This window comes from Baekduia sp. (assembly GCF_035318805.1).
GTDB lineage: Bacteria > Actinomycetota > Thermoleophilia > Solirubrobacterales > Solirubrobacteraceae > Baekduia.
The window spans coordinates 1-48,617 of sequence record NZ_DATHDY010000062.1; the positions used below are offsets into that span (position 1 = coordinate 1).

Sequence of the window (48,617 nt, forward strand, 5' to 3'; positions counted from 1 at the left end):
TGTCCAGGCTGCGGCGCCCGGCAGACCGGGCTGCTGCCCGACACGGCTGCGGCGAGCGCGTTCGGACCCAGGTTGCAGGCCGCGGTCGTGACCTTGTCGGTGCGCAACCGCATCAGCCGCCGCGACGTCGTCGAGCTCTGCCAGCAGCTGTTCAGCTCACGGATCAGCACGGGCACGGTCGACGCGATCCTGGCGCGCGCCGCCGACGCGCTGACTGAGCCGTGTGAGGACCTGCTGGGCGCCTTTTGCCTTTTTGGTGCCCGGAAGGGTCGGCCAGAGCGAGCTGGTCCCGGTCGGGCGCGGGGTCGTGCGCTGCGCCCCCAGCACCCAGCGCCCGAGGGCTTCGCCTGCCCGGACATGCCCGCGCAGGAGGACGCGTTCGCGCGCGACTACGAGCCGGGCGAGATCGCCGAGATCGCGAAGAAGCTCCGCGAGGACGCGGGCTTCAGCAGAACCGCCGAGCCGACGCGCTCAGCAGGCCGAGCCGGTGCCTGCGATCGTGCACGGTACGTCCAGTGCTGCATCTGTGGCTGATACCGGCGTAGTCGTGCAGAACAGCATGCCGCCGCTTGCGGGCAGCGACCCCGGGACCGTGGCTACGCCGCTTCCGGAGCTCGATGGCGTGACGGTCGACCAAGCTCCGGACGAGCTCAGCGCCTCGGGGAGCGCGCTCCCGTAGCTGAGCTTCACTCGTGTCGAGACAGAGCTGGTGTCAGAAACGCCACCCGCCAACGGTGCCAGGCCGACCATCGCAGCCTCGTTGCCTTGAGGCAACGGCTCGGGCTGACACGTCGCGCTACTGGCTGGAGGTTGCCGGTCTGTCGGCGTTGATCGGAACGTCGACCGCCAGGCGTGTGCCCTCACCGGGGCGGCTTTGGACCGTGAGTGTTCCGCCGATGGCCTCGACGCGGTCTTTGAGGCCGACCAGGCCGGAGCCGCGCGTCGGGTCGGCACCGCCGACGCCATCGTCGCTGATCGAGAGCTGGAACTCACCGTCGATCGTGTCGACGGTCACCTGCACGGCGGTGGCATCGGAGTGCTTGGCCGCGTTGGTCAGTGCCTCGGAGGCGGCGTAGTACGCGGTCACCTCGACACGCTCGGGCAGCCGGGCGTCCGTGCGAAGGTCGAGCGCGACGGGGATGGCCGAGCGGCCGGCGAGCGTCTTGAGCGCCGGCCCGAGCCCGCCCGAGGACAGGATCCGCGGATGGAGGCCGCGCGCCAGCTCGCGCAGCTCGTCGATCCCACACTGGGCGTTGTCGAGCGCCTCGACGACGAGCTCGGCGGCCTGCCCGCCGGTGTGGCCGAGCGCCTGCTGGGCGAGCTTGAGCGTGGCGATCGTGTGCACGAGCCGCTGCTGGGCGCCGTCGTGCAGGTCCCGCTCGATGCGCCGGCGCGCCTGGTCGGCGGTGGCGACGATCCGCGCGCGCGACGCGGCGAGCTCGGCATAGAGCTGAGCGTTGTCGAGGGAGACGGCAAGCTGGCCGGCGATGAGCTTGACGGCGTCGAGCCGTTCGTTGGAGAACGCGCCCCGCATAAGGCGGTTCTCCAGCACCAGCACCGCACGCAGTGTGCCGCGGTTGAGGATGGGCAGCGCCACCAGCGAGCAGCAATCGATATCGGCGAAGTACGGGTCGCGGTCGAAGCGGTCGTCGTGAGTGGCGTCGCCCACCACCAGCGCTTCGCGCGTCCGCTGGGCGTAGCGCAGCACCGACATCGGCACCGCGTGTTGGTGTCTGGTTCCGGTGACCGGGACCGTGCCGCCGCTGCTTGGCGCGCGCAGGAGCCAGTCCTGGCGGTCGTCGCTCCACAGCAGCATGTGGACGCTCGTGGCGCCGGTCATGGCGCTGAGCACCTGCGCCACGCGGACGTGCAACCGGTCGATGCTGGTCTCCGAGCTCAGCGCCTGCGACGCGGAGAGAATGCCGAGCAGGTCGATCGTTCCGGTCGTGACGGCGGAGCGACGATGGGCAGCGTCCCCGGGCTGCTCGCCGCCGTCCCCGGTGGTCGCGGCGGCATGGGGTCGCAGGGTCGGGTACGCCCAGTCCAGCTGGTCGACTTTGGCGGTCGCACCCCATGCGAGGTAGGCCCGGCGCGCCTCGGCGAGGAGTTCGTAGCCGGCGTGCTCCACGCCGTATGCGAGAAAGAAGTGGGCCGCGCGTTCGGCGATCAGGGCCTGATGCCATGGGCGCCGGCGCTGGGCGCCCTCGCGCCGCGCGGCGTCGAAGGCGCGGACGGCGGCATGAAAGTCGCCGACCGCCCACGCCCGCTCGGCCTCGAGCAAGCGCAGCAGGTGAAGGAAGTTGTCCGGCGCGTTCGTGGCGCGGGCGGCCAGCCACCGCGTTCCTTCGTCGAGCTCGGACAGCAGGCGGCCGCGCTCGTCACCGTCCGTGGTGCGGGCCTGCGCGGCGAGGGCGAGCCCGCGCAGCAGATGAGCCATTGCGGTCCCGTAGAGGCCCGGAGCAGACGGCAGCAGCGGCATCGCCGCCGCGGCGTGATGCTCCAGCCCGGCCCGATCGCCGAAGATGGCGGCGGCTTGTGCGCGGCTGATGTGCACGTGCAGAAGCGCCACCGGATTGCCGGCGTACCGGTCGCTGTGCACCGCCTCGGCGCCGGCACCTTCGCCGCGCAGCACACCGGCCAGCCACCGGTAGCTGTCGAGCAATTCGCCGATCTGCTCGCTGCCCGTACGCCGGGCGAAGGCCAGCCCGGCGTCGAGCTCGGCCACGCAGACGTCCAGCGTCGGCGCGCTGTCGAGCAGGCCCGAAACGGTCGGGTGGTAGGTGTAGGAGGCGGTGGCCAGGTCGCCGCCCGCGATGAGCCCCTCCCGGGCCCGCCGACCTACATCGACACAGTTCTCGATCGGCTCGAACGCCCAACCGAGGGTGGCGAACAGATGGCGCGCCTCCGAGGTGCCGGGCTCGTAGCCGCGGGCTTCGCCGACCGCCAGGATGCGCCGCAGCGCCCGATATCCGCCGGAGTCGTCGCCGCGCTGCGCAACAGCGTGGAAGGCGGCGGTGCCGGCCGGGCCGAGCAGGGTGTGACTCGGGCCGCGCTCGAGCCAGATCCGCACCGCCTCCAGGCTGAGCCAGACGACGGTGGGGAGGTCGACGAAGTAGGCCGCCGGAATGATCGCACCGAGAAGACGGGACGCGGCGAGCACCATCGGGTCGGTGATGTCCGGTCGTGCCAGATCGTCGGCCGCGTCGGTGTGGTCCAGCCAGCGGTACAGATAGCCGAACTGGTGGTCCAGCTCGGCGGCGAGCCGGTCCGCCTCCGGGACGGCGATGCCGAGCTCACGCAGCGACTCCACGCCCAGACCGATTGCGTCCGTGAAGCGGTTCCGGTGCGTCAGGCTGCGCACCTGTATCACCGTCGCGTCCGCACGCGCCAGCGCCGTGGGACCCAGCGCCTCGATCGCGCTGTACTCCTCGTCCGCGTCGTCCAGGCGTCCCACGCTGTAAAGGGCGGCGTGCCGGCCGGTGTGCACCTCGACGAGCACGGCTGTCTCGCCCGGGTCGATCAGCCGCAGGGCACCGGCCAGCATCGCGTCGACCAGCGAGTGGGCGCCGGTCAGAGCCGCCTGGTCGGCGGCGCTCCGCAACAGGCCCACCACGACCTCTCGCTCCGCGGCATCGTCGACCGCCTCGACGACCGGCAGGTACTGCTCGGCCGCGACCGCGAACAGCTCGGGCACCGCGGCCAGTCGCCGCGCCATCGCCAACTGCATGGTGCTTCGCCGCTGCTGGTCCAGCCCGCCGAGGATCGCCTCGCGGATTCGGTCGTGGCGAAACCGCACCGCCTCGTACGGCTCGGGCTCCAGCACCAGGAGGCCCGCTTCGAGGGCGGCCGCCAGCGCCGGCTCCACCACGCCGGCCGGCTCGGCGGTCGCGGTCTGCAGCAGGCTCGGCTCCGCTCGCCCGCCCAGACACGCCATCGCCTCCACGATCTGGCGCGCCGCCGGCGGCATGGCCTCAACACTGGCCGCGAGCAGCGCGGCGACTTCGGAGTGGCCCAGGCGGGCGCGCACGGCCGCCGTGTCCCAGCGCCACCCGGCGGCCGTCGCGGTCAGCAGGCCGTCGCGGCGCAGCGCGTTGAGGAGCTCCACCGTCTCGTACGGATTGCCGGAGGTATGCGGTTCGATCAGCTCGACCAGGCCCGCCGCCGCGGGCCGGTCCACGTGCAGCATCTCAGCAACCATGGCGACGAGGCTCGGCACGCCCAGGTTGACCAACCGCAGGTCCTGCACGCCGGGCTGTTCACGCCATCGCGACAGCGGCGCGGCCAGCGGATGCGCCGCGTCCACGTCGCCTTCGCGGTAGGCGCCGACCAGCAACAGGCCCTCGACCGGCGCTTCGCTCAGCACCAGGTCGACGAAGCCGAGTGGCGTGCGCCCGGCCCACTGCAGGTCATCGACGAACAGCACCACCGGCCGTTTCCTCGAGGCGACGGCCCGCAGCACCTCCACACCCGCTCGCTGCGTCCGGGCCTGCGCAGTCAGCGGATCCCCCGCATCGGGCGACACCGCCAGCAGCGCCGCGAGCTCCGGCGATGTTGCGGTCACCAGACCCGCGTTCGGGCCGACCGCCGCCAGGATCCGCCCCCGGACCTCGGTCAGCTCATCCTCCGGCTCGGCCAGCAACAGCCGACCCAGCGCGCGAAACGCCTGATGGACCGCGTCGAACTCCAGGTCCCGGCGATATGGGTCGAACTTGCCGGCCACGAACCAGCCATCCCCGCCTGTCACCACCGGCCGCAGCTCGTCCACCAGCGCCGTCTTGCCCACCCCCGTCGCGCCGCCGATCAGCACGCCACGACACCGCCCCGCGCGCGCGTCGTCGAACGCCGCCCGCAGCGCCGCCAGCTCGTCGTCGCGTCCCACCAGCCGCGAGGGCGGCAGCAGACGCAGCGGGAAATCCTGCGCGCCGACCCGCAGGGCGCCCGCCGCCGGACGCGTTTGGGCGTCCCGCGACCGCTCCAGGTCATAGACCGCGCCGTCCGCCGTCTGGTAGCGGTTGTCCGGCTCCTTCTCCAGCAGATGCATGACGATCGCGGACAACCGCGCCGGTACCGCCGGATTCACATCGGCGGGCGGCACCGGCACGCGAGCCAGATGATCATGCGTGAGCCGCAGGGGGTCGCCGGACCCGAACGGCGGGCCGCCCGTCGCCAGCTCGTACAGCGTTGCGCCCAACGCGTACAGATCGGCCCGCTGATCCACCGACCGGCCGGTACGCCCGGTCTGCTCGGGCGCCAGGTACGCCAGCGTCCCGACGATCTGGGTGTGGTGGGTGAACTCGGGACGCAGCTCGGCGAACGACGTCGCCAACGCGAAGTCCACCAGGCACGGCGCGCCGTCACGGGAGATCACGATGTTCGCCGGAGTGATGTCCCGGTGCATCACCCCCCGGCCGTGCATCCCCGCCACCGCCCGGGCCAGCTCGACCGCCAGGCCGATGAGCTCATCGACAGGCAGCGGCTTCGCCAGCCCCGCCAGGCTCCTGTCACCAGCGTCCGCCAACACGATCGACCCGGGATACCGCGGCGCCTCCACCAACTGCGCAACCCCCACGACACCGCCCAACCGCTCCAGGATCGCCACCTCATGCCGCAACCGCCGTTCCGCGTCCGGCCCCAGCGGCTCCTTGCGGACAACCGTGCGATCGGCCAGGAACAGCCGAGTCAGACGTGTGCGTTCGCTCTCGTGCGCCAGTTCGACCCGAGTGGGCGGAGCACGGCCCGGCGGGGCCTCACCCGTCCCCATCCCACACCTCCACGGACAGTGCGGCCCTGCTCATCCGTAGATCGGCTCGCAGGGCGGCAAGACTGACGAGCCCGCTCGTCAGCAGTTCGGGTCCTGAGAGGACGCTGTGACCAGTCCGCACCGTCGGACTGACGCTACACCGGGCACACGGCCCTGCCAACGTCGTTGGCGCTCGAGCTCGGGTGCCACGGCCGGCATCAGCGCGAAGGCGCAACCCGGCCGAGGTAGGCGCGCGCGAGGCGCTCGTCGTCGATGTCGGAACGCGGCCCCTGCCACACGATCCGGCCGAGCTCGAGGAGTGCGACGCGGTCGGCGATGGCGAGGACATCGCGCGCCTTCTCCTCGACGAGGAGCAGCGCGACGCCGCGGTCGCGCAACTCGCGGAGGACCTGCATGAGCTCTGCGACGACGCGGGGCGCCAGCCCGAGGGTCGGCTCGTCCACCACCAGCACGTCGGGCGGCTGCACCAGCAGCGGCGCGAGCGTCAGCATCTGCTGCTCGCCTCCGGACAGGTTGCCGGCAGGGATCCGGCGCCGCCGGCCGAGCGCAGGGAACCGTTCGTACGCGGCGCGCCGGTCGCCGTCGCGGTGCAGCAGCAACAGCAGGTTCTCCTCGACCGACAGGCCGGGGAAGACGCCGCGCGACTCCGGCGCGACCAGCGCGCCGCGCCGGGCCCTCTGGTGGGGGCGCAGCGCCGTCACGTCAAGGTCGCCGAGGCGCACGGAGCCCGACGAGACGGGCACGAGCCCCGCGATCGTCGAGCACGTCGTCGACTTGCCGCTGCCGTTGGCGCCCAGCAGCACGGTGATCTCGCCAGGGCGGATGACGAGATCGACGCCGTGCAGAACTTCGACCTCGCCGTAGCCCGCGTGGACGTCCTCGAGGATCAGCGCGGGCGGTCGCCGCCCGTCGACGGGCCCGTCGCGCGACGCGGTCCGGACCACGCCGCGCCCGACGAGGTCGCGCTCGAGCTGCTCGGTCTCGGCGACGATCGCGGCCTCCTCGTCGGCCCGAGCGGAGGCGAGGGCCACGGCATCGGCGACGATCGGCGCCGCGGTCGCCATGTGGTCGGGCGCGGCGCGGCGAGCCGCTCGCTTGAGGCGCCGGGCGTGGTTATGCGCCGCTGTGATCGCGAGCAGGCCGTCGGGGTTCCGTGCGAGCTGCACCGCGCCGAGGCCGAACAGGATCGCAGGGATTTCTGGTGATGACGTGCCGTCCCAATGGAGGAACCACACGTGGATCCCGGAGCGCAGGATCTCGGGGGCCGCCGCGGCGACGATGCCGGCCAGGGCAGCGGCGAGCGGGCGGCGGATGCCGAAGAGCACGACGGTCGCAAGCCACAGCAGGCCGTCCGTCACGGGTGTCGTCAGGTTCGTGACGCTCTGCTGGTACGAGGCGTACATCACGCCGCCCAGCCCGGCGACGGCGGCCGAGAGCGCGAACACGCCGAGCTTGGTGCGCAGCGGCGATGCGCCCGACGTCGACGCCGCGACCTCCGACGTCCGGATCGCGGCGATGGCGCGGCCCCACGCGGAATGCTGGAGGTTGCGGATCATCAGGCCGACGAGCCCCACGAGCACGAACAGGGCGAGCACCAGCGACCGGTCGTCAGACAGGTCGAACGGTCCGAACGCAGGGCGCGCGACCGTCCATCCGGCCTGACCGTTGCGGAACCAGTCCCACTGGAACAGCACGTTGTCACCCAGGAAGGCGAGCGCCAGCGTGGCGAGCGCCAGCGGCAGGCCGCCGAGACGCAGGGCTGGCAGCGCGACCACCACGCCGAGCACGACCGCGACGAGCACGCCGATCAGCAGCGCCGGCAGGAACGGCCAGTCGTAGCGGTCCAGCAGCAGCCCTGCCGTCAACCCGGATGCCGTCACGAACGTGGCCTGCGCGAGGCTCACCATCCCGCCTAGGCCGGTGACGATCACGAACGACAGGAAGATCAGCGACAGCGCCAAGCCGTTGGCCATCACCCCAAGCCAGAACGCGTCGGCGACGAACCACACGTAGCCGAGGAAGACCAGCCCGCCGAGGATCCACGGCAAGGCACGCCGCCACGCCGGCAGGTCGGCGAGGTAGTCGGGTGGTGGCGTCTCGTCCGCCGCCGAGTCGCCGTGCCGGCCGCGCTCGCGGGCGAGCACGAGCAGACCGGCCAGCAAAAGCAGGAACGGGACCGATGCGCTGAACCCCTGGATGTCCTCCGCGAAGTGGGCATACGTCACCACCCAGTTCTGCGCGACGCCGAGAAACAGGCCGCCCGCGAACGCCAGCGGGATCGACCGCAGCCCGCCCACCACCGCCGCAGCTGCGGCCACGAACATGATCCCGATGTAGACCGACGGGTCGAGCGTCCCGAGCACCGGTGCGCCGACGACGCCGGCCAGCGCGGCGAGCACCATGCCGATCACCCACGCCCAGCGCGACGTCACGCGCTCGTCCACGCCGCGCGCACGGGCGAGATCGGCGCGGTCGACCACGCTCCGCATGCGCAGCCCGAGCGGCGTGCGGCGCATCAGGTACCAGAGGACGACCGCCGACACCGCGGCCGCGACGAACACGATCAACTGGTTTGAATCGAACGGCACGGCACCGGGCAGGGTCCAGTCCTTCTTCGGCACCGGGCCGACCCCCGGTGGGAAGGCGACCTGGGTCACAGCGGCGCTGCGTGTGATCTCGACGTCGAGGACGTCGACGAGCAGGTCAGTGACCCACTTGGTGAGGGCGGGCAGCGCGACGAGCAGCCCGACGGTCGCCATGACCTTGGCCGACTCGGTGGCCTGGGCCAGCGGTCGGAATACCGCAGCGTCGAGCGCCAGCCCGAGCAGCGGCGCGAACACCATCACGGTGACCACCGCGGCCGGCACGATCGCCCACTGCAGCCCGCTGTGCAGCTCGTAGTAGATGAACGCGGCCGAGAACGCGACCGCGCCGTACGAGAAGTTGAAGATCCCGGTCGCGCTGAAGGAGAGCGTCAGGCCGGCGGCGACCACGGAGTAGATCGCCCCGGTCACGGCGCCGCTCAGGCTGACGCTCAGGAACTCCCCCACCGGTCCTCCGTTCGTCCCGCGGCAGGGCGGCCTACCGGACCCGCACGCTCTTGTAACAGTCGAACGGCACGACCGGCACGTACTTGGCCTTCTCGATCTTCAGGAGCGCAGCGCAGTCGGACGGCAGGAAGTGGCCCTGCGGGAACGCCAGCTTCCCGGGCCCGCCGGACTCCTTCGGATGGAACGTGAAGTCGCCCCCGTTGACCTTCTCGTCGAAGGTCTTCGTGTTGAGGTCCCGGCCGACCGCCTGGAGTTGCTCGACGAGCATCTCGGCCTGTGCGTACGCGATCGCGGCCCCGATCGGGATGAACGTCCCGTTCTTCGCCTTGATCGCGGTGAGGTCCGTCTCGATCTGCTTGATGTAGTCGGTCTGCTCCTCCTGCGGCACGATCTGGGTGTTGACGTAGGTGCCCTCCAATGCCTTGGCCAGCTGGGGCGACCGCGCGAGCAGCCCGGGAACGTAGGTCACGGCGTTGATCGTCGTCCCGCTGTAGCCGGCGGCCTCCAGGGCAGCGACGAGGCCCGGCGTGCTCTGGAAGTTCAGGGAGGCGATGACGAGGTTCGGCTTGGCGTCGAGGACCGCCCGCACGAACGGCGAGTAGTCGGCCGGCGGGCCCGGCACCGGCATGTTGGCCTCGTCATACGCGACCGTGGCGCCGCGGTCCTCGTACACGGTGTGGTACTGGCTGTTGCCGGCGTGGCCGGCGTCATCGTCACCGCCCTGGACGGCGACCTTGACCTGCGGCGCCAGTAGCCCGCTGGCCTTGATCCCCGTGTCCGCGAGGTTGCCCTGCGCGACCGCGTGCGGCACGTCGTCCTTCAACGCGTCGCCGATCAGGCAGCCGCTGAAGCCGAAGCCCCAGCGGTCGCCGCAGAACCCGGGCGTAAAGCCCCAGCCGTAATAGGGCACCTCCTTCTGGCCGAGGTAGTCGGTCGTGCCCGACAGGATGTTCGCCGAGGCCGACATGACCGCGAACACCTTGTCCTGCTCGACGAGGCGGCGCGCAATCTGCAGGTTCTGCTGCGTGTTGGCGCCGTCGTCCTGGCAGCCGGAGAAGTCGATCTTGCGACCGTGGATCCCGCCCTCGCGGTTGACCCGCTCGAACCGGGCCTTGTAGCCGTCGTCCGCACCGGCGTACGCGTCCGCGGTGTACACGCAGCCGACCCTGATCGTGTCGCCGCTCGCGCCGCGGGTGAGGCCGCCGCCGACCTTCCCCGCCAGCGGGTCGTTCGCCACGATCGAGGCGATGTCCCCGCCGCCCGATGATGAGGACGTCGTCTTGGCCGCGGTGCCGTTCTTGGTGTCACCGCTCCCGCACGCGGCGACGACGACAACGACCGCGACCAATACCACGACCAGGGGAACCGCCGGCGACCGACGCTCCGTGATGCCACTGCGCCCTGCGTAACGCGCGGTCGACATGGCCCTTTCAGCCAAGCTAGGCGGTGCTGCCACGTGCCGCAAGGGTCGCGTCAGAAGGCGTTCCTTCGGGCTCGCGGCCGCCACAGCTTCACCGAAAACCGTGCGGACGTTTCGCTGCTCGCAAGGGTCCCCGCCAGCCCTAACCTCCGGCGCATGGGCGAGGTCGCCGGGCCGGGTCCGAGGAGCGCGCCGGTGCTCGCGGCCGAGGACGTGTCTGTTCGCTTCGGCGGCGTCACCGCGCTCGAAGGCGTGTCGCTCGACGTCGTCCCCGGCGTGGTCTGCGGGCTGATCGGGCCGAACGGCTCGGGCAAGACGACCTTGTTCGACGTCCTGTCGGGCATCCGCGCGCCGACGAGCGGGACGGTCCGGCTCCATCGGCGCGACGTCACGCGGCGGTCGGCCGCCTGGCGGTCGCGACACGGCATCCGGCGGACGTTCCAGCGCCAGCAGATGTTCGGCTGGCTGTCGGTCGAGGACAACGTGTTGTTGGCGCTCGAGTGGCGAGGCGGCGGGGGCGGCATGGTCGGTGACCTGCTGGCGCTGCCGACGCGACGGCGGCTCGAGCGCGAACGCCGCGCGCAGACCGGCGCGGTACTCGAGGCGTGCGGGCTGCACGCCGCGCGTCACGTGCCGGCTGGCCGGCTGCCGATCGGCCGAGCCCGCATGGTCGAGATGGCACGCGCGATCGTCGACCCGCCGAAGGTGCTGCTGCTCGACGAGCCGACCTCGGGGCTCGAACGCGGCGACGTCGAGATCCTCGGCCGGACGATCCAGGCGATGCGGGTCGACCACGACTGCGCTGTACTGCTCGTCGAGCACGACGTGGGGTTCGCGATGGCCCACTGCGACCGGATGGTCGTGCTCGACCTCGGCCGCGTGATCGCGGAGGGGCCGCCCGACGAGATCCGCACGAACCGAGCGGTCCGAACCGCCTACCTCGGCTGAGACCAAGCGCATGATGAACGCCTTGACGTCCTGCGGTCGGATGTGGCCGAGGCAGAACCGCCGCGAGTCGAAGTACGGGCTCAGGGTTCAGCACCTGTCGGTACCACCGCGGCGTCGAGGGAGCCTGGGCGCTGGCTCAGGTGTCGATCACGCGATCGCGGATGACTCAGCGGTGATGCGACCAGTCGTCCGGAGTGAGTTGGCATCGACCCTGTAGCGATCACGATCGATCTTGATCCGCTTGCCAGACTCGCGCTGGATCTGTCTCGCGACCCCTCCGGCACGATCCGATCGAGCTCGAGCCGGCTTCCCTTGCCGATCAGGTGATCGCGAGCGTTGTAGACATCGCGGCCGAAGTGCTTCTGCGCCTCATGCTGCCCCGGGACCCGGTGCACCTCCAGCCGACCCAGGAGCAGTAGCTGTCCCTGGCGCGTGGCCAAGACGTAGACCCGGTCACCGCGCGACTCCCGCCTTGCGGAACTGAACGTTGGCTGCGTGGGTGAGTTCTCGGTCGCCGCTGATCCATCGTCGTTCAACCTCGACCTGCGCATGGCTCCACAGCGTTATGTAGGCATCGCTCAAGCTCAGTACCCTAGACTGGTCGCCTCGCCAACTTCAAACACTGCGAGATTTTCTCCAAGCGGCGCTGGCGCCAGCTGTCTCGGCACCCCAGAGCGCCGAGGCGCAGTAGTTAAACCACTTGCGGAACCCCGCCGCCGGCCTGACGTGGAGCCGGTTTCTGCGCGCGCAAGCCTCCGGCGTGATCGCGTGTGACTTCTTCACCGTCGACACCGCGTTTCTGCGCCGCTACTACGTGCGGTTCTTCATCGACATCACCACCGTGCTCGGCGTCGTGGAGTGCCTCGCGGACACCCGGTGCCGGTCGACGACGTCGTATCCGTGGGCCGGCTCCCCGCCGCGGTCGAGGCAGCCGCCTACTTCGTTGTCGCCGAGTCGCTGACCAACGTCGCCAAGCACGCGCAAGCAACGGGCGCCACGGTGCTGGCGCGCGTCCGGGACGGCGCCCTCACGGTCCAGGTGCGCGACGGCGGCGTCGGAGGCGCCCGACCCGCGGCAGCGGTCTCGTCGGGCTGGCCGATCGGCTTGCCGTCCAGGACGGCCGGCTTCGGGTCCAGACCCCGGCCGGCGGCGGCACGCTCGTCGCCGCAGACATCCCGCTCCCCGACGAGCTCGCGCCCGGAGGTCGCATGGCCCGGTATGCGCGCCGTGGAGTCGCCTACCGGCTCGTGGGCGGGGCTGGGACGACCGCGATGCCGTATGGGCTGGTGCCGGTTGCGACGGTGGCCGTCGCCATGAAGGTGCTCGGGTCGATGATCGACAGCGTGTTGGCTCCCTGGTTGGCCACGTAGATGGCGTCGCCGGCGGCCCGTGCGGTGAACGGATCCGTGCCGATCGGCCCGACCCCGACGACGGCGGCGACCTGGTGGGTGCGGGTGTCGATGACCGTGAGGTTCCCGAGACCGAGATCCGTGACGTAGGCGCGGTCGCCGGTGGGGCTCATCGCGACGCTGAACGGGCTCGGCTCCCCGAGCCTCGCCTGGACCGTCCCGCTTGCCGCGTCGATGACCGTGACGCCGGACAGCTCGTTGGTGACGTAGACCGACGTCCCGTCGGGCGTGACGGCCACCCCTGACGGGAACCGGCCGGTCGGGGTGGTGCGGATCACGCGACGGGTCCGGGCGCCGATGACCGACACGTCGTCGGATCCGCTGTTGGCGACGTAGACCCTCCTGCCGTCGGGCGCGACGGCGACGCTCACCGGCTGGGTGCCGACCCGCACCGACGCCACGACCCGCCGGGTCCGGGTGCTGAGGACCGAGACGCGGTCCGCGCCGCCGTCGGCGGTGTAGAGCGAGCGGCCGTCGGGGCTGACAGCCAGACCGATGGGCTTGCTCGCGCGCGGAAGCCTGATGGTCCTGGCGATGGCGCTGTCGGCAGTGTCGAGGACCGACACGGTGTCGCTGCCGGTGTTGGCGATGTAGACGGACCTGCCGTCCGCAGACGCCGCCAGCTCCGCCGGGGAGACGCCGACCCGCACCGTCGCGATGACCCTGTGGGTGCCGCCGTCGATGACCGACACGGTGTCGTCGAGCTGGTTGGTGACGTAGATGCGCGGGGCCGCGGGGACCGCGGCGGAGGCCGATGTCCCGCCGGGCGAAACGGCCACCAGCGCGAGCTGGATCGCGACGCACAGCGTGAGCAGCGAACGCGGGACACGAGGACGGATCCGGCGGCGATGGGCACGCGAGGCGGGGATCATCGCGTCAGTCCGCGCAGCAGGCCTGAGGCGTAGTAGTCCCGGGCGTCGCGCACGCCGGGAACGGCGAAGAAGTAGCCGCCGCCTCTGGGCGTGATGTAGGGGACGAGCGACTCCTTCTCGAGCCGGCGCTGCATCGCGATGTACGTGTTCAGCTGCTGCTGGAAGCAGCAGAACGTATGTCCCAGGTTGGGCTGCCCGCTCACGTCGGGGCTCTGGTCGTACTGATAGCTGCGGCGCAGGATGGAGCTGGTGGCCGCCGTCTGCGGGGTCTGGGGGTTGGCCAGCCGGATGTGGCAGTTCAGCGGGGTGAGCCGGCCCTGCGGGTCGTTGGTGTACACGGGATCGAGCTCGTCCGAGGCGTTCGGGTCGGTCGCGTACAGCGGCGCGCCGCTGAGCTTGCGCCGCCCGAAGATGCGCTCTTGCCGCTCGACGGGCACCGTGTCCCACTTCTCCATGTGCATCTGGATGATGCGCACGGCCTGGTAGGTCCCCCCGGCGGTCCAGGCCGGCTCGCGCCGACCGCGCTGGACCCACACCTGCTGGTTCATCTGCGCGGCGTCGTTGGTGTTGGGGTTGGTGATGCCGTCCTTGAAGCCCATCCAGTCGCGCGGGATGCCCACGGGTCGCGGCGGGAACCGGAACGCCTGTATGCGCCACCGCAGACGCATCCCACCGCTGGTCTGCCCGAGGATGTCGAGCATGGCGTTCCCGACGGTGTCGCGGTGGTTGGCGCACAACTGCACCAGCAGATCTCCGTGGGTGAGCTTTGGGTCGAGGTCGTCGTGGGCGAACGGCCGCATCGTCTTGAGCTGGGCCGGCTTGCGCGACGCCAACCCGTAGCGATCGTCAAACAGCGACGCGCCCAGGGCGACCGTGACCGTGAGATCGTCGGGCACCACCGTCGCGCCGAGCAGGAGGCGGTGCTCCGACGGCTTGCCCGCGCGAGGTGGTGGTGGAGGAGCCCCACCCTTGGTCAGGAACGCTGCTCGCTCTGTGAGCGTGTGCAAGAGGTCGATGAGCTCCCGACGGCTTGGCGCGGTCACGTCGAACGCGAGGAAGTCTGCCGCCGTCTGCGGAGGCGTGGCGATGCCGGCCTGCGTTGCGCCGTAGAACGGGATGCTGTGCGTGCTGTCTTCGGTTGCGAGCTTGTTGTAGTCGTCCTGGTAGTCGGTCCCCTGCGCGTGGGCCACGCCCGCGGGCACGAAGTTCGCGGCGGCCGCCGCCGCGGCACCGCCGAGCGCGCCCCGCAGGAACGACCGCCGCGGGATCGGACACCCGCCGCCGTCGCCAGATCGCCGGTCCTCAAAAGGGTGTGGTTGTCGACCAGGCATCGTGGGACCGTCCTACCCCCCCGGCTGGGAAGCCGTACTCCGCGAGCCTCTGTCCAGTCGCCGTTCGAACCGAGGCGGGTCGCATCTCTCAAGCCTCCGGCAGCGGCTCGCGCCATGCCACGGGACGGCCCCCGGCCCGGCTTCGGCTTGTAGCCGACGCCGCGGACGCGGCCTGTTGGACGAGCGCAGCCACGGGTTCGGGTTTGGAGATGTAGATCCCGTGGCTGCCTGCGATCTCGACCACGGTGGCACCCGCCCGCTCTGCCATCGATCGCTGGGCCGGCGGGGGGATCATCCGGTCGTCGATGGCGACGAGGTACCAGCTCGGCTGGGTGCGCCATGCCGGCTCGCTGACGGTGCCGCCGAGGGCGTCAACCCCCACGGCACCTGCGAGTCGGCCATGAACTCGGCCTGCCCGGCCGGGATGTCGGCCCCGAACCAAGCTGGGAACTCGGCCAGGTCCTGGAACAGGAAGCCGTCCTGCGGCGGCAGAACCGGCGACACCGACGCGCCGGGCCGGAGATCGGTCAGCGTGGCGACCGACTCGCCCTTGTCGGGGGCAAACGCCGCGATGTAGACGAGCGCCGCCACGCTTGGTCATTGCCCGCCTCGGTCATCACCACTCCGCCATAGGAATGACCGACGAGGATGACGGGCTCGCTCTGCGCGTCGATGACGCGCCTGGTCGCCGCGACGTCGCCTTCGAGCGACTGCGTCGGGTTCTGGACGACGCTGACGCTGTAGCCGTCCTTGCTCAGGAGAGGGTAGACACCCTGCAAGCCGGAGCCGCCGACGAACGCCCCATGGGCCAGGACGACGGCGCCGGCTCCCATGATGGGCTCCTTCGGCTGCGCAGGCCGGCGTGTCAGTTGCTGTGCTTGGAGCCGCGGATGATCGCGCAGAAGTTCGCGCGCTCGAAGCCGGGCAGCCTCTCGGCCAGCACGTCGTCGTTCATCGTGCCGAACGTGGTGTCGGGCCGGTGGGCCATTCCGTCGGCGAACGCCTCGATGATCGACTCCTTGAAGTCGACCCGCGGGTAGGCGGCGACCACGGCGTCGCGGTCTTCGGCGGAGATATCGTCGTAGCCCAAGCCGAGCACGTCGAACTCGACCCCGGCGGTGACCAGGGCGACCTCGGGCTCCTTGTGCTCCGGGATGCCGGGCGTGGTGTGCAGCGCGATCGCGTCCCAGACGATGCGCAGGGCGTCGCCGGTGACGCCGTGCCCGCGGAGGAACTCTCGCGCCGCGTTGGCGCCGTCGACCTCGAAGCGGTCATGCTCGCTGCGGTGTCCCTCGACGAGCCCGATGTCGTGGAACATCGCCCCGATGTACAAGAGCTCGGGGTCGTAGCTCAGGCCCTGGCGGGCGCCTTGCAGGGCGCCCCAGGAGTAGACACGGAGCGAGTGGTTGTAGAGCAGATCGGACTCGATGCTGCGGATGAGCTCCGTGGCCTCACGCGCCAGCCGGCTGTCGGGGATCGCGATCGGGGAGCGACTGGTGGTGGTCATCGCGACGATTGTGCCGGTGGCCGTCTCGCGCGAGGCCTGCCCGAAAGAGACGCTCCAGCTGCCCCTTGGTTCGGTCAGCGCTGCCGCAAACGTGAGCAGGCCACACCGGTACCTGGAACACCGCAGCCAGGCACCAGAACGAAGGTCCAGTTGTCCTTCATGCGGTCGTGCTTTTCGGGCGCGGCGTTCAGTATGGCCTCGCCGGTCGAGACCCAGCAGGCGTTCCAGGAGGGCCACGTCCACGCGTTCGCGTGGTTTGACGGCGTCTTTGGCGAGGTCCGCTACGACAACCTGACCTCGGCGGTCAAGCAGGTGCTCAAGGGCCGCCGGCGGGTGGAGTCTGACCGGTTCGTCGCGTTGCGCTCGCGCTACCTCTATGACTCGGTCTTCACCACGCCGGGGATCGCGGGCGCCCATGAGAAGGGCGGTGTCGAGGGCGAGGTCGGTCGGCTGCGGCGCAACCACCTCGTTCCCGTGCCCGCGGTCGGCTCGATCGCGCAGCTCAACCGGTTGCTGCTTGATGCCTGCGAGCAGGACCTGTCGCGGCGGATCGCCGGCCGACCGCTGACGGTCGCCGAGCAGCTGGCGATCGAGCGGCCGGCGCTGCGGGCGTTGCCCGCCGAGCCGCTCGACGCGACCGAGACCGCGTCGGTCAGGGTCGACAGCAAGGCGTTGGTCACGGTCCGCCAGAACCGCTACGCGGTGCCGGTCGCGCTGGCCGGGCTGCGCGCCGGCGCGGCGGTCGGCGCGCGCGAGATCATCATCAGCCCACCAAGGCCGCGAGGTGGCGCGCCACGAGCGGCTGCACGGCCGCTTTGCCACGACCTGGCACTCACATATGCCGCTTGAGCTGGTCTTCGTCCGCGTAGCAAGGACCCAGAGCGTCTTCGCGAGTTCGTAGACATCAACGGGACCGCCAGGTGAGGTGTCCGGCGAGACGATGAGTTCGTAGGGGAGATAGTTGCGCGGGCCGAGGGCACGGTTCGGACCCGTGATCGGTTCGGCATCAGGTATTGCGACCAGCCCCGACTGTCCAGCGATCGACGAAGCGATACAGGTTGCTCGGGCTTCACGTCGCGGTGGTGGATGCCACGTTGTGCGAGGCGGGCCAGCGTCTCGGAGACCCGTATTTCCGGGACCGGGTACTAGCGACCTTCAGACTGGCCACCGGGCGTCTGCTTCGCGGCTCGGCCTTGTCTGGTTGGTGCAACGCACGGAACGAGCGTGCATGAGATCCCTCGCGGTCTCGCTCGGCAACAGACCAGTCGGCGGTGTCCTTGGGGCCGGGGTCGTAGGCCGCCTCACCCGGGCTCGCCACGCGGCGAATCGCAGAGTGCGGCTTGATGGACAACCGCTCCGCGCCAGCTCGCGCGAGCTATCACGTTGCTCCACTCGTTTGTGGCCGCCGCGCAAGGGAGGTGCGGCAGTCTTGGCGTCCGTCTCGGGTATCCGCTGAGGTCGCCCTACCGGGTCTGGAGGACTGCGGCGAGTAGGGCGGCGAGCAGGCAGAGGGCGCCGCAGACGATGGCTGCGGTGTTCCATCCTGTCAGGAGCCCGGCTGCGCTGGCGGTGCGGCGGCTGGTGGCGAGAGCGACGACGAGTGCGACTCCGGCTGCGCCTCCGAGATAGCGTGCTGTGTTGTTGGCGCCGCTGCCCATTCCGGCGCGTTCACGCGGCACCGACTCCACGGCGAGTCGGCCGAGCGAGGCATTGACCAGGCCGCTTCCGATTCCGAGGACCGCGAGTCCTGGCAGCAGTCGTGTCCAGGGCGAGTCGACGCCGAGGCCCGCGAGCGCGAATTCTCCCGCGGCAGAGATCGCGAACCCCAGCGCAAGTACGGAGGGGGCGCTGAGACGTCCCACCAGTGGGCGGGTGGCGAGAGCGATAGCGGTACTCGTGGCCGACCAGGCGGCGAGTACGCCCGCGCTCCCGATCACGTTGATGTGCAGGCCGTTTTGGAGCAGCACCGGTGCAAAGCTCATCAGCCCGATCACGCCCAGTCCGGTAAACAGCGCTCCGGTCACCGAGGCCACGAACAGCGGTTGCGAGAACCGGCTGAGCTCGAGCATGGGCTCTCGCTTGCGCAGCTCGATCCCGGCGAACGCCGGGAGCAGGATCGCCCCTACCGCCAATGGGATGATCGTGCCAGCGGCCGACCAGCTGTGGCGGCAGTCGACGAGGCCGGCGGTCAGGCATGCCATCGCAACGGCCAACGTGACCGCCCCGGATAGATCGAGCGAGCGCCTGGCTGCTGCGCGTGACTCAGGCAGCCCTGCAGCTGCCGGGACCAGCGCGGCGGCCGCGAGCGCCTGTACCCAGTAGCTGCTGCGCCACCCCAGCGAGACCGCAAGCGCGCCCCCCGCCAGAGGCCCAATGGTGATCCCGGCTCCGACGGCGGATGCCCATACGCTTGTTGCACGGATCCGGTGGCGCCCTGTCGGGAAGGCGTGACCGATCGCGCCGAGGGCGGCGGAGAGCACCCCCGCTCCAGCGGCGCCCTGCAGGATTCTGGCTGCAACCAGTACATCAACGTTCGGGGCGACCGCTCCGAGCGCGCTCGTGAGCGCGAGCAGAGCGCTACTGAGAACGAGGATGCGTCGGCGGCCGAGCTCGTCGGCCAGAGCTCCGACCGTCAGCAGCGCGGCGGCGAGCCCTAGGCTCATGCCGCTGAGGATCCAGGTCTGGCCTGAGAGGCCGCCGTGCAGCGAGTGGCTGCTCTGGCGAGCTGTCGTCACAGCCGCCATGAACACGGCCAACACGAGCAGAGTCCCGGCGGCGGTCACCGCGAGTGTCCGATTGGCATCGGCGTGCACGGGGGTCTCGCCCGGCCTGATCTCGGTCTTGGCCTGCATGGGGCCCAGCGTGACGGTCAGGAGCCATAATTCGAAAGACGAGTTACCCATCGCCACGATCGGCGTTGGTTATGGTTGTGGTTCGTGCTTCTCCGCCATCTGCGCTACCTAGCGCCGTCTCCATCTGCTTTATCTGCTGCGAGAGCGTCGGCCTGGGACAGGTTCTGCGGCGCCTATCACTTCGCCACCAAGGCCGTGCCCGCGTGGATTCCGCGTCAGGGGTAGTGATCCGCGTTGTCGTCCTCGCCGCGGCCATGTCGGGCCTCCGGCAGTCAGAGCTGGTGGGCCTCCGCTGGCGTGACGTCGACTGGGCCGCCGAGCGGATCCGCGTGCTGGCGGCCCTGGACGGAATGATGGATCAGGCCGGGGGCGGGCCGGCGCCTGGCGAGGCCCATCTGCAGCGCGTCGACGACCAACTCGGTGCGCATGTGATCGGCCATGCTCCACCCACGATCCGGCGCGAGTACGCGTCCTGGACGGCGGCGAGATACAACCAGCCCTCCCAGGTGCGCAGATAGGTGATGTCGGCCACAACACGTTCGCCGCCGGGCGAACGGCCGCTGCACGAGGTCGTCGGCGACGCGGACGCCGGGGTCTCTGCTCGCCGGGTGAAAACAAGCAGGTGCACAGCACATGCTCAACGGGGGCCATTGCGCCTGCTGCTGGTTGCGAGCGTGGTGAACGCGATGCTGGCGGCGCTGTGATGTGCGCCGGCTCGCCGTAGCAGCGCGGCGGTCCTGGGTGGTATCGGCGGGTTGAGAACGACGGCGCTCAGGTCACGTTGCTGTGAGGCGATTCGGTCAGGCAGCACGGTGGCGAGCTGGCCGGCGCGCACGAGTTCCAGGATCGCGCTGACGGAGTTGGTCTGCACCGCGATCCGGGGCGAGATCCCGTGGGCGTCGAAGTAGTGATCGACGTGCTGGCGGGTCGCGAAGTCCTCGCTGAGCAGCACCAGCTCGAGTCGCGCAAGCTGCTGAGCGTCCAGAGCAGCGCCGGTGGCCGCGGGGTGTCCGCGCCCGACGACGACCTCCAGGTTCTCGGCATGCAGCTCTTGGACTTCGATGCCGGCGAGCTGCGCCGGGGCGAAGGCGATGCCGATGTCGAGGCGATCCTCGGCGAGGTCCTCTTCGATCCGCTCCTGGGTCATCTCCTTGACGACGAGGTCGATGGCGGGGTGCAGCGTGTTGAAGCGTCCCACGAGCGGACCGACGAGGTAGGGGTGAAATGTCGGGGTCAGCGCGAGGCTCAGCGATCCTCGGCTGAGGTCGGCGACGTCGTGGATGGCCCGCGCGCCGGCGTCGAGCTCCCGTAGTGCGCGACGGGCATGTTGGAGCAAGACCTCGCCGGCGTCGGTCGGGCGCACCGTCCGGCCGGACCGGTCAAGCAGCCTGGTCCCCAGCGCCGTCTCCATCTGCTTGATCTGCTGCGAGAGCGTCGGCTGGGACACGTGCAGCGCCTCGGCCGCCCGCGTGAAGTTCTCGTGCTCGGCGACGGCGAGCAGGTAGCGCAGATGGCGAAGAAGCACGACCCTAACTATAGCCAACGGCTATCGTGATGATGGGCAATTCGTCTTTCCAATTATGGTGCCTGGCCGTCACGCTGTGCCCCATGCAGTCCACACCCCAACAGCACCACACGATGCAAAGCGTCGTCGAAGGCGCACTGCGGTTTCAGCGGGAAGTCCATCCGACCCGCGCCGACCTTTTCAGCGCCCTCGCTGACGGGCAGGCTCCGGAAGTCCTGTTCGTGAGCTGCTCGGACTCGCGAGTGGTCCCGGAGCTTCTTACGCAGCGCGACCCGGGAGAGCTGTTCGTCATCCGCAACGCGGGCAATCTGGTTCCTGCCTACTCGGCCTCGCCGGGGGGCGAGGCGGCCAGCATCGAATACGCCGTGGCGGCCCTCGGGGTCAGAGACATCGTCGTGTGCGGCCACTCCGGATGCGGCGCGATGACTGCCGTCGCCGCCGGCACCGACCCAGCACTTCCCGCCGTCGAGAGCTGGTTGCACCACGCCACGCCGCCGAAGGTCGCCGGCGCCTCAGCGCCTCACGCGCCCACCCCGGCCGAGATCGACGAACTGGCCCGCGAGAACGTGCGGCTGCAGTTGACCAACCTCACCACCCATCCGTCGGTCGCCGCAGGCCTGGCCGAGAACCGCCTGCGCCTGCACGGCTGGCTCTATGACATCGCGACCGGCCAAGTCCACGCCCTGGACCCGGGCACCGGACGCTTCCTTGCGCTCATCGACGCCTGAAGCGCCGATCGGCAAGCGATCCACCTCCTCACCATAAACCCCAACACCGAAGGACACCATGATCCACACCGACGCGACCCCCACCCAGCGCAGCGCGCTGACCGCCGCGATCATCGACGCCAAAGCCCGCCAGGACCTCTCCTGGCAGGAGCTCGCCGATACCACCGACCTCAGCCTCGCCTACGTCACCGCCGCGTTGCTGGGCCAGCATCCGCTGCCCGCCGACGCCGCGGCCGCCCTGGCGGCGAAGCTCGGACTCAGCGACGAGCAGACCCGCCAGCTGCAGGCCATCCCGGTGCGCCGGTCCATCCCCGACGGGGTTCCCACCGACCCAACGATCTACCGCTTCTACGAGATGATCCAGGTCTACGGCACCACGTTGAAGGCCCTGGTCAACGAGCAGTTCGGCGACGGCATCATCAGCGCGGTCAACTTCAAGCTCGACATCAAGAAGGTCGACGATCTGGCCGGCGGCTCGCGCGCGGTGATCACCCTCGACGGCAAGTTCCTACCCTACGCCCCGTTCTAGCCCGCGCGCGGCGTCGACGTTCACCGCGAGCTCCGCGCGATCGGTCGTCGACGCCAGGCATTTGAGCACCGCCGCCCGCGCCTTCTGGCGCGGGCTGGCCGCCCACATCGGCTGATTCCGTCTCGGAATCGATCACTGCTCAACGGCAATGGAAGCACCCGCCGATCGGCGGGAGCAGAGAAGCATGCCCAATCACTTCCACCGATTGGGACACACACATGGAAGGAAGGCTCAACATGAAACCGACCCGAACGCATCTCATGATGCTCGCCGCCCTCAGCACGATCTCGATCGCCGCCCCCGTGTCGACCGCGGCCGCCGCCACGACCGCTCCCGCGTCCATCGTCGACTCCGGGTGGGGCGGCTCGCCCGCCACGCTCCCAGCCAGCGGCCCGGCCGACGGGCAGACGGCCAAGGTGACCGGCCCGACCCTCATCGGAGATGTCTTCAACGGCCCCGTCATGATCGTCGTCTCCTCCTAGGGGAACACTGGCCCGGAGGGCCAGGTTCCCTTGCGGGTGTTCGCCCAGGGGGCGAAACGCGCGGCGGGTTAGGGACCCACGCTCCTAGGGGAACGCTGGCCCAGAGGGCCAGGTTGACCAGCGAGCGGCACCACCATATCCGGCGTGTCCGGTCACGCCCGTTGATACCACCGGCGCCGGTGTCGCCTTCGCGGGCGCGTTTCCTGGTCGCTCGCCCGGGGTGATGATCTTGTGGCGCGTTACCGGACGCAGCCTCGCCTGCGACGCTTCTTTCCGGCCGGCGCGAGCTGTCGGCATGAGCGCCCGGCGTCGTTCAACTCGCCCATGTCGGCGGGGAGTAGCCTCTCCCGCGGAGCGGTTCTTGCTCGCGAGCGAGGCACACACCGCCGCCTCGCGGTGGGCGAAACCCTCAGCAACATGGCGAAGCCCGCGCACGCCAACCCCGCCGGAGTTCGCTCACGCGTTGAGCAGGGACCGCCATGAGCCGCAGGGCGGGGCGCCTTGCCTTGGTCGCAGGTCTGTTCGCGATTTTGGCTGCGGTCCTGGCTGGCTGCGGCGGCGGCGACAAGGGCCGCAGGTCGAACCGTGGCAGCTCGATCAACGTCGCGATCGTCAACAACCCTCAGATGCAGGACCTCGCCCGTCTCACGCCGTCGTTGTTCACCGACAAGACCGACATCAAGGTGAACTACACGATCCTCGACGAGGGCACCTTGCGTGAGGTCACCACGCGCGACGTTGCCGAACGTGGCCGTGAGTTCGACGCGGTGATGATCGGCCCATACGAGGCGCCGCAGTTCGGCAGGGACGGCCACATCATCGACCTCACGCGTAGGGCCTCCTCCGACAGGGCCTACGACCTGGACGACGTCATCCCGTCGGTGCGGAACGCCCTGTCGTACCAGGGCAGGCTCTACGCGTCGCCGTTCTACGGGGAGTCCTCCTTCCTGATGTACCGCAAAGACGTCCTGCGGCGCGCGGGCATCGAGATGCCCGCCCACCCCACCTGGAGACAGGTGGCGGACATCGCCCGGAGGATCGACACGCCCGGCAGGGCCGGGATCTGCCTGCGCGGCAAGGCCGGCTGGGGCGAACTCGGCGCTCCGTTCACCATGGTGCTGAACACGTTCGGTGGAACGTGGTGGTCCGCGAAGCCGGACGGCTCGGTGGGCCGGGCGATGGTCGACCAGCCTCAGTTCCGAAGGACGCTCCAGTTCTACGCCGACCTCGTCAAGGACGCGGGCGAGAGCCACGCCGCGGGCGCGGCCTACAACGAGTGTCTGGCGCAGTATCGGAGCGGCAAGGTCGCGATGTGGTACGACGCGACCGTCGCCGCGAGCAACCTGGAGGCCGACGACAGCCCCGTGAAGGGGAAGACCGGCTATGTCCCCGCCCCGGTCGAGCGGACCAGGGCGGCGGGCTGGCTGTGGTCGTGGGCGCTCGCCGTTCCGACGTCGGCGCGCAGGGAGGACCTCGCCTGGCGGTACATCGCGTGGGCGACCGGGCCGCAGTACGTGAAGGAGGCCGGAACGAGGAGTCCCGGCGGCTGGGCGGCGATCCCACCCGGCACCCGCCGATCGACCTACGAGATCCCCGAGTACAAGAGGGCCACGGCCGCGTTCGCGCAGCCGACCCTCGACGCGATCGAGTCCGCGCCGGTCGGCGACCCGGGCACGACGAAGCGGCCGGGTCTGCCCGGCACCTTCTACGTCGGCATTCCCGAGTACCAGGACGTCGCCGACCGGTGCACCGAACAGTTTTCGGGTGTCATAGCCGGCAAGTTGTCGATCGGTGCGGCGCTCGCGAACTGCCAGAACATCGCGTCCCGCGTCGGGCAGTGACCTGACCTGCCCGGGCCCCGGGGCCTCGCCTTGTCGCAGAGCATGGGATCCAGGAGAATCCCCCTCGTCAGAGAATTCGCCGTGCGGCCGCGACATATCGCCCGAATAGCGCTCTTTCTTGCGCTGACCGCCGCGGGCTTCATCATCGCCCGCGCGCTCGCCGAGCGCGATGCGCAACGCGAGTCCGAGCGCCGCGCCGAGGTCGCGGCAGTGCAGATCCGTGGCCGCCTCACGCATGCTGCGTCGCTCACCGAGAGCCTCCGGCGGTTCATGCTGGATCGCAGCGGCAGTGGGGTGACGAGCGACCAGTTCACGAGAAACGCGTTGCGGTGGCTCAGCCCGGCGCACTTCTCGGCCGCCGCATGGGTCGAGCAGGTTCCCGATGCACGGCGCGCGGCGTACGAGCGGCGTCTCGGGCAGGCGATCGTGACGCCCGACGAGCGCCACAGGGTCGTGCACGGCGGATCGCGCTCCTCCTATCTGCCGGCGACGCTGGTCTCGGGCTTCCCTCCGATGGCCGTGCCCGGCATCGATCTGAGCGGCGTACCCGGCATGTCGGCGGCACTCGCTCGCGCGACCCGCATCGATGGCGTGGCCGCGACCCCGATGGCATCCCCGAGCGCCGGCATGAGCGGGCTCTTTCTCGTCGTGCCGGCGCCGAATCTCATCGGGGAGGTCCTCCGCCCGGGGTACGTGGCGCTCTTCGTGTCGGACCTCGGGTTGCGTGCGGCAGCCACGGGCGCACCGATGGTGCAGGTCAGAGCCGCCGGCGCTGCGACCGGAGCCCGTGGTGCAGCGGAGACATCCAGCATGTCGTTCACGGCGGCAGGCCAGCGATTCGACGTCGTCGTGCCTCGGGAACCGGTCGAGGGTCCTGCGGCGGTCCTGCCCTGGATCATTCTGGCCGGCGGCCTCGTCGTCGCCGCCCTCGGCGGTGCGCTGGGGCTCTACGCGGCGCGACGAGCCACGGCGCAGGAGGAGCTTGACCGCATCTTCACGCTGTCTCAGGATCTGATCGCGGTTGCCGACTTCAGCGGACGGTTCACGCGCGTCAACCCGGCCGCTGAGAAGATTCTCGGCTACACGGAGGAAGAGCTCCTCGCGCGCCCGTACGTCGAGCTCGTCCATCCGGCCGACCGGGACAGCACAGTGGCGGAGGCGGACGCGATCGCGCAGGGAAAGATGACGGCGTCGTTCGAGAACCGTTACCTCCACAAGGACGGCTCCGTCAAGGTGCTCGACTGGACGACGACGCCCGACGTCGAGAACAGGCACATGTACGCGGTGGCACGCGACGTGACCGAGCGCCGCAAGACCGAGGCGGAGGCGAAGCGACTCGCAGACGAGCAGGCGGCGCTGCGGCGGGTCGCGACCCTCGTCGCGCGCGACGCGTCTCGAGCTGAGATCTTCGCCGTGATCGCGGAGGAATGCGCGCGGCTGTTCGGCACCGAGGACATAGGGATGGTCCGCTACGAGGGCGATCGCGACCAGGTCGTGATGGCCAGCTCGGGTGCGTTCAAGGCCATCTTTCCGAGCGGCTCACGCCAGCCGCTGGGAGGCGACAATGCCACCTCGCGCGTGCTTCGGACAGGGCGGCCGGCACGGATCGACGACTACGGGCGAGCGAGCGGCCCGATCGCGGAGGCCATCCGCCCGATCGGCCTTCGCTGTGCCGTGGCCACGCCCATCATGGTGGAGGGCCGGCTCTGGGGCGCCATGGTCGCGGGGACGACCGGGGAGGAGCCGTTGCCGCCGGAGACGGAATCCCGCCTCGGCCAGTTCACCGAGCTGATGGCGACCGCCATCGCCAACGCCGAGTCGCGTGCCCAGGCCGGCCGGCTGACCGAGGAGCAGGCCGCCCTGCGGCGGGTGGCGACGCTCGTCGCGAAGGAGGCGCCGCCGGCGGAGGTGTTCGCCAAGGTTGCCGGGGAGCTGGCGAACGTCCTCGGCGACGTCGATTGCTCGCTCTTCTGTGACGAGGGCGACGGGATCGCGAGCGTCGTCGCCCTTGCGGGCGCCGGCGTTTCGGCCGGCCTCCGCGTGGGCACGCGCCTCCCGGTCGACGGCGGTGGGGTGATCGCGTCCGTGCTCCGCGAAGGACGAGCATGCCGGATCGACGACTACTCTGCTCTCGCCGGCGATGGCGCCGGCGCCATCGCCCAGCGCGGCCGTGAGCTCGGGATCCGCTCGGCCGTCGCATGTCCGGTCGTGGTCGGTGATCGGATCTGGGGGGCGATGGGCGCCGCGAGATACGAAGCCGAGGCGTTCCCGCCCGAGACCGAGACGCGCATCGCCCAGTTCGCCGACCTCGTGGCCACCGCCATCGCCAACGCCGATGCCCGCGCGGAGGTGGAGCGGCTCGCGGAGGAGCAGGCCGCGCTGCGGCGGGTCGCGGTGCTCGTGGCGCGAGGAGCGCCGCCGGAGGACGTGTTCGCGGCGGTCGTCGCCGAGGCGGGGCGGGTGTTTCCGACCGGGCACGTGGGCATGGGCCGCTACGAGTCCGATGGTGCGTTCACCGTCCTCGGCAGCAGTTCAGTGGCGGGCGTGCCGGTTGGCAGCCGTTGGCCTATTGGGGACAAGAACCTTGCGACACTCGTGTTCGAGACGGCCCGTCCGGCCCGCATTGATGACTTTGCCGGAGCCACAGGCGGGCACATTGATCGGGCGCGAGAGGCGGGCGTCCGCTCCTCAGTCGGGATGCCGATCATTGTCGAGGGCCGGCTCTGGGGCGTGTTCACCGTCGCCACGAGCCGGGCGGAGCCGCTGCCGGCCGACACCGACGAACATTTCGCTGCCTTCACCGATCTGGTGGCGACGGCGATCGCAAACGCCGAAGCGCAGACAGAGGTGGCGGCGTCGCGGGCGCGGATCGTGGCAGCGACCGACGAGGAGCGCCGGCGCGTGGTGCGCGACTTGCACGACGGCGCCCAGCAGCGGCTGGTGCACACCGTCGTCACGCTCAAGCTGACACAGCAGGCCGTCCACAACGGGGAGCAGGACGTCCCCGCCCTGGTCGGCGAGGCGCTCGACAACGCCCAGCAAGCGATGGCCGAGCTGCGAGAGCTCGCGCACGGCATCCTGCCGGTGGCCCTCACCCAGGGCGGGCTTCGCGCGGGGGTCGACGCACTGGCGTCGCGGATGCCGGTGCCTATCGAGATCGACGTGACCGTGGGTCGGCTGCCTGCCGCAATCGAGGCGACCGCCTACTTCGTCGTCGCCGAGGCGCTCACCAACGTCGCCAAACACGCTGACGCCCGACACGCCGAGGTATCGGCGCGGATCGAGCACGGCACGCTCGTGGTCCACGTGCGCGACGACGGCGTCGGGGGCGCCCGGCCCGACGGCGGCGGCCTCATCGGCCTGGTGGACCGGCTCGCCGCCGTCGACGGCGAGCTCCGGGTCGACAGCCCGGCCGATAGCGGCACGCTCGTCGCGGCCGCCATCCCCCTCCCCGGCTAGCTCCCGCGTCCCGTCGAGCGCTCGCGCGTCGACTCCGTGCTCGCAGCCACGCGATCGAGCCGACGGACCGGTGATGCTCGCCGGACGCGGATCCGGCAGCGACCCGAGCTCGTGGTCGACTTGAGGACGATGAAGCCTTGGCCGCCGGGCGACCACATCGCGCCGCGGGCGAAGTCGGCCTGGCCGCCGCTGGAGGACCACGGCCGGCCGGCGATCGTCTCTGAGGCGCGCTGGCCCATCAGGTCGACTTCGGTCGTGGCGTTGATCGAGACGAAGTTCGGCTCGCGTGCGACGACCATCGGGTGGTTGACCTCGTCGACGGGCAGCATTTCCACGGACGGGTTGTCGTCGAGCCAGTCATAACTGTAATCAACTACCGGACCTCCGTCACGACCTTCCATGACGGCCGGGGATCCTCGATCTCGACCTAAGGGCACCGCAACAGCGACGCGATGACGAGGTCCCGCTGGGATCGGCGTCCGCCGTGGCGCCGGGCACAGGGCGCTTCGGGCCGAGCACCGCGCTTCGGGGGCGTGTTGTCAATGGCCACTTCGCGCCTCACCAGGCAGTGCGGAACGCAAGCCCGGGCGCGGCGCCTCGTGCTCGCCGGCGCGCAGCAGGCGGGCGGTACGCAGTTCGTACCTTTTGATCTCGGCGTCGACTCTCCGGTCAAGGGCAACGCGACGGTGGTCTCGATACAGCATCCCAACCTCCGGACTCGTGGTGTCCGACGCAACGCGCCATAGCTGAAGGATGCCCGCTACGGGGCCGAGGGTCACGGTGGGGAGCGGCCATCTGCTGCTCCTGCCAGCCCGACACCCCGCCACCTGCTAACGGGCACGGCGTCCTAGGCCACGGCGCGATGGAGACCGCGGTCAAGGGCGGGACGGGGCGTTTTGGGGGCGCGCCACCGCGTCCGCGAGTTACCATCAAGGCCATCATGTCCAGCATTCTTCGGACGTTCCGGACTCGTGGGGACACGATGGACCTTCCTGGCTTCCATGGTAAGGAAGAGGTCGTCGGTTCGAATCCGACAGAGGGCTTCATCGGGTCGCCCTGCTACGGCAGGGATTTTGCGTTTTCCAGCCCGAGTGGTTTCCGCCTCTCGCGGTGCTGGTGGGGCGTTTCTGGGGCCGTCTGGGGCGCGAGCGGTGCCCCAGCTCGTGCCTCTTCCGAAGCTCGGGGGAGGGTGGTGGCGTTGCTTCGGCGACAGGGTCGCATCGGTTCTCAACCGACTGCCCAAAGCCAAGCACCGGAGCGCCGAGCGCTGGCGCCGTCAGGAGCGTGTCGGCCGTACGACCCTGGGCGAGTTCTTCTCGGCAATCATCGCCGAGGCGCCTGATCGGAACGAGCAGCGAGAGCGGTGCGCTGCCCGTCGCACGGAAACCAACCGCCTCTCTGGGAGCGACCCCACTCGCGCTGTCAGGCGATAGCGATAGCGCGCCGGCCAAACGGCGAGGACGCTCGGGTTTCGTCCCCTGCGAGCGTGAGCAGTGCTGCCATCGACGCGTTCGCTGGCGCCCACGGTGCGCTGCGGCCTGGAATTCGACTCCGTCGACGTGGTCGTGGCGGCGGACGGGTCGCCGTACGCGAGTCTCGACGGCTGCACGGCCGAGGAATGCCACTCCAGGCTGGGCAGGGGATCGTCGGCCATCTGGTCTCGGGGCCAGTGCTGGTCGGGACCGCGGGGGAGCAGCGGCCGTGCGTCACGCTGCCCGGGGGGCTGCTGCGAATCGGGCTGCGGCAGCCATGGCGTGGTCGGTTGGTCAGCGCCCGGATCTACGTCAACGGCTGGAGGGTACGTAGGGTGCGGGGGCGCGGGCTGCGCGCGCCAATCCAGCTCGCCGCCTTGCGCGCGGCCGGGTTCGGGTCGTGATCGTGGCCCGGACGAGCACCGGGGGGACGGCGGTGCACACGCGCCGTTGTCGGACGTGCGCGCGCTGAGCCACGCGCGCTGAGCACTGTCCGAGGCGGCGCTTCTATCTCGTCTTCGAGGGCAGATGAGACGAAGGGAGTAGTCATGAAAGTCTTCGTAGCCGGCGCCACGGGGGTTCTCGGCAGGCAGCTCGTCCCGCAGCTCGTGGCGCGGGGTCACGAGGTGGTCGGGATGACCAGCAGCGCGTCGAAGCAGGACCTGGTGCGCAGCCTGGGAGCGCGCCCGGTCGTGGCCGACGCTCTCGATCCCGACGCGGTCGCCCAGGCGGTGGCGTCCGCCGAGCCCGAGGTGATCGTGCATCAGCTCACGGCGCTGTCCGGGAAGCTGTCCGCGAGGGACATGCGGCGCCCCGACCGCTCCTCCGCGGCGACCATGACCAACCGACTGCGTACCGAGGCGACGGACCATCTCTTGGCTGCCGGCGGCGCCGTGGGGGCACGGCGCTTCGTGGCGCAGAGCTTTGGGGCGTTCCGATTCGCTCGCACGGGCGGGCCGGTGCAGACCGAGGCCGATCCCCTCGATCCCAACGACCCGCCGGCGGCGCTGCGGTCGGCGCAGGCGGCGTACCTCTACCTGGAGCGGGCGGTGACGACGATCGAGTGGGGCGAGGGTCTCGCGTTGCGCTACGGCGGCTTCTACGGTCCGGGGACCTCGATCAGCCTGGCTCCGGATGCGCAGATGGCGGCGCCGATCCGCCAGCGCCGGTTCCCGATCGTCGGCGACGGTGGTGGCGTCTGGTCGCATGTCCACATCGAAGACGCCGCGGCGGCGACCGCCGCCGCGGTCGAGCAAGGCCAGTCGGGTGTCTACAACGTCGTCGACGACGATCCGGCGTCGGTGCGGGAGTGGCTGCCGGTGCTGGCAAGCGCGCTGGACGCCAAGCCGCCAAGGCGTGTCCCGCGCTGGCTGGGGCGGCTGGCGGCCGGTGAGGCGGCGACCGTCATGATGACCGAGGCGCGGGGTGCCTCGAACGAGAAGGCGAAGCGCGAGCTCGGCTGGCAGCCGCGCTATGCGAGCTGGCGGCCGGGCTTCGCGCAGGGACTCGGCTGAGCGATGACCGAGGAGGAGTTCGACGAGCTCCGCCCGTCGGCGTTCGCCCTCGCCTACCGGATGCGCGAGGTGTTCGACGAGCCCCACGACCGGATCGCGGAGATCGTCGGCACGAGCGAGCAGAACGCCTGCCAGCTCGCCACACGGGGCCCGCCGCCACGTGGAGGAGCGGCGCCCCGGTTCGAGGTCTCGCGCGTGCAGCGCGACGAGCTCGCGACCCGGTTCTTCGCGGCCGCCGAGGCGGGCGATCTCGGAGGGCTGGAAGGGCTGCTGGCCCACGACGTGGTCCTCCGCGGCGACGGCGGCGGCAAGGCGCCCACCCTCGCACGTGCGCTCCACGGCCGCACCAGGTGGCGCGCACGCTCCTGATGGGATGGCGGCGCCTCGGCACCCGCCTCGGCGGCCTCACCACGCGCCGCGAGGAAAGAAACGGGCAACCAGGTGCGCTGCTCTTCGACCGCGAGGGCAGGCTGATCAGCGTGATGATCCTCGACATCGCGGAGGGCCAGATCCACGGCGTGAGCTCGATCTCAACCCGGACAAGCTGCGGCACCTGGGGCCGGTGGCCGACCTGGGCGCGCTGCTGCGGATCAGCGTCGCGGGCGATCGTTCCTCTTCTCCGCGCCGAGGTAGAACACCTCGGAGGACACGTCGTGGACGGTGTCGATGCCGCTGACGAACGCGCGGACCTCGCGCCCGGTCAGGCGCTCGACGGCGTCGCAGAGGTCGCGTTCGCGGGCGTGTTGGAAGAACATGCGGATGTCGCGCAACCGTTGGTGTTCGCCCAGTTCGGCGAGGCTGCGCTCCGCCGGGGTGAGCGAGTTCTCCAGGCTGGTGATGATCGTGTCGGGCCCGGCGTAGTTGGTACGCGCGCGGGTGGGCCCGCGGCCGAAGAGGTCCTTGTAGAGGCGGACTATCTCGTTGGAGATCTGCGTGGTGAGCGTCTGGCCGGATTCGTCGACTTCGTCGATCTGTGCTGTGGGGGACATCGATCAACCTCTCGGGTCCTCAGGGGCAGGTAGCGCGCGCCGCGGAGGACGGTGAGAATCGAACGCACGGCGCGTCAAACTCGACATACCCGGACCGCGCCCCAGCTAGGCCGTCACCGCGGCCAGCGATCGCAGGTGCTCGAGACTCGTACGGAGCACGCGCGACACGTGCATCTGCGACAGGCCGACGATCCGGCCGATCTCGGCCTGGGTGAGGTCCTGCTCGAAACGCAGGCGCAGGATACGCCGGTCGCGCGCGGGCAGCCGGGCCAGCAACGGCGCGAGCGTCGCGCGCTGTTCGGCGGTGTCGTAGCCGTCGTCGGTGGCGCCGAAGCACCGATCGAGGATCGTCTCGTCGTCCTCTTCGTTTGGCCTGGCCGTGGTCGACAGTGACATGAACCGACGCGCCGACAACGCCTCGCGGGCGTCGAGGACCGCGCCCCTGTCGAGGCCGGTGGCCCGACCGATCTCGGCCACCTTGGGTGAGCGGCTGAGCGCTCGCTGTAACTCGGTGGCCGAGCGCTCGACGATGAGCGCCCGCTCGAGAAGGTCGCGCGGGGGCCGGACCGCCCAGCCGCGGTCGCGGAGGTGGCGGCGCAGCTCGCCCGACATCGTCGGCAGCGCGTAGCTGCTGAACGCGTTGCGGCGGCGGGGATCGAACCGATCGATGGCCTTCAACAACCCGAGCGAGGCGATCTGCAGGAGGTCGTCGAAGGGCTCGTGGCTGTTGGCGTATTGATTGGCGGCGTAGCGGGCCAACGGCAGGTAGCGCCGTACGAGCTGGTCGCGGATCGCTGGATCGCGCGTCCGCGCGTAGCGGTCCAGCATCGCGGCGTCCCGCTCTGGCGCCGGGGCGGCGACGCTCACTAGGTGAGCTCCTTCCGGCGCAGAGCCCTCGTCTCGCGGGCGTCATCGCTGGATCGTCGGTTGTCCGCGCGGGGTTCGGTGGCGGTCCGACGGGCGTGCTGCGCGAGCAGCGCCTCGGCCGGCGCTGAGCGGAGCATCCGTGCGTAGCGTCGCACCAGCTCCAGTTGGGCGTGTCGCGAGGCCGCGCTCATGCGACCGCCGCATGGGGCTCGACTGACACCAACGTCGCGAGGCCGCGAACCGCCTGAGGCTGCTCTGAATGCATGGGACTCCCTCAATGATCGTAGAAACGAACTCTGAGAGCGTCGTGGAGCGCTGACCGGCCGACCCCCACGCTTCCCGCAGTCCCTCGTGAAGACCGTCACCTGCCCGGATTGCCGGACCGGCGCGACCTCCGCCATCACCGTACCCCGCTGCGAGCGCGGTAATCGGTCGCCGTAGTCCGTAGTAAGACATTGCGCGCAGGCGGCGCCATCCGGAGGTGCGTTGGAGCTCCACCAAGACGGACGCGAGGTGCCCTAGAGGCCGGGCACCCGTCTAGCCACGCTGTGCATGCCCGGATCTCACGGTCCGAGGAGCGCGCTCGCCGGATGCTCGCATCGGCGGCGGGTAGCTCCCCCAGCACACCTATGCGAGCCGCGCCCCATCGTCCGCCGACGGTAGGGCGGCGAGTTCGGCGAGCACGTCCGCGGGTTCGATGGCCAGCAGCCCGTCGTGCGGCCGGTCGGCGTGCGGATCGCCGGTGACGCCGGCCCAGAGCACGCGGTGTCGCGCCCGAGCCGGTGGCGGGCCCCACGCGCTCGGCGACGTCGGGCCGAAGATCAGGACAGAAGGGACGCCGAAGGCGGTGGCGAGGTGGGCGACGCCGGTGTCCCCGCAGATCACGCGACCCGCGTGGGCGATGACAGCCGCCAGCCGGACGAGGTCGGTGCGGCCGGCGAGCACGACGCTCGCGGGGAGCCGCGCCCGCTGAGCGACACTCAGCGCAAGAGGGCGCTCACGACCGGTCCCGGTGATCGCGATGCGGCGGCCGGCGGCGTATTCAGCGGCGGCCACCGTGGCGAAGCGCTCGGCCGGCCAACGGCGCGCGGCGTCGGCGGCGCCGGGATGCACGACGGTCGCGCCACGGGTCTCGGCCAGGACCGAGGGAAGGGGCGGGGCGGGGAGGTCGAGCTGTGTCGGGTCGGCGCGGATCGCGGCGTCGCTCAGCAGCCGGCACCAGCGGACGACCTCGTGCTCGTCGGCGATGTGGGTCGGCATCGCGGCGGTGGCGGGGACGTCGGGGTGGGCGAAGGCGAGCAACCGCCGCGGCCGCGCGGCCAGCGCGATGGCGTGGGAGTGCGGCCCGCGTCCGTGCAGGTTGACGAGGAGGTCTGCGCCGTGGGCTTCACGTGGCAGCGGCTGCAGCGGCGCGGCGGCAATCAGGTCGCAACCGGCCAGTCGCACCAGTGGCGCCAGCACGGCCGGGGCGGCCACGGTGACGGCCGCACCGGACTTGCGCAGCGCGCGCAGCGCCGGGACCGCGGTGAGCAGGTCGCCGAGGCCGAGGGGACGGAGGGCGAGGACCTCTAGGGCCACGAGGGCTCGGTCGCGACCGACACCATCATCTCGCGCACGTCGACGCCGGGCGGGCGGGTCAGGGCGAAGAGCGCCGCTTCGGCGATCTCCTCGGGCGGGGCGAGGACGGCATCGGCGCCGGGCCGGTACTGCTCGGGACGGTCGTCGAAGAAGGGCGTCTGCATGCCGCCGGGCAGCAGCAGGGTCACGCCGACCTCGTCGCCGACCTCGGCCATCAGCGCGCGGGTGAAGCCGACGACGCCGAACTTGCTGGCGCAGTAGGCGGTGGCGTCGCTCAGCGCGCGCCAGCCGAGCGTGGAGGCGACGGTGACGACCCGGCCGTTGGTTCGCGCGAGGTGGGGGAGGGCGGCACGGACGATCGCCACGGTGCCCAGCAGGTTGACGGCGATCACGCGCTCCCAGGCGTCGCGGTCGACATCGCTCAGCCGGCCGCACGCGTCGATGCCCGCGGCGGTCACGATGCCGTGCAGATCATCGTGTCGATCAGCGACGCGCTGGACGGCGGCCTCGGCGGCCGCGCCGTCAGCGAGGTCGACGAGCTCGTGCTCGTGGCTGTCGCGGGGCGTCGCGCGATCCAGCACGACGGGGGTCCCGCCGCGGGACGCGACGGCGGCGGCGACCGCGCGGCCCAAGCCCGAGGCGCCGCCGGTGACGACGATGGTCCCGAGGGCGACGGGCGACGCGGTGGGGTGGCGGGCGAGTGTGGCAGCGGTGGGGTCAGACGGCATGGAGCGAGACCTCCTCGATCAGGCGGGTGGTGGAGTGGCCTGCCAGGAAGGGCAGGACGACGGAGCGGCCGCGCCAGCCGGCGATGACCGCGGCCTCGGGCAGCTCGGCGGCGGCGTAGTCGCCGCCCTTGGCCCAGACATCGGGCCTCAGGGTGCGAAGGATCTCGGTGGGCGTGTCCTCGTCGAAGATCGCCACGGCGTCGACGCACCGCAATGCGCGCAGCACCGCAGCGCGGTCGTCCTGCGCGACGAGCGGCCGGCGTGGGCCCTTGAGGCAGCGTACCGACGCGTCGGAGTTCAGGCAGACGACGAGGCAGTCGCCGAGCGCTCGCGCGGCACGGAGTGTCTGGACGTGGCCGGCGTGGAGGAGATCGAAGCAGCCGCCGGTGGCGACGACTGTGCCGCCGCGGGCGCGGACGCGGGCGATCAGCGCTTCGGGGTCGTCGTCGGTCGCCGCTGGCGGCCGCGCGGGCGCGGTGGCGACGCCGATTGTCGACGCGCCGCCGGCGGCCACGAACGCCGAGGCGGCCGCGACGGCGACGCGCACCGCCTCCGGGACCGTTGCGCCTGCCGCGAGGACGGCCGCTGCGCGCGTGGCGAAGCGGTCGCCGGCGCCGCACGGGTCGCCGAGGAGCGTGCGCTGCGCCGGGACCACGAGGAACGGCACGGCGGGCCCTGCGAGCAGCGCACCACCGGCGCCGCGCGTGACGCAGACCCACACGGCTCCCCAACGCTCGCGCAGCAGCAGGGCGTGGGCCGCGTCGCCGGTGCCTCGGGCAGTGGCGGCGAACCCCGCCGCCTCGGCGCCGTTCGGCGTCACGAGCGTCACGCCACGCACCGGCTGGGGGCCGTGCGGGTGAGGGTCCCATACCGTCGGCCGTTCGGCGGCGACTGCGTGGTCCAGGGCCATCCGCACGCCCGACTCGGCGGTCACGCCCCGCCCGTAGTCGGCGACCAGGACCGCGTCGGCCCACTCGATCGCTGCGCGCGCCGCGGCCGTCGCGGCGCCGACCGTCCCGCGGCATACGCCGCGATCGAGGCGCAGCAGCGCTCGCCCTCGATCCCGGATCCGGATCTTCTCGGGCGTCGCACCGGTGTGGCCGAGGTCGACGACCTCGACCCCGCCATCCTCCAGCGCGGCGCGCAGCTCGCCGCCCGCCGCGTCGGTGGCCAGCGCGGTGACAAGGCGGACGGCGTGGCCGTCCGCCACGGCGAGCGTCGCCGCCAGCCCGGCGCCGCCGGGGCGGACCGTCGTGCGCTCGTGGTCGACCACCGGCACCGGCGCGTCGGGCGCGAGGTGGTGCACGGTGCCGTCGACGTCGCGGTCCAGCAGGGCGTCGCCGACGATCGCCAGCCGCGTGCTCATGCGTGGACCTCGGCGGACGCCGGGCGCAGGTCGGCGCTCAGCGCCCCGTCGAGCGCGCCGCACAACACGTGGATCGCGACGAGGTGCAGCTCCTGCACCGTGCATGATCGCTCGGCCTCGAGGGCCAGCGCCTCGTCGGCCAGCTCCGCGAGCGGGTTGGGCGCGGGGCCCGTCAGGGCCCACACCGTCAGCCCGCACTCGCGGGCGGCCCGCGTGGCGGCGACGACGTTCGGCGACCGTCCCGAGGTGCTGAGCGCGACGAGCACGTCGCCGGGCCGGCCGTGGGCGCAGACCTGCCGCGCGAAGGCCTCCTCGATGCCGAAGTCGTTGGCGATCGCGGTCAGGCTCGACGTGTCGCCGTGGAGGCAGATGGCGCTCAGCGCCGGCCGATCGCGCTCGAAGCGGCCGACCAGCTCGGCGGTCAGGTGCTGGGCCTCGGCGGCGCTGCCGCCGTTGCCGACGGCCAGCAGTCGGGCACCGTCCCCCAGCCGCGAGGCGAGGCGGGCGCCCCAGCCCTCGGCGACGGTAAGCGCCTCGGCGTTCGCCTCCAAGGCGGCGCGCAGCTGTGCGAGGTGTTCGGCCGCGCCTGTTGCCCGAGCGAAGCGCGTCCGACCGATGCGCCGGCGCCGGTGGACGACGAGCTGCTCGTAGACGTCGAGCGTGGCCAGCGTCACGCGATCCCAGTCATAGAGTCGGCGCGTACGGTCGACGCCGGCGCGGCCGTAGGCGGCACGCGCAACGGGATCGGCGAGCAGGTCTCGCAGGATCGCGGCCAGGCGGTCCGGATCGCGCGGCGGTACGAGCCGTCCCGTCACGCCGTCGACGACCGTGTCCGGTCCACGCGGCCGCGGAGGTCGAGGCGGTCGGCGACGCCGTGGCGCTCGGCCAGCGCACGCAGCCGCTGCGCTTCGGGGTCGGCGGCCAGAGCCTCGCGCGGCGGGCCGCCCGCGATGACCAGCTCGCAGTCGGGCACCTGCTCGAGCGCGCTGACCACATTGCCGATGCCCTTGCGCTCGATGAGCCGCCCCGCGTAGACGATCCGGTGCGGGCGCCGTCGCGGTTCGGCGGGACCGTGCGGGCGGAAGCGATCGAGGTCGACCCCGCACGGGACGACATGCACCTTGTTGTGATCGGCGCCGAGGCGCATCAGCTCGAACGCCTCGTCGGTGCACGTCGCGATGATCCGGTCGGCGGTGCGCACGATGTCGCGCTCGACGCCGAGGCGCTGCGGCGGGCTGGTGTCTGCGTCACCCTGGTAGCGACGCTTGACGGCGCCGAGTGCATGGAATGTGTGAACTACTGGGATTCCAAGACGCGACGCGGCGGCCAGCGTCGCCAGGCCGGACATCCAGAAGTGGCTGTGGACGACGTCCGGCCGCTCCTGGTGCCAGGCTTGCTCCAGCTCGCCGGCGAAGGCGTCCATGTAGGGCAGCAGCTCGTCCTTGGGCACGATCGTCGGCGGGCCGGCGTCGACGTGGTCGACCGCTACCCCAGGGCACAGCGCCACGCGGCGTGGCGGCACCGGGCTGTCGCGCCGCGTGTGCACCACCACCTCGTGGCCGCGGCGAGCGAGGCCCCGGGCGAGCGCGGCGACGTGCACGTTCTGGCCGCCGGCGTCGACGCCGCCCAGGATGGCCAGCGGGCTAGCGTGCTCGGAGACCAGCGCGATGCGCATCAGCCACCACCTCCTCCAGCAGGTCATCCCAGTCGGTCAGGAACCGGTGGAGGCCGAAGCGCTCCAGCGCAAAGGCCCGCGCAGCGTCGCCCGCGGCGCGCGCGGCGTCCGGATCGTCCAGGAGGGCGCGCGCCGCGCGGGCCAGGGCGTCGAATCGCGTTGACACGGTGCCGGCCTGCGCTGGCACCGCCTCCGGAACCTCCGTCGTCGCCAGCGCGACCACCGGCATGCCGAGGTGCATCGCCTCGATGAGCGAGAGCCCGAGCGAGGTCCAGCGCACGGGATGCAGGTAGCACCGCCGCCGGGCCAGCGCGTCGTGCAGCTGCGACTGGGCGAGATCCTCGACCCCGCCCAGCCGAGCGGCGTCCATGCCGAAGAGGTCGATCGGGACGCCCGCGCGTGCGAAGCGCGGCAGCAGGTCGGTCCCGGTGACGCGACCGCGGCGGCGCGCCTCGTTGATGACGACTCCCGCACGGGGCAGAACGCCCGTATAGCGATGGCCGGGGTCGACGATCCCGTGCTGGATGGTGCGCGTGCGGGTCGTGCCGCAGTCCCAGAACAGGTCGTTGAAGGAGGTGACGTGCGCGATGGTCAGGTCACGGCGGTCGGCCGCCGGATGGCGTAGGTCCGCGATCCGACCCTGTGGCGCGTTGTGCTCCAGGTAGATGGTGGGCAGGTCGCGGCCCGGGCGACGGCCGGTCCACGCCTCACACAGCTCGGCGAGCTCGTGCGGCTGCTGCACGACGACGACGTCGACGTCCTCGTCGCGCAGCTGCGCGGGTGTGCGCTCGACGACGCTCGCCGGCCAGTCCCAGCTGCGTGCCCTCCCGCGCCCGTCGGGACTGCGGTCAGGCAACACCGGCACGACGTATTCGTGGTGCCCTTGGACGAATGCGGTCGTCCACGAGCCGTGCACGTGCCACAGCAGAATCCTCATGCGGCCACCGCCCCCCGGCGGTCGAGCGCGGCGAGGCGCTCCAAGGCGGCGAGCACGTCCTCGACGGTGACGTCGTCGAGGCACGGATGACCCGCCACCGGGCAGGTCCGGGCCCGGCAGCCGGCACACGGCACGCCGCGGAACAGCAGCTCGTGCTTGACGCCGTGGGGCCGCCAGCGCGCCGGCGGCACCGTTGGCGCGAAGAGCGAGACAACCGGCGTGCCGACCGCCACCGCGAGGTGCGCCGGACCGGTGTTGCCGACCACGACGGCGTCGGCGCCCGCCAACACGCCGGCCAGCTGCGCCAGCGACGTGGTGCCGCCGAGGTCGGCGACGCCCGACCGCGGCGGTCCGGCGATCGTCGCGGTCAGCGACCGTTCGCCGGGCGAACCTGTCACGACGACGGCGCGGCCGTCGGCGGCCAGACGGTCGACGAGCGCCGCGTGGCGCGCGGGCGCCCAGGCGCGCGCGGGTACCGAGGCGCCGGGATGGACGACGACATAGCGCTCCGGGAGCCCGGGCGGCGCCGACTCGGCGACGACCGCCAGTGCGCCGGCGTCGCTGGGCGGCAGCGCGAAGCCCAGCGCGCGTACGACCACCAGCCCGCGCTCGGCCTCTGGGACGTCGCCGGGGTCGGCGACGCGGTGGTCGAGCAGCGAGCCGGGGAAGTCCTCGCTGATCGCAGCGATGCGCGGCACGCCGGCCATGCGCAGCAGCAGTGCCAGCGGCAGCGCGCTCTGGTGAAACGATGTGAGGACCGCCGCGACGTCGGCGCGCTGGGCCGCGATGCGCGAGATGTAGTGGTCGACGGCGGCGCGCTCGACGGCCGCGGCGTCCGGGTCGATCCACTCCGCGCGGCGCACGAGCACTGCGTCGACGCCGGGGAGCATCGCGGCCGCCTCCGCGCCGCGCGGGCCGCACAGCAGCGTCACGTGGTCGGCGCCCGCCGCGATGGCGCGGACGGCCGGCCCCGCGAGCAGCACGTCGCCGGCGTTGTCCAGGCGGGCCACGAGCGCACGCATCAGGTCGCGGCGTTCGCGCGAGCGGGACGCGCCGCGGGGCGGAGCGGGGCGCCGACGAGCAGCAGGTCGACGGCGGCCGTGAACGTCGCCGCGCGCTCGGGCGCGGCGGCCACCTCCTCAGGCCGCGTGTCCGCGGTCGGCACGAGGATGGCCCGCATCCCGGCCGCCCGCGCGGCCTCCATGTCGGCACCGATGTCGCCGATCATCGCGCAGCGCAGCGGGTCGACGCCCAGCGCGGCGGCCGCCGCGAGCAGGAGCCCCGGGGCGGGCTTGCGGCATGCGCAGCCGTCGTCCGGTCCGTGTGGGCACCACCGCATGTCGTCGAATGGGCCGAGCCGTTCGGCGGTTCGCGCCATCACGGCCTCGACGTCGGCCGACTCCATGAGCCCCCGCGAGATCCCGCTCTGGTTGGAGACGATCGCCAGCCGGATCCCGTGTGCGCGCAGTCGCTCCAGTGCGCGCCGCACGGCGGGCAGTGGCAGGACGAGGTCCGGATCCTTGTTGTAGGCGACGTCGTGGACGAGGGTCCCGTCCCGGTCCAGCAGCACGGCCAGCGGCGGCGCGGCCACGGGTCCGCCGCCCGCACGCAGCAGCCGGCGCGCACGCAGCCTGCCGGCCAGACGCTGACCGGTCGCCACCGGCGGCAGCGCGACGCTGGTCAGTGCCATCGTCGTGATCTCGTCGCGCGTCCGCGGCCCGGGCGCGATGCGTGCCCACGCCAACTCGAGCGTGCCGGCGGTCCAGAGCGAGGCGGCCACCCGGGCGGTGCGGCGTGCGCCCGCAAGCGCCGCACCAAGTGCGGCGGCGCCCGCGGCAGTGGTCACCGCGTGCCGGCCCAGGCGGCCCGCGGGCGCCGCGGCGCGCGCACGCCACCCGCGACCGTGCAACGCGGCCATCAGCGCGTCGTCGGCGTTGCCGGCCTGCTTGCGCAATGACACCCAACGATCGGCGGCCGGCACCGGATGGAGCACGCAGCGACGCCCAACGACCAGCTCTAAGCCTCGGGCGGTCAGTCGCACCCCGAGGTCGGAGTCCTCGCGGTACGCACGGGGGAAGCGCTCGTCGAACCCTCCGACGGCCTCGAGCGCGCCGCGGCGGAAGGCCGTGTCGGCGGTCGCCCAGCGCGCGTGCTCCAGCCCGGCGACGTTGCGCTGCCAGTCGGTTGGGGCGAGGTTGCGCGGGAGCGGCACGCGCACGCAACCCTGGGAGGCAGCGACCCGCGGTCCCAGGGCCGTCAGATCGGTCGCGAGATCGACCCGCCAGCCCGGCGGGGGCAGCACGTCGTCGTCGAGGAACGCCACCCACGGCGCCGAACCCGTGCGCCAGCCGTGGTTGCGCGCCGTCGCCGGCCCGCGCCCGTCGCTGCGCAGCACGACCGTCCGGCCGCCGAGCGCCGCCGGCACGCGCGGCGTCAGCGGCGCCTGCGCGTCCGTGCGGTCGTCGACCACGATCACCCGCTCGGGCAGCGGTCCGTCCGCAGCGCCCAGTGCGGCGAGGAGGATGTCGAGCGACGGCCGGCCGGCGGTCGGGATGACCACGTCGTAGCGCGGCAGCGGCGTCACGCCACGCGCTCCAGCGTCGCGGGGTGCTTCGCGGCGGGCGGCCGGTTGCGGTGCACGACGAACGGACCGATCGCCAGGAGATCGATGGGCGCCGATCCGAAGCACTCCATCGCGTCGCGCGGATCGTCGACCATCGGGCGCCCCGCCGTGTTCAAGGAGGTGTTGATCACGACCGGCACGCCGGTCAGCCGGCGGAAGGCCTCCAACATGCGCGCGATGAGCGGTTCGCTGTGCGGGTCGACGGTCTGGACACGGGCGGTGCCATCGACGTGCACGACCGCTGGGATGCGCATCCTCCACGCCTCGGCCACCTCGTGCACAAACAGCATGTGTGGCGACGGATGGCGGCCGGTGAAGATCGCCGGCGCGTGCTCCTCGAGCACCATCGGCGCCACAGGCCGGAACGGCTCGCGGCCCTTGATGTTGTTGAGCCGCTCGAGGTTCGCCGCCCGCCGAGGATCGGCCAGCAGGCTGCGGTGCCCGAGGCCCCGCGGGCCGAACTCGCTGCGGCCCTCGAACCAGGCGACCACGCCGTCGGCGGCGAGGACCTGGGCCACGAGGACGGCGATGTCGTCGGGCCGCTCGTAGGCGGCGCCGGCCCCGTCGAGCCAAGCGGCGAGCTCGCCGTCGTCCCAGCTGCGCCCGAGAGCGGCCGTGACCATCGGCGCGCGCGGCTCGCCGGCGTCGGCGGCGATCTGCAGCGCCGCACCCAGCGCCGTGCCCGAGTCGCCGGCCGCCGGCTGGACCCAGATGTCGTCGAACGGTCCCTCGCGCAGTAGCCGGCCGTTGGCCACGCAGTTCAGCGCGACGCCGCCGGCCATCGTCAGCCGCCGCTCGCCCGCGTGCGCATGCAGCCAGCGGGCCAGCTCCAGGAGTACGCCCTCGGCGGTGTGCTGGACGGAAGCGGCGAGGTCGGCGTGCTCGCGCGTCCAGCCGTCGCCGCCGGCCGACAGGGCCGGCGCGAACTCCGTCCAGTCCACCGGCTCGGTCCGGAAGCCCCCGTCGCCGGTGACGTGCACCAGCCTGGCCAACCGGTGGACGTGGCGCGGCATCCCGTAGGAGGCCATCGCCATCACCTTGTACTCGTCCGACGAACGCCGGAAGCCGAGGTGCGCGGTCAGCTCCTCGTACAGGAGCCCGAGGGAGTGGGGGAGCTCCTGCACCGCGAGCGTCTCCAGCCGTCCGTCGGCGTCGTAGCGGCCGAGGAGGGAGGAGGCGCGCTCGCCGCGCCCGTCGGCGACGAGCACCGCCGATGTCGCATACGGCGAGGCCAGGTGCGCCGACGCCGCGTGCGCCACGTGGTGGCTGACGAACCGGACCCGGCCCGGATCGAACCCGAGCGTCGCGAGGAAGTGGGGCGCGCGCTGGACGAACAGCGTGCGCCGGCCTTCCCAGTCACCCTCGGCCAGGGTTGCCCCGTCGAACGCCGGCGCGAGGTCCGGGTCGTAGGAGTAGGCGATGAGGTCGACGTCGTCGGGGTGCAGGTCGGCCTGGGCGAGGCAGAACGCGATCGCGCGCTCGGGCAGCTCCCAGGTCGAGAACGCGACCGGCGGCTTGCCATGCTTGCGCCGGCTGAAGCGCTCCTCCTCGGCGGCGGCGACGATCTCACCGTCGACGACGAGCGCGGCGGCGGGATCGTGGAAGACCGCGTTGACTCCGAGGACGTTCACGGCGGCCGAGATCGCCGCGAAGCGCTTCTCGACAAACACGCGCTCGCGCGTCCGGTGCGTTCGCCGTTTGCCTTCGGACACCGACGTGAGGCGCAAGTCCGGGACGTCGCCGTACCGGGTGGCGCCGTCCGGTCAACGCATGGCCAATACTCGGGGCTTCTGCATCTACTCGGGCGCTCGGTCGTTCTCGAGCACAGGCGTCCGCGGTGGCGTCCTGCGGGCATGGCGGCTCCATGAGTATTCGCCGCTCGTCCAGTGACCCCGGCGAGGTCACCGTGGTCATCGCCACGCGTGATCGCCGATCGACACTTTTGACGACCCTCGGCCGCCTCACCGCCTTACCGGAGGCGCCGCCGATCATCGTCGTCGACAACGCCTCTCGTGACGGCACCGCCGAGGTGGTTCGCGCCGCCTATCCGACGGTGGACATCGTGACGTTGGCGGTGAACGCCGGAGTGGCGGCGCGCAACGTGGGGGTGCGAAGAGCCGGCACCCGGCTCATCGCGTTCTCCGATGACGACTCCTGGTGGGCCCCGGGTGCCCTCTCGCGGGCCGCCGACCACTTCGCCGCGCATCGACGGCTCGGGCTGCTGGGCGCTCGCGTGCTGGTCGGCGCCGAGGAGCGCCTCGACCCGACCTCGGCGCGTATGGCGCTCGGACCATGGCACCAGGGGAGTCCGGGTCCTACGATCGTCGGCTTCGTCGCCTGCGGCGCGGTGGTCCGTCGAGAGGCCTTCCTCGCGGTTGGAGGCTTCGAAGCACGCTTCGGCATCGGCGCGGAGGAGGGACTCCTGGCGATGGACCTCGCCGCGGCGGGGTGGTCGCTGGTCTACGCCGAGGACGTCGTCGCCGCCCATCATCCGGTCCAGGAGCCGCGGCCGCTGCGGCGGCGCAGGGTCGTGCGCAACGAGCTCTGGACCAGCTGGCTCCGTCGCCCCATGCCCGTTGCGGCCCGCGCGACGCTCGCGGCGCTCCGCCCGCGGCTGATCCTCGGACTGCTCGATGCCGTTCATGGGATCTGGTGGGTCGCGCGTGAGCGTCGCGCTCTGCCGGCCTCGGTCGAGCGTGATCTGCGCCGCGCCCAAGAGCGGTGACCGCGCTCATGTTTGGGCGCCCGCGACCACCGGCTATGTCGGTCTGCACGTCATCGCCATGTCCGACAGGAGGGCTTTGCAGGATCACCCGCATCGACCGTCTCGGCGTCGAGCTGCCCCCGCCGTCCGATCCAGACCCCGGCGGCGCCGCCGCCGTCCAGGAGCTGATGGGCGGCCGCTTCGGCGAGATGTCGACGTCATGAACAACACGCTTCAGTCGTTCAACTTTTCGCGGTCGGCAGGCGGCGCGGCGTTGACCGACCCGGCGCAGGTCGATGCGCAGGCGCCGGACGCGACGTTGGCCAAGTACAAGGGCGTCGGCGCCTCCCATCACTTCCTGGCGGGCGGCAAGGGCGCCCTGCCCGCTGATTCGCGCCAGATTCCGTGGACGGGCGACTACGTCTTCAGTTCCGGCGATCTCGTGGAGGACTTGACGCACAACTTCTTCCTCGAGACGGGCGCGCGCAACGGCAAGTTGAAGGTCTATCAGACGGTCGAGCATCCGGCGGCGCGTGCGCTGACCGGCTACCTGCTCGTCCGCGGTGGCGTCCACCAGGTCGCCTACGCCCGCGCGCTGGAGCGGTTGACCGGTGTCGACATGATGAAGGCCTTCCCGGCGCCGCGGATCCCGACCGACAAGATCCCCGAGTGCCAGCCGCACATCAAGAAGGGCCTGCACCGCATCCTGTACCACGAGATCGCCGCGGTCTTCAACGAGCCCCACCCTGAGACCGGGGAAGATTTCGTCGTCGAGGATGGCCCTCCGGAGGGCGTGCTGCCCAACGACCTGCCGCCCCAGACCCACCTCTTCGCCCCCGACTACGCGCCGCAGGACATCGCCGAGATCGCGCAGCGGCTTCGCAAGGCCGCGGGCTTCGACGAGCCGACGGGCAAGGTCGCCAACGCGCCCGAGGCCTGATGCGAGTCGCGATCGTCGGGGCGACCGGGAACGTCGGATCGGCGCTGCTGCGCGCGCTCGGGCGCGACGAGCGCGTGCGCGAGATCGTCGGGATCGCGCGGCGACGCCCGCAGGGGCCACCGCCGCCGAAGGTCACCTGGGCGGTCGCGGACGTCGCGCGCGACGACCTGGCGCCGGCGCTCACAGGTGCGGACGTCGTTGTCCACCTCGCGTGGCTGATCCAGCCCGACCGCCATCCGGAGGCAATGGAGGCGGTCAACGTCGGCGGGTCGCGCCGGGTGTTCGAGGCGACCCTGCGCGCCGGGGCGGGCACCCTGGTGGTCGCCTCGTCCGTCGGGGTCTACTCGCCCGGGCCGAAGGACCGGGCGGTCGACGAGTCCTGGCCGCGCGAGGGCATCCCGACGAGCACGTACTCCCAGCACAAGGCGCAAGTCGAGCGGATGCTCGACGCGCTCGAAGCCGAGCACCCGCACGTGCGCGTGGCCCGGCTGCGGCCCGGGCTGATCTTTCAGCGCGACGCCGCCAGCGAGATCCGCCGCTACTTCCTCGGCCCGCTGGTCCCCAACCCGCTGCTGCGCCGCGCACTGCTGCCGATGGTGCCGAGGACCGACCGCCTGTCGTTTCAGGCGGTCCACGCCGACGACGTGGCCGACGCCTACTGCCGCGTGATCGCCCAGCGTGACGTGGGCGGGGCGTTCAACCTCGCCGCCGAGCCGTTGATGGACAGCGAGGAGATGGCCCGCGTCCTGCACGCGCGTCCGGTCCCGGTTCCCGCGCGCGTCCTGCGCACGGCGGCCGACCTGACCTGGCGCGCGCACTTGCAGCCGACCTCCCCGGGTTGGATCGACCTCGCTCGCGGCATCCCGGTGATGGCCACCACCCGCGCCCGGAGCGAGCTGGGCTGGACGCCACGGCACTCCGCCAGCGAGGCGCTGCTGGAGCTGCTCGACGGCCTCGGACACGGTGCCGGCGGACCAACCCCGCCGCTGGACCCTCATGCCGGCGGCCGCTTTCGACGCCACGAGCTCGCGAGGGGCATCGGCTCCCGCCCGTAAGTCGAGGACTCCCGACACGGCCGGTCGATGACCCCTACCAGTAGTGCCGGCGTCCGCCGACCGCCCGGTCCATCGATCCGAGCACCCAGAACACCGCCAAGGTCTCGTTTGACCGCCGGGCGACCGGGCGTCAAGTGCGCGCACGTTCAGCTCGCCCGCGCCTGTGTGCCGCCCCGGCAGGACGGCGCGACCTGGCGCGCTCGGTCCTACTCCGGCAAGTCGTCGCCGGGCTTGGCCGTCGATGTGCCGTCGTCGGTGGCGACGGAGTGCGTGGGGCGCGGCGGCTTGCGTCCCGAGCGCCGCTCGCGGTACGCCTCGACGGAGGCGCCCAAGCCGGTGAAGAAGAAGGCCAGCACGAGCGCCACCACGATGATGATGAACAACAAGAAGAGTGCGATTCCCCCTTCCATGTCTCTGGCCTCTCCGGTGCAGCCACGTGGCATGTCTCGTCGGTCCGTCGCCGGACGCGGTGGCGTCGGCACGGGCCTGCCGGGCGGGCCGCAGCGGGAACCATTGGCCTTTGGCAAGCACCAAGCAGACGCAGGCCGCCAAGCGGAACGTCAAGAAGGCGCAAAGCGCGGCGCACTCCCAGCGCACCCTGGCGAACCTGCCGGCCAGCACCCGCAGTGACATGGGCGAGCAGGGCGCCAAGGCGCGGGCACGCGGCGTCAGGCCGGCCATCGGCTCGAGGACCGCACGCGCCCGCAGCTCTACGACCTCGCGCGCGAGAAGCACATCGCCGGGCGCTCGAAGATGGGCAAGGGCGAGCTCATCGACGCCCCGCGCGCCGAGCGCTGAACGCGCCGCACCCACCAGCCGCTGAAGCACGCTCAGCGGCGGCCCGGTCTGGTCAGGACGTGCGGACTTGCGGCGCGGTGGTCTTGAGGCGGGTCAGGGCCCACCGGTGGGTGCGTAGGGCGGTGTCATGGGCGGTCGTGACGGCGTCGAGGAGGTCGCGGTCGCCGCCGGCTTGCGCGCCTTGGGCGAGGATGATGCGGGCGATCGAGGCGTCGGCGGCGACGGCCAGGTAGTGGCCCGGGTCGGCGAGCAGCAGTGCTCCGGCCAGGGGCCTGTCGCGCAGCGCCTGGCCGGCCTTCTCACGCATGGGGGCCAGGAGGTCGCGGCCGTCGGCCGCCGGGTGGGCGCGCCGGACGTCGTGGCGTTGTCCTTGGGAGGCCAGGGTGGCGCTGGCGTCGTCGGGCATCGCGCCGGTCGCCTCGCTGATGTTCACCAACTTGCGGTTGAGCGTGGACCAGACTCTGGAGAACGCGACCGGTCTCGGCGTGCCGCCGTGGACTTGGCCCCGGGACGAGCTGCTGATCGACGTCGCGCTCAAGGCGGTCTACGCGTTCACCACCGGGATGGTGGCCGACGCGCTCATCCCGCCATCCCCATCCAGCTCCGTGCGTCGCCGGGTGCTCTCACAGCGCTTGAAGGGCCTGGCTTGAACTCGCAACCACTTGCCTCCGCCGAGACCGGGTAGGGCATCGCCATGGCGAACTCAGACAAGGCGGCCTTGGTCGTGGTCGACATGCTCAACCGGTACGAGCACGACGATGCCGAGGCCTTGCGGGAGTCGGTGCGCCGAGTGCTGCCGACCATCCGCGATCTCGTCGTCGGCGCCCGGCAGGCCGATGCGCTGACGGTGTACGTCAACGACAACCACGGCGACTGGACGGCGGGGCGCGGCGGGCTGACGCGCTGGGCCCTTGGTGGGGCTGACCCGTCGCTGGTCGAGCCGATCGCACCGTCGCGCGATGTGCCGTTCCTGGTCAAGGCGCGTCACTCGGTCTTCTACGCGACGCAGCTCGAGTATCTGCTCCGTCAACATGATGTGCGACGGCTGGTGCTGGCCGGGCAGGTCACGGAGCAGTGCATCCTGTACTCCGCGCTGGACGCCTACGTGCGCCACTTCGACGTCACCGTTCCGCGCGACGCGGTCGCCCATATCCACGAGGACCTGGCCGAGGCGGCGCTGACAATGATGGAGGTCAACATGCGCGCCGACGTCGTCGAGGCCGCCGACGCGCTGCGCACCCTGGTCGGCGACCGGTAGCCATCGCCGATGAACTTCCGTACCTGTTCCGCATCGCCAACCAGCGTGGCGGGATCGTGCTCGGCACCGGCGACCTCTCCGAGCTGGCGCTCGGCTGGGCGACCTACGGCGTCGGCGACCAGATGAGCCACTACAACGTCAACGCCGGGGTCCCGAAGACGCTCGTCCAGCACCTGATCCGCTGGGTGGCCGGCAACGGCGAGTTCGACGAGGACACCAACGGCCTGCTCCGCGAGATCGTCGAGCAGGAGATCACCCCTGAGCTGGTGCCGACCAAGGAGGGGGAGACCCCGCAGAGCACGGAGGCCACGATCGGGCCGTATGCGCTGCAGGACTTCACGCTCTATTACGTGCTCCGGCACGGGTTCCGGCCGAGCAAGATCGCGTTCCTGGCCCGGC

The 48,617-nt window shown here is 71.6% G+C and carries 38 protein-coding genes and 5 pseudogenes; 17 read left to right on the forward strand and 26 right to left on the reverse strand.

The genetic code is table 11. The features are described from left to right. A pseudogene (locus tag VK501_RS14075) lies at positions 1-534 on the forward strand (hypothetical protein); the annotation flags it as partial. Between the two features lie 262 nt (positions 535-796). On the opposite strand, the gene VK501_RS14080 reads toward VK501_RS14075, so the two are convergent. The 3 genes from VK501_RS14080 to VK501_RS14090 all read right to left on the reverse strand — a co-directional run bounded on the left by VK501_RS14080 (position 797) and on the right by VK501_RS14090 (position 10,165). Next, positions 797-5,761, reverse strand: coding sequence for an AAA family ATPase (locus VK501_RS14080; RefSeq protein WP_324338311.1), 4,965 nt, complete (start codon positions 5,759-5,761; stop codon positions 797-799). A gap of 197 nt (positions 5,762-5,958) precedes the next feature. Continuing rightward, entirely contained in the window at positions 5,959-8,811 is a 2,853-nt protein-coding gene (locus VK501_RS14085; RefSeq protein WP_324338313.1) for an ABC transporter permease subunit, read from the reverse strand. A 31-nt stretch (positions 8,812-8,842) separates the two neighbouring features. Beyond that, complete coding sequence (locus tag VK501_RS14090; protein ID WP_324338315.1) at positions 8,843-10,165, reverse strand: ABC transporter substrate-binding protein; 1,323 nt, start codon at positions 10,163-10,165, stop codon at positions 8,843-8,845. A 222-nt stretch (positions 10,166-10,387) separates the two neighbouring features. Between VK501_RS14090 and VK501_RS14095 the strand changes: the two genes are divergently transcribed. Continuing rightward, positions 10,388-11,179, forward strand: coding sequence for an ABC transporter ATP-binding protein (locus VK501_RS14095; protein WP_324338317.1), 792 nt, complete (start codon positions 10,388-10,390; stop codon positions 11,177-11,179). A 453-nt stretch (positions 11,180-11,632) separates the two neighbouring features. Here the strand turns inward: VK501_RS14095 and VK501_RS14100 are convergent, their stop codons facing one another. Further along, positions 11,633-11,761 (reverse strand): hypothetical protein, encoded by a 129-nt coding sequence (locus VK501_RS14100; RefSeq protein ID WP_324338319.1) that lies wholly within the window; start codon positions 11,759-11,761, stop codon positions 11,633-11,635. Positions 11,762-11,939: 178 nt separating this feature from the next. Between VK501_RS14100 and VK501_RS14105 the strand changes: the two genes are divergently transcribed. Continuing rightward, the gene (locus VK501_RS14105; protein ID WP_324338321.1) at positions 11,940-12,140 is read left to right on the forward strand and encodes a hypothetical protein; all 201 of its coding nucleotides are present in this window, start codon (positions 11,940-11,942) and stop codon (positions 12,138-12,140) included. 276 nt (positions 12,141-12,416) lie between these two features. Here the strand turns inward: VK501_RS14105 and VK501_RS14110 are convergent, their stop codons facing one another. The 5 genes from VK501_RS14110 to VK501_RS14125 all read right to left on the reverse strand — a co-directional run bounded on the left by VK501_RS14110 (position 12,417) and on the right by VK501_RS14125 (position 16,298). After that, positions 12,417-13,460 carry a beta-propeller fold lactonase family protein gene (locus VK501_RS14110; protein ID WP_324338323.1) on the reverse strand — a complete coding sequence of 348 codons (1,044 nt, stop codon included), beginning with the start codon at positions 13,458-13,460 and terminating at the stop codon, positions 12,417-12,419. Continuing rightward, positions 13,457-14,791: a Dyp-type peroxidase gene (locus VK501_RS14115; protein WP_324338325.1), complete on the reverse strand. Its 1,335-nt coding sequence runs from the start codon at positions 14,789-14,791 to the stop codon at positions 13,457-13,459. The genes VK501_RS14110 and VK501_RS14115 overlap by 4 nt, the downstream gene beginning before the upstream one ends. An 88-nt stretch (positions 14,792-14,879) precedes the next feature. After that, on the reverse strand, positions 14,880-15,392 hold the full coding sequence (locus VK501_RS28770) for an alpha/beta fold hydrolase (protein WP_414641176.1): 513 nt from the start codon (positions 15,390-15,392) through the stop codon (positions 14,880-14,882). Beyond that, on the reverse strand, positions 15,319-15,624 hold the full coding sequence (locus VK501_RS28965; protein WP_414641177.1) for an alpha/beta fold hydrolase: 306 nt from the start codon (positions 15,622-15,624) through the stop codon (positions 15,319-15,321). The genes VK501_RS28770 and VK501_RS28965 overlap by 74 nt, the downstream gene beginning before the upstream one ends. A gap of 32 nt (positions 15,625-15,656) precedes the next feature. After that, positions 15,657-16,298, reverse strand: coding sequence for an HD domain-containing protein (locus VK501_RS14125; RefSeq protein ID WP_324338328.1), 642 nt, complete (start codon positions 16,296-16,298; stop codon positions 15,657-15,659). 192 nt (positions 16,299-16,490) lie between these two features. On the opposite strand from VK501_RS14125, the gene VK501_RS14130 reads away from it, so the two are divergent. Next, the gene (locus VK501_RS14130; RefSeq protein WP_324338330.1) at positions 16,491-17,147 is read left to right on the forward strand and encodes a Mu transposase domain-containing protein; all 657 of its coding nucleotides are present in this window, start codon (positions 16,491-16,493) and stop codon (positions 17,145-17,147) included. 614 nt (positions 17,148-17,761) lie between these two features. On the opposite strand, the gene VK501_RS14135 is transcribed toward VK501_RS14130, so the two are convergent. From VK501_RS14135 to cynR, 3 genes and pseudogenes are all read right to left on the reverse strand, one after another. Further along, positions 17,762-19,150, reverse strand: a complete 1,389-nt coding sequence (locus tag VK501_RS14135; protein WP_324338332.1) for an MFS transporter — start codon at positions 19,148-19,150, stop codon at positions 17,762-17,764. Positions 19,151-19,476: 326 nt separating this feature from the next. Then, positions 19,477-19,685 (reverse strand): annotated as a pseudogene (locus tag VK501_RS14140) (DDE-type integrase/transposase/recombinase); the annotation flags it as partial. Positions 19,686-19,787: 102 nt separating this feature from the next. After that, positions 19,788-20,675 carry a transcriptional regulator CynR gene (cynR, locus tag VK501_RS14145; RefSeq protein WP_324338334.1) on the reverse strand — a complete coding sequence of 296 codons (888 nt, stop codon included), beginning with the start codon at positions 20,673-20,675 and terminating at the stop codon, positions 19,788-19,790. A 113-nt stretch (positions 20,676-20,788) separates the two neighbouring features. Between cynR and VK501_RS14150 the strand changes: the two genes are divergently transcribed. The 5 genes from VK501_RS14150 (at position 20,789) to VK501_RS14170 (ending at position 27,714) form a co-directional block, all read left to right on the forward strand. Then, positions 20,789-21,403, forward strand: coding sequence for a carbonic anhydrase (locus VK501_RS14150; protein ID WP_349261016.1), 615 nt, complete (start codon positions 20,789-20,791; stop codon positions 21,401-21,403). Positions 21,404-21,461: 58 nt separating this feature from the next. Then, the gene (gene cynS / locus VK501_RS14155) at positions 21,462-21,932 is read left to right on the forward strand and encodes a cyanase (protein WP_324338337.1); all 471 of its coding nucleotides are present in this window, start codon (positions 21,462-21,464) and stop codon (positions 21,930-21,932) included. Between the two features lie 260 nt (positions 21,933-22,192). Beyond that, the gene (locus VK501_RS14160; protein WP_324338339.1) at positions 22,193-22,414 is read left to right on the forward strand and encodes a hypothetical protein; all 222 of its coding nucleotides are present in this window, start codon (positions 22,193-22,195) and stop codon (positions 22,412-22,414) included. Between the two features lie 479 nt (positions 22,415-22,893). Continuing rightward, positions 22,894-24,255: a sugar ABC transporter substrate-binding protein gene (locus VK501_RS14165; protein ID WP_324338341.1), complete on the forward strand. Its 1,362-nt coding sequence runs from the start codon at positions 22,894-22,896 to the stop codon at positions 24,253-24,255. A gap of 81 nt (positions 24,256-24,336) precedes the next feature. After that, positions 24,337-27,714, forward strand: coding sequence for a GAF domain-containing protein (locus VK501_RS14170; RefSeq protein ID WP_324338343.1), 3,378 nt, complete (start codon positions 24,337-24,339; stop codon positions 27,712-27,714). 83 nt (positions 27,715-27,797) lie between these two features. Here the strand turns inward: VK501_RS14170 and VK501_RS14175 are convergent. Beyond that, positions 27,798-28,076: pseudogene (locus VK501_RS14175) on the reverse strand (acetyl-CoA hydrolase/transferase C-terminal domain-containing protein); the annotation flags it as partial. Positions 28,077-29,734: 1,658 nt separating this feature from the next. On the opposite strand from VK501_RS14175, the gene VK501_RS14180 reads away from it, so the two are divergent. Next, positions 29,735-30,700, forward strand: coding sequence for an NAD(P)-dependent oxidoreductase (locus VK501_RS14180; RefSeq protein ID WP_324338347.1), 966 nt, complete (start codon positions 29,735-29,737; stop codon positions 30,698-30,700). 3 nt (positions 30,701-30,703) lie between these two features. Further along, positions 30,704-31,069, forward strand: coding sequence for a hypothetical protein (locus VK501_RS14185; protein ID WP_324338349.1), 366 nt, complete (start codon positions 30,704-30,706; stop codon positions 31,067-31,069). A 221-nt stretch (positions 31,070-31,290) separates the two neighbouring features. Here VK501_RS14185 and VK501_RS14190 read toward each other — a convergent pair whose 3' ends face one another. The 11 genes and pseudogenes from VK501_RS14190 to VK501_RS14240 all read right to left on the reverse strand — a co-directional run bounded on the left by VK501_RS14190 (position 31,291) and on the right by VK501_RS14240 (position 43,094). After that, entirely contained in the window at positions 31,291-31,689 is a 399-nt protein-coding gene (locus VK501_RS14190) for a Na-translocating system protein MpsC family protein (protein WP_324338351.1), read from the reverse strand. 105 nt (positions 31,690-31,794) lie between these two features. Further along, entirely contained in the window at positions 31,795-32,556 is a 762-nt protein-coding gene (locus tag VK501_RS14195; RefSeq protein WP_324338353.1) for a sigma-70 family RNA polymerase sigma factor, read from the reverse strand. 627 nt (positions 32,557-33,183) lie between these two features. Continuing rightward, positions 33,184-34,134 carry a glycosyltransferase family 9 protein gene (locus VK501_RS14200; RefSeq protein ID WP_324338355.1) on the reverse strand — a complete coding sequence of 317 codons (951 nt, stop codon included), beginning with the start codon at positions 34,132-34,134 and terminating at the stop codon, positions 33,184-33,186. Further along, positions 34,125-34,862, reverse strand: coding sequence for an SDR family oxidoreductase (locus tag VK501_RS14205; RefSeq protein WP_324338357.1), 738 nt, complete (start codon positions 34,860-34,862; stop codon positions 34,125-34,127). The genes VK501_RS14200 and VK501_RS14205 overlap by 10 nt, the downstream gene beginning before the upstream one ends. Then, a complete protein-coding gene (rfaE2, locus tag VK501_RS14210) occupies positions 34,852-36,228 on the reverse strand; it encodes a D-glycero-beta-D-manno-heptose 1-phosphate adenylyltransferase (protein ID WP_324338358.1) in 1,377 nt (458 codons plus the stop codon). Before rfaE2 ends, VK501_RS14205 begins: the two co-directional genes overlap by 11 nt. Next, complete coding sequence (locus tag VK501_RS14215; protein WP_414641178.1) at positions 36,225-36,845, reverse strand: D-sedoheptulose-7-phosphate isomerase; 621 nt, start codon at positions 36,843-36,845, stop codon at positions 36,225-36,227. Before VK501_RS14215 ends, rfaE2 begins: the two co-directional genes overlap by 4 nt. Positions 36,846-36,866: 21 nt before the next feature. Next, a pseudogene (locus VK501_RS14220) lies at positions 36,867-37,903 on the reverse strand (glycosyltransferase); the annotation flags it as partial. Next, positions 37,872-38,840 carry a glycosyltransferase family 4 protein gene (locus VK501_RS14225; protein ID WP_324338364.1) on the reverse strand — a complete coding sequence of 323 codons (969 nt, stop codon included), beginning with the start codon at positions 38,838-38,840 and terminating at the stop codon, positions 37,872-37,874. The gene VK501_RS14225 and the pseudogene VK501_RS14220, both read right to left, overlap by 32 nt. Next, positions 38,837-39,862 (reverse strand): glycosyltransferase family 9 protein, encoded by a 1,026-nt coding sequence (locus VK501_RS14230; protein ID WP_349261015.1) that lies wholly within the window; start codon positions 39,860-39,862, stop codon positions 38,837-38,839. The genes VK501_RS14225 and VK501_RS14230 overlap by 4 nt, the downstream gene beginning before the upstream one ends. Further along, complete coding sequence (locus tag VK501_RS14235) at positions 39,862-41,424, reverse strand: HAD-IIIA family hydrolase (RefSeq protein ID WP_324338369.1); 1,563 nt, start codon at positions 41,422-41,424, stop codon at positions 39,862-39,864. The genes VK501_RS14230 and VK501_RS14235 overlap by 1 nt, the downstream gene beginning before the upstream one ends. After that, a complete protein-coding gene (locus tag VK501_RS14240) occupies positions 41,421-43,094 on the reverse strand; it encodes a carbamoyltransferase (RefSeq protein ID WP_349261017.1) in 1,674 nt (557 codons plus the stop codon). The genes VK501_RS14235 and VK501_RS14240 overlap by 4 nt, the downstream gene beginning before the upstream one ends. A gap of 233 nt (positions 43,095-43,327) precedes the next feature. Between VK501_RS14240 and VK501_RS14245 the strand changes: the two genes are divergently transcribed. From VK501_RS14245 to VK501_RS14255, 3 genes are all read left to right on the forward strand, one after another. After that, positions 43,328-44,188, forward strand: a complete 861-nt coding sequence (locus tag VK501_RS14245; RefSeq protein WP_324338373.1) for a glycosyltransferase — start codon at positions 43,328-43,330, stop codon at positions 44,186-44,188. A gap of 199 nt (positions 44,189-44,387) precedes the next feature. Then, positions 44,388-45,107 (forward strand): manganese catalase family protein, encoded by a 720-nt coding sequence (locus VK501_RS14250; protein ID WP_324338375.1) that lies wholly within the window; start codon positions 44,388-44,390, stop codon positions 45,105-45,107. After that, the gene (locus VK501_RS14255; RefSeq protein ID WP_324338377.1) at positions 45,107-46,162 is read left to right on the forward strand and encodes an NAD-dependent epimerase/dehydratase family protein; all 1,056 of its coding nucleotides are present in this window, start codon (positions 45,107-45,109) and stop codon (positions 46,160-46,162) included. Before VK501_RS14250 ends, VK501_RS14255 begins: the two co-directional genes overlap by 1 nt. Before the next feature lie 206 nt (positions 46,163-46,368). Here the strand turns inward: VK501_RS14255 and VK501_RS14260 are convergent, their stop codons facing one another. Further along, a complete protein-coding gene (locus VK501_RS14260; protein WP_324338379.1) occupies positions 46,369-46,572 on the reverse strand; it encodes a hypothetical protein in 204 nt (67 codons plus the stop codon). Between the two features lie 440 nt (positions 46,573-47,012). Beyond that, on the reverse strand, positions 47,013-47,366 hold the full coding sequence (locus tag VK501_RS14265; RefSeq protein WP_324338381.1) for a hypothetical protein: 354 nt from the start codon (positions 47,364-47,366) through the stop codon (positions 47,013-47,015). Here VK501_RS14265 and VK501_RS14270 point away from each other — a divergent pair. From VK501_RS14270 to nadE, 3 genes and pseudogenes are all read left to right on the forward strand, one after another. Then, positions 47,344-47,610: a hypothetical protein gene (locus VK501_RS14270; RefSeq protein WP_324338382.1), complete on the forward strand. Its 267-nt coding sequence runs from the start codon at positions 47,344-47,346 to the stop codon at positions 47,608-47,610. The two genes, VK501_RS14265 and VK501_RS14270, sit on opposite strands and share 23 nt — an antisense overlap. Positions 47,611-47,654: 44 nt before the next feature. After that, complete coding sequence (locus VK501_RS14275) at positions 47,655-48,218, forward strand: isochorismatase family cysteine hydrolase (protein ID WP_324338384.1); 564 nt, start codon at positions 47,655-47,657, stop codon at positions 48,216-48,218. Between the two features lie 20 nt (positions 48,219-48,238). Further along, positions 48,239-48,617: pseudogene (gene nadE, locus VK501_RS14280) on the forward strand (NAD(+) synthase); the annotation flags it as partial.

Excerpts from the sequence above, each read along its gene's own strand:
- VK501_RS14190 (WP_324338351.1), bottom strand. The coding sequence starts at position 31,689 with ATGTCCCCCACAGCACAGATCGACGAAGTCGACGAATCCGGCCAGACG.
- rfaE2 (WP_324338358.1), bottom strand. The coding sequence starts at position 36,228 with ATGAGCACGCGGCTGGCGATCGTCGGCGACGCCCTGCTGGACCGCGAC.
- VK501_RS14095 (WP_324338317.1), top strand. The coding sequence starts at position 10,388 with ATGGGCGAGGTCGCCGGGCCGGGTCCGAGGAGCGCGCCGGTGCTCGCG.
- VK501_RS14250 (WP_324338375.1), top strand. The coding sequence starts at position 44,388 with ATGAACAACACGCTTCAGTCGTTCAACTTTTCGCGGTCGGCAGGCGGC.
- VK501_RS14260 (WP_324338379.1), bottom strand. The coding sequence starts at position 46,572 with ATGGAAGGGGGAATCGCACTCTTCTTGTTGTTCATCATCATCGTGGTG.
- VK501_RS14125 (WP_324338328.1), bottom strand. The coding sequence starts at position 16,298 with ATGACCACCACCAGTCGCTCCCCGATCGCGATCCCCGACAGCCGGCTG.
- VK501_RS14225 (WP_324338364.1), bottom strand. The coding sequence starts at position 38,840 with ATGAGGATTCTGCTGTGGCACGTGCACGGCTCGTGGACGACCGCATTC.
- VK501_RS14245 (WP_324338373.1), top strand. The coding sequence starts at position 43,328 with ATGAGTATTCGCCGCTCGTCCAGTGACCCCGGCGAGGTCACCGTGGTC.
- VK501_RS14135 (WP_324338332.1), bottom strand. The coding sequence starts at position 19,150 with ATGCAGGCCAAGACCGAGATCAGGCCGGGCGAGACCCCCGTGCACGCC.
- VK501_RS14265 (WP_324338381.1), bottom strand. The coding sequence starts at position 47,366 with ATGCCCGACGACGCCAGCGCCACCCTGGCCTCCCAAGGACAACGCCAC.
- VK501_RS28965 (WP_414641177.1), bottom strand. The coding sequence starts at position 15,624 with ATGGGAGCCGGCGCCGTCGTCCTGGCCCATGGGGCGTTCGTCGGCGGC.
- VK501_RS14275 (WP_324338384.1), top strand. The coding sequence starts at position 47,655 with ATGGCGAACTCAGACAAGGCGGCCTTGGTCGTGGTCGACATGCTCAAC.
- VK501_RS14130 (WP_324338330.1), top strand. The coding sequence starts at position 16,491 with ATGGCCTCGCCGGTCGAGACCCAGCAGGCGTTCCAGGAGGGCCACGTC.
- VK501_RS14115 (WP_324338325.1), bottom strand. The coding sequence starts at position 14,791 with ATGCCTGGTCGACAACCACACCCTTTTGAGGACCGGCGATCTGGCGAC.
- VK501_RS14150 (WP_349261016.1), top strand. The coding sequence starts at position 20,789 with ATGCAAAGCGTCGTCGAAGGCGCACTGCGGTTTCAGCGGGAAGTCCAT.
- VK501_RS14255 (WP_324338377.1), top strand. The coding sequence starts at position 45,107 with ATGCGAGTCGCGATCGTCGGGGCGACCGGGAACGTCGGATCGGCGCTG.
- cynS (WP_324338337.1), top strand. The coding sequence starts at position 21,462 with ATGATCCACACCGACGCGACCCCCACCCAGCGCAGCGCGCTGACCGCC.
- VK501_RS28770 (WP_414641176.1), bottom strand. The coding sequence starts at position 15,392 with ATGACCAAGCGTGGCGGCGCTCGTCTACATCGCGGCGTTTGCCCCCGA.
- VK501_RS14180 (WP_324338347.1), top strand. The coding sequence starts at position 29,735 with ATGAAAGTCTTCGTAGCCGGCGCCACGGGGGTTCTCGGCAGGCAGCTC.
- VK501_RS14165 (WP_324338341.1), top strand. The coding sequence starts at position 22,894 with ATGAGCCGCAGGGCGGGGCGCCTTGCCTTGGTCGCAGGTCTGTTCGCG.
- VK501_RS14230 (WP_349261015.1), bottom strand. The coding sequence starts at position 39,862 with ATGCGTGCGCTCGTGGCCCGCCTGGACAACGCCGGCGACGTGCTGCTC.
- VK501_RS14185 (WP_324338349.1), top strand. The coding sequence starts at position 30,704 with ATGACCGAGGAGGAGTTCGACGAGCTCCGCCCGTCGGCGTTCGCCCTC.
- VK501_RS14160 (WP_324338339.1), top strand. The coding sequence starts at position 22,193 with ATGATGCTCGCCGCCCTCAGCACGATCTCGATCGCCGCCCCCGTGTCG.
- VK501_RS14205 (WP_324338357.1), bottom strand. The coding sequence starts at position 34,862 with ATGCCGTCTGACCCCACCGCTGCCACACTCGCCCGCCACCCCACCGCG.
- VK501_RS14110 (WP_324338323.1), bottom strand. The coding sequence starts at position 13,460 with ATGATCCCCGCCTCGCGTGCCCATCGCCGCCGGATCCGTCCTCGTGTC.
- VK501_RS14080 (WP_324338311.1), bottom strand. The coding sequence starts at position 5,761 with ATGGGGACGGGTGAGGCCCCGCCGGGCCGTGCTCCGCCCACTCGGGTC.